Here is a 46,161-nt window from a genome sequence, read left to right on the forward strand (position 1 = left end):
GGGCTACGCGCAAGTTCGCCAATCTCAAGGCTAACTCCCGGGTTGCCCTGCTGATCGATAATCGCGAAAACAAGGGTTCGGATACGCAGGATTCGGTGGCGGTAACGGCGATCGGGGAAGCGGAGGAAGTTGACGCCGAGAGTGGCACTCTCCTGCTCGACCTGTATCTCGCCCGCCATCCCTATCTGGCCGAATTCGCCGCCTCTCCCTCCTGCGCCATCGTGCGTGTGAAGATCAATTCTTACCTGCTGGTTTCACGCTTTCAGAAAGTACTCCAATGGCGTATCGGTAATTAGCCGATTCACGCTGCAATTCTTCTGTTTCTCTGGCGCGACGCCAGTTTCCCCGATGTGTGTGCTGTTCCCTGGGTTTTTCCAGGGGGTGGGTTTTCTTGCACTTGCGCCAGTGTGGCCGATCGGCCATGCATCGTAACAAACCACTTTAAGTTACTTATTCTTAGCATTGTTTTATAAAGGAAATATTTTTTAAATATTTTCTACAAAATGTATGTTAAGTCCTTGTAGTCATTGAAAAAAACTGCAAAAAATCGCTTGCATTGCCCAATTCTTTGTCTTAAAGTGGGGTCTTGTGGTGAAAAGTGGGTAATTTGGGATATTGTCGGGCAATTCAGCAAGGGGGTGGGTTTGATGTTCCAGGGTGCAGCGGCGCTAAGTCTCGATGCCAAAGGTCGGCTAGCCATTCCGGCGCGTCACCGAGAGGCGCTCGTGGCGGCATCCGGCGGTCATCTGGTATTGACGGCACACCCGCATCGTTGCCTCCTGCTTTATCCCGCAACGGCCTGGGAACCGATTCGTGACAAGGTGCTCGCCGCTTCCAGCCTGAATCAGCAAGCTGCCGCCATCAAACGCCTGCTCGTCGGCAACGCGCGCGAAGAAGCCATGGATTCAGCCGGTCGCTTGCTGGTTGCCCCCGAGCTGCGCCAGTTTGCACAGTTTGAAAAGCAGGTCTGGCTGGTCGGTCAGGGAACGCATTTCGAAATCTGGTCGGATGCCGGCTGGCAGAAGCAGCAGGAAGTTTTCTTTGCCATGGGCGATCAGTTGTTGCCGCCTGGTCTTGAGGATCTGGCGCTGTGAGCGTTGTCTCGCCGCATCAGACGGTGATGCTGCAGGAGGCGGTCGAGGCACTGGAAGTCAAACCCTCCGGCACGTACGTCGATGGCACCTTCGGCTACGGTGGACATAGCCGCGCAATACTTGAACGGCTTGGCCCGAACGGCCGGCTTCTGGCTCTGGATCGTGACCCGCAGGCGGTTGCGGCGGCGGCGTCAATCAACGATCAACGATTGACCATGGTCCACCTGAGTTTCGGCGAACTCGCCGTGGCGGTGCGGCAGGCGGGGATTGATGCAGTGGATGGGGTGCTTCTGGATATTGGAGTGTCGTCGCCACAGCTCGATGAGGGGGAGCGGGGCTTCAGCTTTCGCTTCGACGCGCCACTCGACATGCGGATGGATACCACGCAGGGCGAGACGGCAGCGGCCTTTCTGGCGCTTGCCGGAATAAAAGAAATTACGGAGGTCATTAGAAACTATGGCGAAGAACGGTTTGCTTTCCAGATTGCAAAGAAGATTGTGGCTGCTCGGAGCGAGCGGCCTGTTGCAACCACGGGCCAACTCGCCGCGCTTGTACGCGAGGCCGTGCGGACCCGCGAGCCCGGCCAGGATCCGGCGACGCGTACCTTTCAGGCTCTACGGATTTACGTCAATCAAGAGCTCGAGCAACTGGCGCTAGTTCTGCCGCAGGCGATGGATAGTCTGAAGTGCGGCGGGCGGCTGGTGGTCATCAGCTTTCATTCGCTCGAAGATCGAATCGTCAAGCGTTTCATGCGTGCGCAGGCTTCGCCGGATAACTTGCCGAAGAATCTGCCCTTGCGTTCGGTCGATCTGCCTTCGCCCAGGTTGCGTCTGGTGGGCAAGCCGGTCAAGGCGGGCGCGGCGGAGATAGCCGCCAATCCGAGGGCGCGTAGCGCGGTGATGCGAGTTGCCGAAAAGCTCGTTGCACGGCTGGTCACGAATAATCTGGTTGGAGGGTGCGCCTGAAATGGTTCGCCTAAACTTCCTTCTTCTGCTCGTGGTTGTGCTCTGCGCGCTTAGCGTGGTGACCTCGCAACACAAGGCGCGCAAGCTCTTCCAGGCGCTGGAGGGCGAACAGGAGCGCAGCAAGCAGCTCGAGGTTGAATTCGGCCAGTTGCAACTGGAGTTGTCGACCTGGGCAACATCGCCGCGCATCGAGAAAATCGCTCGCGACAAGCTCAGGATGAAAACGCCTGAAGCCGCAAAAATAATCACCATCAACCCGGTAGAATTGCCGCGCAGGGCAGGTGAAGCGGCTTCAGTCAAACACGGCGGGGAGTTGTCGCGATGATGCGCTTCAGAGGCGCGCGGGCGCACCGCTTCGCAGAAAGTCCGCTGCTCAAGCTGCGTTTGCAGGCTTGGCGTTCGCGCCTGATGGCCTTGCTTATTCTGTCCTGCTTTGCCGTATTGCTCGGCCGTGCATTCTATCTGCAAGTACTCAATAACGATTTTCTGCAAGAAAAGGGTGAATCGCGCTACCAGCGCGATCTTGAAATTTCTGCCTCGCGTGGCCGCATCGCCGACCGTAACGGTGAGGTGCTGGCGATCTCGACACCGATGAAATCGGTGTGGGCGATACCCGCTGATGCCCGTCTTACGCCGGAACAGGGTAAAAAGCTTGCCGGTTTGCTGGAAATGGACGTCAAGGACTTGTCGCGCAAATTGGCCAGCGACAAGACCTTCGTTTTTTTGCAGCGCCAGTTGCCACCCGAAGTGGGCGAGAAAGTCGCTGCACTGAAACTGCCCGGGATCGGTCAGAACAAGGAGTACCGCCGTTATTATCCGAGCGGCGAGATGACCGCGCATATCGTCGGTTTTACCGGCGTTGACGACAAGGGGCTGGAGGGTGTTGAACTGGCCTACCAGAGCCAGTTGCTGGGACATCCCGGGAGTCGTAGCGTGATCAAGGACCGGCGTGGCCAGATCGTCGAGGACGTGGGTTCGATCAAGTCGCCACAGGACGGCAAGGACATCCGCCTGGCGCTCGACTCCAAGATTCAATATCTTGCTTACAGCTACTTGAAGCAGGCGATCATTGACAACAAGGCCAAGGCGGGTGGTGCTGTGGTCGTAGATGTCAAGAGCGGTGAAATTCTTGCATTGGCCAACTGGCCGACTTACAACCCGAACAATCGCGAGCGCCTGTCGGGAGGGCAACTGCGTAACCGCGCCGTGACCGACACCTTCGAGCCCGGATCGACACTGAAGCCATTTACCATTGCCCAGGCGCTGGAAAGCGGCAAGGTGCGCTTCGATACGATCATCAACTGCGCACCCGGCAAGTTGACGATCGGCAGTGCGACGATTTCAGACGCGCATCCGCATGGCGCGCTGACCGTCGCGCAGGTTATCCAGAAGTCGTCCAACGTCGGTGCGGCAAAAATCGCCGGCATGCTGAGCTCGCAGCAAATGTGGGACATGTTCGACGCCGCCGGATTCGGCCAGGTCTCGCGCCTTGGTTTTCCGGGCGAAGTCAGCGGTCGCTTGCGTCCATGGAAGAGCTGGCGCCCGATCGAACAGGCGACGATGTCCTACGGGCATGGTATTTCGGTTTCCCTGATGCAACTGGCGCGTGCTTACTCCGTTTTCGCGCGCGATGGCGACATGATCCCGCTGACGCTGACCAAACAGGATGCTCTGCCCCTGGGCAGCGTACCGGTATTCAGCCAGCAAACGGCACGTGAAGTACGCGCCATGCTGGAGATGGCTGTCCAGCCGGGCGGTACCGCACCGAAGGCGCAAATTCCGGGCTACCGCGTGGCCGGCAAGACGGGTACGGCGCACAAGCTGGAGGGTGGTCAATACGCCAACAAATATGTATCGTCTTTCGTCGGTTTTGCACCGGCGTCGGATCCGCGCCTGATCGTTGCCATCATGATCGACGAGCCGAGTGGCGGCAAGCACTACGGGGGGGATGTCGCCGGCCCGGTGTTTGCCGGTGTCATGGGCGGCGCGTTGCGTACTCTCGGCATAGCGCCCGATGCCCCGCTGCGCGCTGCAGGAAGTCCACCTGGGGTGCAGGTGGCACAGAGTGGCAACGCCGCGAAAGCATCGCCTGCCAAGGAGAAACTGTGAGCAGCCTGGCCACGTCTTCGCTTGCCAAATCTCCGGACGCCATCATCCAGCAACTGGCCGCGTTGGGCGTGCAGCCGGGCGGCGTCGCTGACGACAGTCGTCAGGTTCGCCCCGGCGATCTGTTCGTCGCCTTTCCCGGCGATCTGGCCGACGGGCGTCGATATATCGCCGACGCCATCGCGCGTGGTGCCTGTGCGGTGTTGTGGGAAGCAGAAGGTGACTTCGTATGGAATCCCGACTGGAAGATCTCCAATCTGCCAGCCACCCGTGTGCGTGCGCTTGCCGGTCCGCTAGCGCATGCCCTCTTTGGCCAGCCAAGTGAGCGGCTGTCGCTGATTGCGATTACCGGCACCAACGGAAAAACCACTATCAGTCAGTGGATCGCTCATGCGTATCCGCGTCTTTGCGCGATCATCGGCACGCTCGGCGCCGGTTTTCCGGATCAGTTGCTTGAAACCGGGTTCACGACGCCCGAAGCGGCGACCCTGACGCGCTATCTTGCCGAATTTGCCGCTGCCGAAGCACAGGCTTGTGCGCTGGAAGCCAGTTCAATCGGGATTGAAGAAGGGCGTCTCGACGGTGCGCGGATCGATGTGGCGGTGTTTACCAATCTGACGCACGACCATCTCGACTACCACGGAACCATGGAGAACTATGCGGCAGCCAAGGAAAGGCTGTTCATCTGGCCACGTCTGCGCTTGGCGGTCATCAATCTCGATGACCCTTTTGGCCGGGAATTGGTCGGGCGCTGCACGGCAGCCCGGATCCTGGGCTATACGCAGAGCGAGGCGCCCAGCGCGTGCCAGGGTGTGATCCGCGCCGAGAATGTTGAGGAAACCATTCACGGCCTGCGCTTCACACTCTGTGCGCCGAATGGTCGGGCGCCGGTCGAGAGCGGATTGCTCGGACGCTTTAACGTATCCAATTTGCTGGCCGTTGCCGCCGTGTTGATCGATGCCGGCTTGTCGCCGGAAGACGTTGCCGACCGCTTTGCAAAACTGACTTCACCGCCTGGTCGGCTGGAAAAGGTCGTTGGTCGGCGTCAATCTGCAGCGCAGGAACAAACCCTGGGTGGCTCCCTGGAGCGGGACAACGAACCGATGATCATCGTTGACTATGCGCACACACCCGATGCGCTGGAGCGTGCCTTGCGTGCGCTGCGACCGGTGGCCAGGGCGCGTGGCGCCAGTCTGGTCGCCCTCTTTGGCTGCGGCGGCGATCGCGATCGCGGCAAGCGTCCGCTGATGGGCAAAATCGCTGCGCAACTGGCTGACCGTGTCGTGCTGACCAGCGATAACCCGCGCAGTGAACAGCCTTCGGCCATTCTTGACGAAATCCGGATTGCGGCCCCGGGCGCCGAACTCATTCTTGATCGCGCGCAGGCCATTCGACAGACGATTCTGGCGGCACATCCGGCCGATGTGATTCTGCTTGCCGGCAAGGGGCACGAGACGTACCAGGAAATCGCTGGCGTGCGCTGCTCGTTCTCGGATATTGCCGAGGCCAGCGCTGCACTTGCTGCCCGTCTGGAGTGTATGTCATGAGCATGATGATGGATCTCGCAGCCGCCGCGAAAGCGATCAGCGGTACCTTGATGGGCGATAACGTGTCTTTTTCCGAGGTCTCAACCGACAGCCGGAAACTTACTGGCGGAGAACTGTTTGTTGCGCTGCGTGGCGATCACTTCGATGGTCATGAATTCGTCGCCGCCGCCAAAGCGCGCGGTGCGGCCGCTGCGGTGGTCGATTCCAATACGCTCGAGAAATTTGAGTCAATCGGCCTACCCTTGCTTGTTGTGGCCAATACCCGTCTGGCACTCGGTACACTGGCGTCCGACTGGCGCGCCCGCTTTGCGTTGCCGCTTATTGCGGTGACCGGCAGCAATGGCAAGACCACTACCAAGGAAATGATCGCCAGTATTCTGAAAGTGACTTTTGGCGATGCCGTACTGGTTACCCAGGGTAACCTCAATAATGACATAGGTCTTCCGCTGACGCTGCTCAAACTGAATACCGGACATCGTGCGGCGATCATCGAGATGGGGATGAATCATCCGGGTGAGATTGCCTATCTCTCCAGTATCGCCCGGCCAACGGTGGCGCTGGTGACCAACGCCCAGCGCGCGCATCTGGCAGGCATGGGTTCGATCGAGGCCATTGCCGCTGAAAAGGGAAGCATCTATGAAGGGCTGAGTGAGGCCGGCGTGGCAGTAATCAACGCCGACGACTTTTGGTACGACCTGTGGCGTGCGCAGAGCAGCGGTAAACGGGTGCACAGCTTTTCCTGCGAGAGAACGGCGGATGTTGGCGGGTGCTATCAGGTGCGCGGGCTGGAAAATCATCTGACCATTTCGGCGCAGGGTGAACAGATTGAAGTCGCGCTCGCCTTGCCGGGAGCGCATAACGCACGCAATGCCCTGGCTGCAGCTACTGCCGCACTGGCGGCCGGGGTTCCCCTTGCGGACGTGCGCGAAGGCCTGAGCGCTTTCCGCGGGATCAAGGGCCGCTTGCAGCGGCGTGCCGGACTGAATGGCTCGATCTTGCTCGACGATACCTATAACGCCAATCCGGATTCAGTGCGTGCCGGCATCGACGTGCTGGCGGCGACCGTCGGCAAAAAGATTCTGGTTCTGGGCGATATGGGCGAAATCGGCGACATGACCGGCCAGTTCCACGACGAGGTAGGCGGCTATGCCAAGAGCCAGGGCGTTGACCGCTTGCTGGCTCTGGGTGATTCGAGCGCGCTGGCCGCGCACAACTTTGGCGCGGGTGGGCGGCATTTCAAGAAGGTCGAAGACTTGATCGGGAGCCTGATCGGCGAGTTGACACCAGAAACGACTGTTCTCATCAAGGGTTCGCGCTTCATGCGCATGGAGCGTGTGTCCGATGCCGTCATTGCACTGCAACAGGAAGGGGGCATCTGATGCTGCTGATGCTTGCGCAATGGCTGGGGCAGGACATCCGCGGGTTCAACGTGTTCGGCTATATCACGTTGCGCACGGTACTGTCGGCGATGACGGCACTGATCATTTCGTTCATGGCCGGTCCACGCGTGATCCGCTGGCTGGCCGCCAAGAAGATCGGTCAGGCCGTTCGTCAGGATGGTCCGCAGACGCATCTCGTCAAAACCGGTACGCCGACCATGGGCGGCGTACTGATCCTGATCGCGATAGCAATTACGACCCTGCTGTGGGGCGACCTTACCAACCGTTATGTGTGGGTCGTGCTGATCGTCACCCTGGGCTTCGGTGCCATCGGCTGGTATGACGACTGGATAAAAGTGGTTTATCGCGACCCAAAGGGGCTGCCCAGTCGCTGGAAGTATTTCTGGCAATCGGTACTGGGGCTGGCGGTGGCGGTCTATCTATCCTTGTCGTCGACGGTTCCCGCGCAGATGGAACTGATTGTTCCCTTCTTCAAGACCGTGACCTATCCGCTCGGCGCGATCGGCTTCATCACACTGACCTACCTGGTTATCGTTGGTACCAGCAACGCGATTAACCTGACCGACGGCCTTGACGGACTGGCCATCATGCCGACGGTGATGATCGCCGCCGCGCTGGCCATCTTTGCCTATGTTGCCGGTAGCTCGGTCTTCGCGAAATATCTGCTCATGCCCTACATTCCGGGCGCCGGTGAACTGGCCATTTTCCTCGGGGCGATGGCTGGCGCCGGGCTGGGGTTCCTGTGGTTCAACGCCTATCCCGCCGAAGTATTCATGGGTGATGTCGGCGCACTGGCGCTGGGTGGCGCGCTCGGCACGGTGGCGGTGATCGTGCGTCAGGAAATCGTGCTGGCCGTCATGGGTGGCATTTTTGTGGCCGAAACCCTGTCAGTGGCGGCACAGGTTCTCTACTTCAAATATACCGGCGGCAAGCGCATTTTCCGCATGGCGCCGCTGCATCACCACTATGAACTTGGCGGATGGAAAGAAACCCAGGTTGTCGTCCGCTTCTGGATCATCACCATCATGCTGGTGCTGATCGGCCTTTCGACGCTGAAGATCCGCTGAAATGAATCTACTCGGCAAAAACGTTCTGGTCATCGGTCTCGGCGAGAGCGGGCTGGCTATGGCGAAATGGCTCGCCCGCCAGGGCGCCGTTGTGCGAGTGGCCGACACACGCTTGCAGCCTCCCAATGCGGTTGTCCTGCGTGCTGCCGTGCCGCAGGCCGAACTGCTGACCGGGCCGTTGGTGGCCGAAACGTTTTCCAGGACGCATCTGATCGCCATCTCGCCCGGTATGCCGGCGCAGGAGCCGCAAGTGCAGGCCGCCGTCGCGCGCGGCGTGCCCCTGGTTTCAGAAATCGAACTGTTTGCCTGGGCGGTGCAAGAATTGATGCCGCAGACAAAAATAATCGCCATTACCGGCAGCAACGGCAAGACGACAACGACGACGCTGACCGCACATCTGCTCAATGCCGTCGGCGAGCGCGCGATCGCCTGCGGCAACATCTCGCCATCGGCGCTCGATGCCCTGATGGAGGTCATCGACAGGCGTGCACCCGACTCCTCACTGCTCACTGCACAATCCGCTCCGGCGGTATGGGTTCTCGAACTCTCCAGTTTCCAGCTTGAAACCACGCATACGCTCAAAGCCAACGCGGCTACGGTGCTCAATGTCAGTGAGGATCATCTTGACCGCTACAGCGGTATGGATGATTACGCGGCCGCCAAGGCACGTGTCTTCAAAGGGCGTGGCGTGATGGTGCTCAACCGTGACGACGATCGCAGTCTCGGCGCCGGTCGGTGCGGCCGAAAGCTAGTCACTTTTGGCCTCAACCCGGCACCGCGATCAGTCGATTATGGTGTGGCCGATGGCTGGCTGGTGCGCGGCAATGAAAAGCTGATCACGCTCAGTGAGCTGAAACTGGCGGGCTTGCACAATGCCGCCAACGCGATGGCGGCACTGGCCTTGTGCGAGGCGATCGGCGTTGAGCCGCGCAGCCTGCTGCCGGCGCTGACCCAGTTTACCGGCCTGGCCCATCGCGTCGAGTTCGTCGCAAAAATCAAGGGGGTCTCCTACTACGACGACTCCAAGGGCACCAATGTGGGCGCGACAGTGGCTGCAGTGCAGGGGATGGGCTGCAAGGTGGCGATCATTCTTGGCGGTGAAGGCAAGGCGCAGGATTTCTCGCCGCTCAGGAAGGTGCTTGCCCAGCATGCCCGGGGGGTTGCACTGATCGGGCGCGACGCCGGACTGATCGCTGCAGCATTGGAGGGTTGTGAAATTCCAGTGAAGCACTGTGCCGACATGGCCGAGGCGGTTCGCTGGTGCGCGTCGCAAACCGGTCGCGGTGATGCTGTTCTGCTGTCGCCGGCCTGTGCCAGTTTCGACATGTTCAGCGACTACGCCCATCGCGCCGCCGTGTTCATTGACGTCGTGCGCAGTCTGGAAAGGGAGGTAGCCTGATGTTGCCCGCGCTTGACGCTCCCCGCCGGATGCCTGCAGAGGTCGATTTGACCCTGCTGTGGAGCGGCTTGATACTGCTGCTGATCGGCATGGTGATGGTTTATTCAGCGTCGATAGCCATTGCTGAAGTGGGGCGGTATACCGGCAATCATCCGAGCTATTTCCTCGTCCGCCACGGCGTATTTCTGGTCATCGGGCTGATTGCTGCAGCTTTTGTCTTCCAGGTGCCGTTAGCGACCTGGCAACATCTGGCGCCCTGGCTTTTTGTCGCCGGCTTCATACTGCTGGCGCTGGTGCTGATTCCGGGTATCGGTCGCGATGTCAATGGCGCGCGCCGCTGGCTGTCACTCGGCATCGTCAATCTGCAACCTTCCGAGTTGATGAAGCTGTTCGCCGTGTTGTACGCCGCCGACTACACAGTGCGCAAGATGCCGCACATGCATGACTTGAAGAAGGCTTTTCTGCCGATGGCCGGGGCCATGGTGGCGGTTGGCGTACTGCTGCTCAAAGAGCCGGATTTCGGTGCTTTCGTCGTCATCATTTCGATCGCCATAGGCATTCTCTTCCTGGGCGGCATGCGTGCCCGTCTGTTTGCCATCCTGATTGTCGTGCTGGTTGCCGCCTTTGCCGTGCTCATCATCGTTTCTCCCTACCGGCGTGACCGCATTTTCGGATTTATGGATCCATGGTCGGATGCCTTTGGTCGCGGCTATCAACTATCGCATGCGCTGATCGCTTTCGGACGCGGCGAGTTGCTCGGTGTCGGGCTGGGCGCCAGCGTCGAGAAACTGTTTTACCTGCCGGAAGCGCATACCGATTTTCTGCTGGCGGTGATTGCTGAAGAACTCGGCTTTACGGGCATCGTCGTGGTCATCGTCCTGTTTGGCCTGCTCATTCAGCGCGCCTTTGCCATCGGCCGTCAGGCCGTGGCGCTCGATCGCCTGTATTCGGCACTGGTGGCCCAAGGCATCGGTATCTGGATCGGCATTCAGAGTTTCATCAACATGGGCGTGAATATGGGTCTGCTGCCGACCAAGGGCCTGACCCTGCCGCTCATGAGTTTTGGCGGTTCCGGAATCCTCGCCAACTGCGTAGCCCTGGCCATCCTGCTCAGGGTCGATTGGGAAAATCGTCAATTGATGCGCGGGGCGAAGTTATGAGCACTCCTGTCTTTCATCAATTGACGATTTCGGCGAAGGCTAACTTGCGCAGCAAGTTAAGCGCGCAGCGCGGCCGTAGCCAAAACTACGAATTGATGCGCGGGGCTAAATTATGAGCAAGACGCTGCTCGTGATGGCCGGCGGTACCGGCGGCCACGTGTTCCCAGGTCTGGCCGTTGCCGATCTGCTGAAGAGCCGGGGCTGGAAGGTTGTATGGATGGGCAATCCGGAGGGCATGGAGGCCAAACTGGTTCCCTCGCGTGGCTATGAAATGTCCTGGATGCGCTTCGGCGCGCTTCGTGGCAAGGGACTGTTGCGCAAGTTGCTGCTTCCTCTGGCTTTGCTCTCGGGTTTCTGGCAGGCGTTGCGCGAGATTCGCCGCGTCAAGCCGGATGTCGTGCTGGGTATGGGCGGCTATGTCAGTTTCCCTGGCGGAATGATGGCCGTGTTGCTCGGCTGCCCGCTGGTTGTGCACGAACAGAATTCGATTGCCGGCCTCGCCAACCGGGTGCTGTCAAAGCTCGCATCGCGCATCGTTTGCGGTTTCCCGGAGGCCTTGCCCAAAGGCGAGTGGGTTGGCAATCCGGTGCGTCCTGAAATCGCCGGGATAGCGGAACCCGCCGAACGTTTCGCCGAGCGCGCGGCTGACGAGAACCTGCCGCTCCATCTGCTGGTGCTCGGCGGCAGTCTGGGTGCCGCCGCAATCAATGAAATGGTGCCGCAAGGGCTGGGGCTGTTGCCTGCCGAAGAGCGCCCACAGGTGGTGCATCAGGCCGGTTCCAAACATCTCGAACAGTTGCTGAACAACTACCAGTCTGCCGGTGTGCAGGCGCACTGTGTGGCTTTCATCGACGATATGGCCGGCGCCTACGAATGGGCCGACCTGGTGATCTGCCGGGCGGGTGCGTTGACGGTTGCCGAACTGGCTGCGGCCGGCGTAGCGAGCATTCTGGTGCCTTTCCCATACGCCGTTGATGACCATCAGACGGCCAATGCCAAATTTCTTTCCTCCGCCGGTGGTGCGATTTTATTGCCGCAGAACGAAATGACACCTGAATCGATCAGTCTGCTCCGCAACTACACGCGCGGCCAGTTGCAGCAGATGGCTGAGCGCGCGCGCGCGATGGCCAGGCCGCACGCAACAGCCGAAGTCGCAAGAGTGTGCGAGGAGGTGGTGAAATGAAACATAAAGTCAAAAACATCCATTTTGTCGGCATCGGTGGTTCGGGAATGAGTGGAATTGCCGAAGTGATGTTTAATCTGGGTTTCGGCGTCAGCGGCTCCGATCTGGCCGACAATGCAACGACCAGGCGTCTGGCCGGGCTGGGCATTCGAATCACGGCGGGGCATGCGAGTGAGAACATTGTCGGCGCTGACGCCGTGGTTGTGTCGACGGCGGTCAAGGATGACAACCCGGAAGTCGTTGCCGCCCGCCTGCGCAAGGTGCCACTGGTGCCGCGTGCCCAGATGCTCGCCGAGCTGATGCGTCTCAAGCAGGGAATTGCGATTGCCGGGACGCACGGGAAAACGACGACGACCAGTCTGGTGGCCTCTATTCTGGCCGAAGGCGGCATGGATCCGACCTTCGTTATCGGCGGCCGGCTAAACGCGGCCGGAGCGAATGCACGCCTTGGCTCCGGCGATTTCCTGGTGGCCGAGGCCGATGAGTCCGACGCCTCTTTTCTGTTCCTGTCGCCGGTCATTTCGATTGTGACCAACATTGATGCCGACCACATGGAAACCTACGGCCATGATTTCGGCAGGCTCAAGCAGGCCTTTGTCGACTTCCTGCAGCGTCTGCCGTTTTACGGGGTGGCCGTGCTCTGTGCCGATGACGCCAATGTCTGCGAAATCATTCCGCAGATTGCCAAGCAGATTGTCACCTATGGTCTGGACGCTGCCGCCAACGTGCGTGCCGAAAACGTTGTAGCGGCTGCCGGCCAGATGCGGTTCGATTGTGTACGCATCAACGGCAGCGTCACGCGCTTCCCGGTAACGCTCAACCTGCCAGGGGTGCATAACGTGCTCAACGCGCTGGCGGCAATTACTGTGGCCAGCGAACTGGGTGTCTCCGATACGGCCATCGTCAAGGCGCTGGCCGAGTTCAAGGGCGTTGGCCGGCGCTTCCAGCGTTACGGCGAAGTGCCGCTAGCCAGTGGCGGCCAGTTCACGCTGGTCGATGACTACGGCCATCATCCGGCGGAAATGAAGGCAACCATCGCCGCTGCACGAGGAGCCTTCCCCGAGCGTCGTTTGCTGCTGGCCTTTCAGCCTCACCGCTATACCCGGACACGCGACTGCTTTGAGGATTTTATCAGCGTGCTGAACGGTGTCGATGCACTGGTACTGGGCGAAGTGTATGCCGCCGGCGAACCGCCGATCGTTGCCGCCGATGGCCGTGCGCTGGCGCGTGCACTACGTGTGGCAGGGAGGATCGAACCGTTGTTTGTCGAGAACATCGCCGACCTGCCGCAAGCCATTCTCGATGTCGCCCGCGACGGCGATGTAGTTATCACCATGGGTGCCGGCTCGATCGGCGGCGTACCTGGAAAGCTGGTAAATGCATAAGCACCAGGACACCAGGTTCTTCTTGGTGATTCTTTGTGTCCTTGGTGCCTTGGTGGTGAGGGGTTTTGCGTATGACTGATTTCGGGAAAGTTGCAGTACTTCTCGGCGGCAAGTCGGCCGAGCGCGAGGTGTCGCTGAACAGCGGTGCGCGTGTGCTGGCCGCCTTGCAGCGTCAGGGCGTTGATGCCCAGGCTTTTGATCCGGCCGAGCGCAAGCTCGATGAACTGGCCGTATTTGATCGCGCCTTCATCGCACTGCATGGCCGTTACGGCGAGGACGGGACGATCCAGGGCGCGCTCGAGCTGATGCACATTCCTTATACGGGAAGCGGCGTGCTGGCCTCCGCCGTGGGCATGGACAAGTGGCGTACCAAGTTGCTGTGGCGTTCGGTCGGTCTGGCCATTCCTGAATTCGTCATGCTTGACGCGCACAGCGATTTCGACGCGGTGGAGAAACAGCTTGGGCTGCCGCTCTTTGTCAAGCCGGCCTGCGAAGGTTCATCGATCGGCGTTTCGATGGTGCGGCATGCCGGTGAATTGCGCGCCGCCTGGCTGGCGGCCGCCAGGCATGACTCGCTGGTGATTGCCGAGCAGGGCGTCCTTGGCGGTGAATACACGGTGGCCATGATCGGCGAAGGCGACACCATGCAGGCACTGCCGATCATCAAGATTGAACCGGCTACCGAATTTTATGACTACGAAGCGAAGTATCTGCGCGATGACACCAGCTACCGCTGCCCCTGCGGGCTGTCCGAATCACGCGAGCTTGAGCTGCGGGCTCAGGCGCTGGACGCGTTCCGCGTGCTCGGTTGCCGTGGCTGGGGGCGGGTCGATTTTCTGATGGATGAGCAGGGCAAGGCGTACTTCCTGGAAGTGAATACCTCGCCGGGAATGACCGATCACTCGCTGGTGCCGATGGCCGCACGGGTCGCGGGAATTTCCTACGAACAATTGGTGGTGCGTGTGCTGGCGCTGGCCACGCTGGGAGGAAAAGCATGACAACAGTGAAAAGTGAAGACTCAGGAGTGAGGTGTCCTTTTCTGCGCTTTTTTTCCTCACCCCTCACTCCTCACTCCCCACTGTCTTTGGGATGATGAATGTGGAACAAACCGCAGTTGATGAACGCTGTTACCGATCTGCTCCTGGTGGCAGCGACGGCTGCATTGCTGGTGGCGGCGGTAGTCTGGAGTGCTCGCCTGCCCCTTTTCCCGCTGCGCGAAGTACTCGTTACGCACGAGTTGCGGGAAGTCCGTCGCAGCGAACTGGAAAACTCGCTCAGCGGCTTGCTGCGCGGAAATTTCTTCAGCATCAAAGTGGAGGATTTGCGCCAGTCTCTGGAACAGTTGCCGTGGGTGCGTCGTGCCGAAGTACGGCGGCAGTGGCCGTCGCGTATCGAAGTGAGTATCGAGGAGCATCTGCCGGTGGCTTTCTGGGGGCAGGCTACGGGGCAAATGGTGAACTCCTATGGCGAAGTGTTCACCGCATCCTTGAGCGCCCCGCCGTCGGCACCGATGCCCTTGCTGATCGGTCCGACAGGACTGGCACCGGAAATACTGAGCCATTACCAGCAGGCCGAGGACATCCTCAAGCCCGTCGGACGGATACCGCGCGCATTGAGCGTTTCACCGCGTCTTGCCGTGCAGTTGCGACTGGACGACGGAATGATCGTCGAATTGGGGCGACAACAACCGAAGGCACCGGTGAGCGAGCGCCTGCTGCGCTTTGTCGAGTATTACCCGAGCGTATTGAGCGCCGCAAGGCAGCGGCCGAGTGTCGTGGATATGCGCTATCCAAATGGTTTTGCGCTGCGGATCGCTGCCGCGCCAGCAACTGAAAGTAAAGGGAAGCCATGAGCAGGGAAAGCAAGGAAATCATCGTCGGGCTCGATATCGGTACGTCGAAGATCGTTGCGCTGGTCGCAGAAATCACGCCGGAAGGACGGCTCAACATCATCGGCATGGGATCGCAGGACTCCAAAGGCCTGAAAAAGGGCGTGGTGGTCAACATCGAGGATACCGTCGCGACCATTTCGCGGGTGCTGCAGGAAGTCGAGCTGATGGCCGACTGCAAGGTCAAAGAGGTTTATACCGGGATTGCCGGCAGCCACATCAAGAGCTTCAATTCGAACGGCATGGTGGCGATCAAGGACAAGGAAGTGACGCCGATGGACGTCGAGCGCGTGATTGAAACGGCGCGCGCCATGCCGATCCCGGCCGATCAGGAAATCCTGCACATCCTGACGCAGGAATTCATCATCGATGATCAGGACGGAATCCGTGAGCCGATCGGCATGAGCGGGTTCCGCCTGGAAGTGAAAGTGCACATTGTGACCGGTGCCGTTTCGGCGGCGCAGAACATCGTCAAGTGCGTGCGCCGCTGCGGGCTGGAAGTCAATGATCTGGTGCTGCAGCCGCTGGCATCGAGCTACGCCGTGCTATCCGAGGACGAGAAGGATCTGGGTATCTGCCTCATCGACATCGGCGGCGGTACGACCGATCTGGCGATCTGGACGCAAGGTGCCATTCGCCACACTTCGGTCATTCCGATTGCCGGTGACCAGATAACCAACGACATCGCAATGGCGCTGCGCACGCCGACGCGCGAAGCCGAAGACATCAAATGCAAATACGGCTGTGCGCTTTCCGATCTGGCGAATGCGGAGGACGTGCTCGATGTGGCCGGTGTCGATGACCGGCCGTCACGCAAGCTGTCACGCCGGGCGCTGGCCGACGTCATACAGCCGCGTGTCGAGGAGCTGTTCGAGCTGATCCAGGCCGAACTGCGTCGTTCCGGCTTCGAAGAGGTGTTGTCCTCCGGCATCGTGCTTACCGGGGGTTCATCAGTGATGCCGGGAATGATCGAGCTGGGCGAAGAGGTTTTCCACATGCCGGTACGCCTCGGCATGCCGAAGTATCACGGCGCGCTCGCCGATGTCGTGCAAACCCCGCGTTTCGCTACCGCCTGCGGCTTGCTGCTTGAAGCGCAGACACAAAGGAAACGCGGCCTGAAGGTGCGTGAAACACGGGATGTCAAGCAGGTTTTCGGGCGCATGAAGTCCTGGCTCGAAAAGAATTTTTGATCACTTATTTAACGTTTTTTAGCGGAGGAGAGAGCCATGTTTGAAATCATAGAGAAGGAAGAAGGAAGTAGCGATTGGGGTACCGTGATCAAGGTCATCGGCATTGGAGGCGCCGGTGGCAATGCGGTCGATCACATGATTCGTGAGGGGGTAATGGGGGTCGAGTTTCTGGCCGCCAATACCGATGCCCAGGCCCTCAAGCGCAGCGTCGCCCACAGAAAGATCCGTCTGGGCAAGTCGGGTCTGGGTGCGGGCGCCAAGCCGGAGACGGGACGCCAGGCGGCAGTCGATGAGCGCGAGCAGATCGCCGAGTCGCTTAAGGGAGCACATATGGTGTTCATCACCGCCGGCATGGGCGGTGGTACCGGTACCGGTGCCGGGCCGGTCGTTGCCGAAGTGGCACGCGAACTCGGCATCCTGACGGTAGCGGTAGTCACCAAGCCGTTCGGCTTTGAAGGGAAACGCCTGAAAGTGGCCGAAGAAGGTATCGCCGAGTTGCAGAAGCACGTAGATTCGCTGATTGTCATTCTCAACGACAAATTGATGGATGTACTCGGCGACGATGTGTCGATGGACGAGGCCTTCAAGGCGGCGGATAACGTACTGCGCAACGCCGTCGGCGGTATCGCAGAAATCATCAACTTCCCGGGTCTGGTCAACGTCGACTTCGAAGACGTGCGTACCGTCATGGGCGAGATGGGCATGGCGATGATGGGGTCGGCCAACGCAGCCGGCGTCGATCGGGCACGTATTGCGGCCGAACAGGCGGTGGCCTCGCCATTGCTCGAAGGCATCAATCTCTCCGGGGCCAAGGGCGTTCTGGTAAACATCACGTCGACGCGCGGCCTGAAGATGAAGGAAGTGAACGAAGTGATGAATACCGTTCGAGCCTTCGCTGCCGATGACGCGCACATCATCTTCGGTGCGGTCTACGACGAAGGCATGGGCGAGGATATCCGTGTCACCGTCGTCGCCACCGGTCTCGGGCAGGCACAGGCGAGGCGTAATTCGTTCGAGGTGATCAATACGCCGGTCATGCAGCAGGCCAACGGCACCCATGGCGGTTTCGCGCAACACGCGAACATTGACTATGGTCATCTTGACGCAATACCGGCCGTGGTGCGCAAGGGACGTAGCGCGACGGTCGAAGCGCTGGCCAATAGCGGGGTTGATCGCTATGACATTCCGGCATTCTTGAGGAAACAGGCGGATTGAGATTGACGCCCAAACCACTTTCGACGCTGAGGACGCCGAGATACAGAGTAAGCAGAGAAAATCAGCCATTGATTATTTTTTTCTTTGAGAACTCTGCCCCTCTGCGATCTCTGCGTTGAAAGAGGTTAGCTATTCCGTATTTCCTTGAACTCTCTTCTGTATGGGGGGTAGGTGTCTTGTGTTAAAATGCATCGTTTACTCAATTTATCAATCACATGCTAAAACAACGAACGCTTAAATCGCTGATCCGCGCCTCCGGCGTCGGTCTGCATTCCGGCATCAAGGTCAAGATGGCGTTGCGTCCGGCGGCGCCCAATACGGGGATCGTCTTTCGCCGCGTCGACCTTGATCCGCTCGTCGATCTGCCGGCTTCAGCGCTGCTCGTCGGTGACACGCGACTGTGCTCGTGTCTGGAGCTTGATGGCGCCAAAGTGGGTACCATCGAGCACCTGATGTCGGCTTTTGCCGGCCTCGGCATCGACAATGCATTTGTCGATCTGGATGCAGCCGAATTGCCGATTCTGGACGGATCGGCTTCGCCTTTTGTTTTCCTGATTCAGTCTGCCGGTATCGAAGAGCAACCGGTGGCCAAGAAGTTCATTCGTGTCAAACGTCCGATTGAGGTTCGTGAAGCGGATCGTTCGGGAGACAAATGGGCTCGTTTCGAACCGCACGACGGATTCAAACTGACTTTCTCGATAGTTTTCAACCATCCGGCGATTGATCGCACCGGGCAGGAAGTGACCGTCGACTTCGCCGAGCATTCCTATATTCGTGAAGTGGCGCGCGCGCGTACCTTCGGCTTCATGCAGGAAGTCGAGTGGCTGCACGAAAACGGTCTGGCTCAGGGCGGAGGTCTGGACAACGCCGTGGTGCTCGACGAGTACCGTGTGCTTAACGCCGACGGGCTGCGTTATAGCGACGAATTCGTCAAACACAAGGTGCTCGACGCGATTGGCGATCTCTACCTGCTCGGTCATCCGCTGCTGGCCTCGTTCACTGCGCACAAGTCGGGACACGCGCTGAACAATGCACTGGCGCGTGAGTTGCTCGCCAATCCGGACGCCTGGGAGTACGTTTCATACCCGGATCAGGAGCAGGCACCACAGGCCGTTGCCCGCTGGCTGGCGCTGCCGGCCTTCCAGTAGTACCAGCCATGTGGCTGCTGCGTTTGCTGGCCGTATTGACGGTAATTGCAGTGGCTGTTGGCGTAGGGGCGTTCCTGCTGACCCGGGATTCACGTTATTTGCGCTTTTCCTGGCGCCTTTTCCGCTACGCCCTGATTGTCGCCCTGCTGGTTTTTGCCCTGCTGATTCTTGAGCGAGTTGCCATTATTCCTGTTTAGCCGAGTGCGTCAGCAAGGTCTCCAGGGCAGCACGCAAAGGCGAGTCCGGCAGGGAGTCGCGCAAGCCTTCCAGCGTCCGGCTGGTTCGTGAGCTCAGCGGTTTTTGAGTGGAAGCCCTTGATTGTGTGTTGATTTTACAGGCTTGCACTTTTACCTGAACGCCGTTACACTCAACTCCCCGCGTTGAAAAACCTTCGGCCAGCGTGGGCGCCATCTGGCGCAACTTGGCCGCCACCGCGCCACTGACGGCGTGAATAACAATAATTCCAGACTTGTAATTGGCCAGACGGCTAGCCTGGCCCAAGTGTGTCGGCGCAATCTCCTGGTAGAGATGCGTTAGTTTAACAAGCAGTCTGGCGTGCGTCATTACCTTGCCGGCGCCATCGGCTGCTTCCAGATAGTTTTCGAGGGAGTTTTGCATCGGGAACTTCAAGGAGAGGCAACTTGCATATTATTCTCGTCTCCAGCCGTCTGGCAACCGCCAGATCGTTCAATGTCACTTCGCGGCTGTTGTTGGCGCTAGTGGCCGGCTTGATTGGTCTGGCTTTTGCCACATCGTTCCTGTTTTCCTGGGTCGGTGTCCGCTTCAACATGCCTTTTGCCGAAGATCTGGTGATCGCTGTGCAAGAGGTGCACAACCGCAAGACCGAAGAGTATCTGCGGGATAACATCTCGTCGATGGCGGTCAAGCTTGGAGAGATGCAAGCTCAGGTGATACGACTCGATTCGCTCGGTGAGCGCATAGCCAGGCTGTCGGGCGTCAATTCCCCGAAGAACGAGACCAACGAGGTGAACGAGGCGAACGGCAAGGCCGGTCAGGGTGGCCCGCTGATTCATTCGGCGCAGCCGCTGTCGGCCATTGAACTGCAACGCGAGATTGACCGACTGGCAGAGATTGTCGAACAGCGTAGCGACACGCTGACCGCACTCGAGTCGCAGCTCATGGAGCGGCGCATCAAGACCACCTTGTTGCCGACGCTGGTACCGATCATTGCCGATCATGTGGGATCAAACTTCGGACACCGACTTGATCCGATTGCCGGTGTCAGTGCACTACACGAAGGGATCGATTTTGTTGCCGATCCAGGGACCCGAGTCAATGCCTCGGCAGGAGGCGTGGTGCTGGCTGCCGACTATCATCCGCAGTATGGAAACCAGATCGAGATTGACCACGGCAACGACTTTACCTCGCGCTATGCGCATCTCTCGAAGATCGATGTCAAGGTCGGGCAGATCGTCAAGCGCGGTCAAGCCATTGGCGCCAGCGGCAATACAGGACGCTCGACCGGACCGCACCTACATTTTGAAGTGCGTTTCAAGGGTGTGGCGCAGAATCCCGAGCGCTTTCTGCAGCAGGGAACGCAACTGGCGTTTAATTCTCCGGTTGCGTCGAAAAAAGGTTCGCCGCCAGTCAAGTCCATCGTACCGTCGAAGCCGGCACGTGTCTCTGCGAGCTTCAACGCGCCGCGTTAGGTCATCCCGGCGCAAGCGTGCTTGATTTATAACTAATACCCACAACATGGTCACAAAGGTAGAGAGGTGTTGCAGAGAATTCCAGGCAGCTGGTTTTCCTCGGTGTTTCCTCTGCCTCTTTGTCGCTGTGTCTCTCAGTCGCTTCGGTGGAATGTAAAGTCAATTCCCTGACAGGAATCCCGGAAGAACCGCCTCGCTGAGTGCGCGTGATAGAATCGCTTCCTTTTCAGCGCTACAACACTTTCCAGAATGATTTCCGGCCTACTCAAGAAGATTTTCGGCAGCCGTAATGATCGGCTGATCAAGCAGTACTCCAAGGCGGTGCGCCAGATCAACGCGCTGGAAGCGGGTATCAGCGCGCTTTCCGACGAAGATTTGCGCGGCAAGACGAGCGAGTTCAAAACGCGCGTGAGCAACGGTGAGACGCTCGACGCACTGTTGCCGGAGGCCTTTGCCGTTGTTCGCGAGGCTGGCAAGCGTGCGCTGGGCATGCGCCACTTCGACATGCAACTGGTGGGCGGCATGGTGCTGCATGACGGCAAGATTGCCGAAATGCGCACCGGTGAAGGCAAAACGCTGGTCGCCACCTTGCCCGCTTACCTCAACGCGCTTTCCGGCACTGGCGTACATATCATTACCGTCAACGATTACCTGGCCAGTCGCGATGCCGAATGGATGGGGCGTCTACACCGTTTTCTCGGTCTGTCGGTCGGCGTCAATCTGTCGCAAATGCCGCACGCTGAAAAGCAGACGGCTTATGCCGCCGATATCACCTACGGCACCAACAACGAGTTCGGTTTCGACTACCTGCGTGACAACATGGTGTACAGCGCCACTGAGCGCGTCCAGCGCAAGCTGAGCTACGCCATTGTCGATGAGGTCGATTCGATCCTGATCGACGAAGCGCGCACGCCGCTGATTATCTCCGGTCAGGCCGAGGACCACACCGATCTTTACATCCGCATGAATCAGGTCGCGCCGATGCTTGAGCGCTGTCTGGAAGAAGAAGGGCCTGGCGATTACTGGGTCGACGAGAAGGGCCATCAGGTGCTGATGACCGAAGCCGGCCACGAGCACGCCGAAGAGATTCTGGAGCGTGTCGGGCTGCTGCCCGAAGGCGGCAGTCTGTACGATGCGGCCAACATCCTGCTGATACACCATCTTTACGCCGCATTGCGCGCGCATACGCTGTTCCTGAAAGATCAGCAGTACGTGGTGCAGAACGGCGAAGTGATCATCGTTGACGAGTTCACCGGGCGCCTGATGTCGGGTCGCCGCTGGTCCGATGGACTGCATCAGGCGGTCGAGGCCAAGGAAGGGGTGGCAATCCAGAACGAGAACCAGACGCTGGCCTCGATCACCTTCCAGAACTACTTCCGCATGTATGGAAAACTCGCCGGAATGACCGGTACAGCGGATACCGAAGCTTACGAATTCCAGCAGATCTACGGTCTCGAGACGGTGGTCATCCCGACCAATCTGCCGATGATCCGGGTCGATAACAACGACCAGATCTTCCGCACCGCCAAAGAGAAGCACGATGCTATAATTGCCGACATCCGCGCCTGCCGCGGGCGTGGGCAGCCGGTGCTGGTCGGTACTACCTCGATCGAGAACTCCGAACTGCTGTCGACCCTGCTCGACAGTGAAAAGCTGCCGCATCAGGTACTCAACGCCAAGCAGCACGCGCGCGAAGCCGAGATTGTCATCCAGGCCGGTCGTCCGGGAATGATCACCATCGCCACCAACATGGCCGGTCGCGGTACCGACATCGTGCTTGGCGGAAGTATTGAGAAACAGATTTCGGCGATCCGCGACGATGAAACGCTCGATGCCGCTACCAAAGAGGCGCGCACCGCGGCCTTGCGTGCCGACTGGCAGATTTTGCACAATCAGGTGGTGGCTTCCGGCGGACTGCATATCATCGGTTCCGAGCGCCATGAATCGCGACGCATCGACAACCAGTTGCGCGGCCGTTCCGGTCGTCAGGGCGACCCCGGCTCCTCGCGTTTCTATCTCGCACTCGACGATGCGCTGCTGCGGATTTTTGCCGGCGATCGTCTGAAGGCAATCATGGAGCGCCTGAAAATGCCGGAAGGCGAGGCCATCGAGCATCCTCTCGTTTCGCGCTCGCTCGAATCGGCCCAGCGCAAGGTGGAGAGCCGCAACTTCGATATCCGCAAGCAATTGCTTGAATACGATGATGTGGCCAACGATCAGCGCAAGGTGATCTACGCCCAACGCAACGAACTGCTCGAAACCGAAGATATCTCGGAGACCATTACGGCCATGCGCCAGGGTGTCCTGTACGACATCTTCCGGCGCTATGTGCCGGCGGAAAGCGTCGAAGAACAATGGGAGTTGCCGACGCTGGAGAAAGAACTGGCTGCCGAATTGCAATTGCCCTTGCCGATTGTCGAGTGGTTCAGTAGCGAACCGACGCTGAGCGACGAGGCGATGCTCAGGCGCATTATCGAACACGCCGATGCGGCCTACGCCGCCAAGGTTGAACAGGTCGGTGCCGAGAGCTTCCATCAGTTCGAGCGCAATGTCATGCTGCAGAGCGTCGACACCCATTGGCGCGAGCATCTGGCCGCGCTCGATCACCTGCGCCAGGGTATCCACCTGCGCGGCTATGCGCAAAAGAACCCGAAACAGGAATACAAGCGCGAAGCGTTTCAGTTGTTCGAGATGCTGCTCGACAGCGTTCGTGTCGAGGTCAACCGGCTGCTGATGACCGTTCAGGTCCGTGCCGAAGAGGTCCAGGAAACCGCTCCGCACGCCGAGGTGCAGAACGTCCAGTATCACCACGCCGGCTACGACGAAGTGATCGGCCCGAGCGACGAAGAGGCGTCGCCCAAGGCGCAGCCGATTCACGCCCGACCGAAAGTCGGCCGTAACGACCCCTGCCCCTGCGGATCGGGCAAGAAATACAAGCAGTGCCACGGCAAGTTGAGTTAAGCGCCAAACGCATTCAACACTGAGACCTTCAGACGCAGAGGGCACAGAGAGAAACAATCAACACTCCGCGTTCTCTGCGCCTCTGCGCTCCCTGTGTAAAAAAGGTTAAAACAATGACTGTAAACTTCACCACTCCCACTCCCGAAGCACTCTTCCCCGTCGCCGGCATCCGTCTCGGACTGGCCGAAGCGGGTATCCGCAAGCTCGACCGGCGCGACCTGACGCTGCTGGCGCTGGATGCCGGGTGTACGGTCGCCGGTGTGTTTACGCAAAACCGCTTCTGTGCGGCGCCTGTGCAGCTTTGCCGCCGCCATCTTGATTCCGGCAGCGAGATTCGTGCGCTGCTCATAAATACCGGCATTGCCAATGCCGGGACCGGCGAATCCGGCATGCAGGCAGCGCAGGATACCTGCGTTGCCGTCGGCAAACTGATCGGCGTCGGTGCCCATCAGGTGCTGCCTTTCTCGACCGGCGTGATACTTGAGCCGCTACCGGTTGAACGCTTGATTGCCGGGCTGCCACGCTGTATTGAAGACCTCAGAGCCGATCACTGGCACGCCGCCGCGCATGGCATCATGACCACCGATACGGTGGCCAAGGCGGCCTCGCGGCGCGTTGAAATCAATGGCCGGATGATCACCATCACCGGCATCAGCAAGGGTGCCGGAATGATCAGGCCGAATATGGCGACCATGCTCGGCTTCGTCGCCACCGACGCCGGCATCGCCGAGCCGCTGCTGCGGCAACTGGTGCGCGAAGCCGCCGATGAGTCATTCAACTGCATCACCGTCGATGGCGATACATCGACCAATGACTCTTTCATCCTGATTGCCACGGGACAGTCCGGCAGTGAATTTGCCGATTCAGGTACGCCGGGCTATGCCGCACTGCGCGCAGCGGTGACCGCTGTGGCACTCGAACTTGCCCAGGCCATCATCCGCGACGGCGAGGGCGCGACCAAGTTCATCCGCATCGCCGTCGAAGGCGGGCGGGAGCGCGAAGAATGCAAGCGTGTCGGCTACGCCATTGGCCACTCGCCGCTGGTCAAGACGGCCTTCTTTGCCTCCGACCCGAATCTTGGCCGCATTCTCGCTGCCATTGGCTACGCTGACATCGACGCACTCGATGTCGATGGCGTTCGCGTCTGGCTGGGCAGCGCCGAAGAAGAAATCCTGGTCGCCGAGAAAGGTGGCCGCGCCGATTCCTACCGCGAGGTGGACGGTTCCCGCATCATGCAGTCATCGGAAATCACCGTGCGCGTCGATCTCGGCCGTGGCAAGGCTTGCGGCACGGTCTATAGTTGCGATTTCTCGTACGATTACGTGAAGATCAACGCGGATTACCGGAGCTGAACTTTCCAAAATCATTTGAAATCTCATTGGGATAATCCTGAACCACGTCTGTCAAACTTCCCACACCTGTAGCTGCGGGGCAACGCCTCCATCGCACGCCGCCTTGCAGAAATCCCGGTCGAAGGTATGCAACACGGCGGAACCGTGAACCGCCAGATGCAGCACGTCGGCAAAATCAGCGCCTTGCTCGTACCAGTCAAGCGCATTGAGAACCGCTGCGGACGTTTCGATCACGGTAGTGTCGGTTTCCAGCAGGGGGTAAGGAATTCGTGCAATTCAACCCGGGTATTCATTTAGCGGGCTCGTGGCACCCATTCGGTGTCCAGCAAGCTTGTTGCAGATGATTCGGGTTTTAGGGTGAGGCGAGGAGTGCGGGCGGATAGTCAACCCGGTATGAAACAGTTCGTCCTCAGTGCAGTACCCGCGGGATGGCCAGCGTAAATTCGGCGATTACCGCCTCGAACTGCGTACCGTCCTCGGCCGTCATCTGGTAGCTGCCGCGCATGGTTCCTACCGGCGTGTCAAGCTGGCAGCCACTGGTGTATTCAAAGGTCTCGCCCGGCTTGAGCAGCGGTTGCTGGCCGACCACGCCGAGACCGCGCACTTCCTGCACCCGCGAGTTGCCATCGGTGATGATCCAGTGCCGCGAGATAAGTTGCGCCGGCACGGTACCGACATTCTCGATGGTGATGGTGTAGGCAAAAACGTAACGCTCAATAGCCGGATCGGATTGATCGGCAATGAACTGCGGAACGGCGCTTGCCGCGATCTGGTACTTCTTGCTTTCGGCCATGGGAATCCGGAAGGTTAAGGGAATCGAGCATTGCACACGAAAGTGACGCCGGAGGCAAGTGCACCCGATCGGCTTTGTTGGCCCCAAGTAGAAATTTCTGCAGGTGACTAGGGGTGTTGACATTCCTTTCGCGCCCATGAAATGAATGTCAACACCCCCCCTCGATTCACCGCTTTAAAACTGACGGTGGATATTTTCAAGATGGACAAGCTCATGAGTCAAAAGGAAGTGAAACGTGCCCAGGTATTGGATCTTCTGAAAGGGAACAAGATCAGCCGGCAAGAAGCATCGAAACGGATGGGTATCGGCGCCCATCAATTGAGGCGGCTGGCTGAGCATTATCATGCGGAAGGGACAGGCGGGTTGGTCAGCAAGAAGCGGGGCAGAGCCTCAAGCCGACGGCTGGATGAACTCTGTGCGCCACGGCGGTCCAGCTCATGGTCCGGGCGGGTTACTGGCACGCCAAGAAGGGTGGCACGGTGTGCGCTCATTCGCTGCGAACGCGTCGCGCCCGGTTTGGCGAAATGATCCAGATCGACGGCAGCCACCACGACTGGGTTGAGGGACGCGGCGAGAAGTGCACGCTGCCGGCGTTCATCGATGATGCCACCGGGGAACTCACCCAACTGCGCTGTATGCCGAGCGAATCCTCGCTGCGCTACATGCTTGTGCTACATGAGCGCATCATGAGGCATGGCGTACCGGCAGCGCTTTACTGCGACAAGCACAGAATTTTTCGCATCAATGCCAGGAGACCGATCCGAAGGATTGACGTGCTGCCGGAGCAGTATTGCAGGGCAGGTATATCCCGGCCGGCTTGATGACTTCGTAGAAAGAGCGAATTCTGGCCAAAAGAAGAAGCTCTCGCATATCATGCTATTAGTATAATGACTAGATGCAATTGATACTTCACTGTCGCTAACGCATCTGTTGCGAACGCTAATGCCATACAGGACTGGAATTTTACATGCGGAGAAAGCCATTTATGTCTGACATGGCGGCGCCGAAGACTGGAAACTCAACAACCTCCCTTGACGATTTGTTTACTTTGGGATCCGGCGCGCCGGAGGCGCCCATCGTTAAACAGACGATCAGCGACATTCTGCTTAATGGAGAAGAGCCAACCGAAGAGTTCCTGGAAGAATTCATTGTGCTCAGCGAAGTTCCGCCGCTTTCTGATGAAGAGTTCGAACGGCAGGCACTTAGCGCCCCAGGCGACGATGAAGACCCTAGCACGCCAGAGAAATTCCATAATACGCTCGTACCCGGAAAATAACCTGGCCAGCAAAACAGCAAACGGAAGGCAGAAGCCCATGGCAACCCATCGCGAGAGCCGCGACATTGCTCGATCACCTGGATGGCTGTTCGATATCGTTGCCGACGTCGAACGCTATCCCGAGTTCCTGCCCCTGATCCGCGCAGCAAAGATCGTCAAACGTCACGAAAACGCTTACGAAACCGAGCAGAGCCTGGCACTCGGTTTGATGACGCACCGCTTCAACTCGCGAACGGTACTCGATCGCCCGCGCGCTATCACCGTCATATCCGAGGATCGGTCCTTCAGGCATTTCGAAATTCGATGGAGTTTTTCACCACTGGCCGAGGATCACTGCCACGTCGACTTCACGCTCGATTGCGAGGCACGCTCACTGTTCCTGATCCCGGTCATCCAGGTTCTGATCATGCCGATGGCCACCAGCATGGTAAGCGCCTTCGAGTCGCGTGCCCACGCGCTTGCTGTGGCGGCTGGCTGTCCGGATGCGCGCCAGGCTTCGCAAGACAACTAACATCTAGATCAGATGGACGAATCAGGATTCCTGCTTCCTCCGGAATGACTGTGAGCTTACAGTTTCTGAGTGCTTCAATCAGCTCGTGAGGACTCCGGGACGCCGAGGACGACATGGCTGGCCTTGATCAGGGCGCTGGCCGGAACGCCGGGTTTGAGTCCGAGTTCCATGACCGCTTCGTTGGTGATCACCGCATAGACCAGCGTACCGCCAGTCAATTTGATGCGAATTTCGCTGTTGATCGCCCCTTTTTCGATGTTCTGTACGGTCCCGGCCAGTTGGTTGCGGGCGCTGAATTTCACTCCGCTGTCGCCGGCCATAACGATCACCCAGGGTGCCTTGACTAAAGCCAGTACCGGCTTGCCGAGCGCCAGGCCGAGCGACTGCACGCTGCTTTCGGTCACCACGGCGACGATGCGATCGCCGCCCGGCGTGGTGACCTCGACTTCGGCATTGACCTTGCAATCGACCAGAGCGGTGATTTTTCCTTCGAAGATATTGCGTGCGCTTATTTTCATGAAGTTCTCCTTGAGCGGATTTGTTTAGAGCTGGCCCGGTTTTCGCTATATAGATCATAAAATAACGAATTTACTTGGGCGCGAGCATACTTTAACCAGATGCGTTGTACTTATTCAACCATAACGTAGCAGAGATGCGCTAGTAACGGTGCCAGCCAGAAGAATTTGAGTTATCGTTATATACTTTACAACATTACGTAGGAAGTCAGACAAAATGGAGCAAATCGCACATCGGTTACGCAGCAAGCTGGAAGTGACTACCGAGTTCGGCAGTTTTCTCGGCGACACGCGCATCCGCCTGCTTGAGGCCATCGACCAGCACGGTTCGATTTCCCAGGCGGCGAAGGCCGTACCGCTTTCCTATAAAGCGGCGTGGGATGCCATCGACGCCATGAACAACCTGGCCGATCAGCCGCTGGTGCTACGCTCGACCGGCGGCCGCCACGGCGGCGGGACGCAACTGACCGAACACGGGCGCAAGACGATCGCCCTCTACCGCGCGCTGGAAGCCGAGTATCAGTCGGCGCTTGACCGCCTGAGTGCCGGCATGAACGACGGGCAGGCCAGCGACTTCCAGCAGTTTCGCCAGTTGCTCAAACGGATGGCGATGAAAACCAGCGCGCGCAACCAGCTTGCCGGCCATATCGTCGCGCTACGCGAGGGGCACGTCGATTTCGAGGTACGGCTGAAGCTCGACGACGAAAACGAAATAGTGGCCGTCATCACCCGCAATTCGGCAGAAACCATGGGGCTGGTCATCGGCATGGAGATCAGTGCGCTGGTCAAGTCCTCGTCGGTGCTGCTGCTCACCGATCCCAAGGTGCGAACCACGGCGCGCAACCACCTGTGGGGCGAAATCACGCGAATCCACGACGGCCCGGTCAATTCGGAAATCATCCTGACCATGAACAGCGGCAAGACAATCTGCGCCGTCATCACCCACGACAGCGTCGAAAACCTCGGCCTGGCCGTCGGCAAACAGGTCTGCGCCGTATTCAAGGCGTCAGCCGTCATCCTCTGCCTCTACCCCTGATCAAGGAGAACATCATGCACCGCCTGACACTGCTCGTTGCCCTCTTTCTTGCCAGCCTTGGCACCTGCGCCGACGAGGTCCAGGTGGCGGTAGCCGCCAATTTCACCGCGCCGATGCAGAAAATTGCGGCCGGGTTCGAGAAGGACACTGGGCACAAGGCGGCACTTTCCTTTGGTGCAACCGGCAAATTCTACGCACAGATCGTCAACGGCGCACCGTTCGAGGTATTCCTGGCCGCCGACGACGAAAACCCCGCCCGCCTCGAAAAGGAGGGCCACGCCGTCGCCGGCAGTCGCTTCACTTACGCCATTGGCAAACTCGTGCTGTGGTCGGCCGATCCTGATCGGGTCGATGCCAAAGGTGACGTCCTCAAGACGGGTAGTTTCAAGCACATCGCCCTGGCCAACCCGAAAACGGCGCCCTACGGTGCCGCAGCCATCGAGGCGATGACCAAGCTCGGAGTACTGGCTAGGCTGGAGCCACTTTTCGTTCAGGGTGAAAACATATCGCAGGCCCATCAATTCATTTCCACCGGTGCAGCGGAACTGGGTTTTGTCGCTCTTTCCCAGGTTTTTAAGGAGGGGAAAGTCACCGGCGGATCGATGTGGGCCGTTCCTGCCAGTCTTCACCAGCCGATTCTCCAGGATGCCGTTCTGCTCGCCAAAGGCAAGGACAAGGCAGCGCCCGCCGCGCTGCTGACCTATCTCAAGGGAGAAAACGCCCGAGCCATCATCAGATCCTACGGCTACGAGTTGCGCTGATCATGCCGGTGTGCATGCCTACCCTCAGCGCCAGCCAGGCAGAGCGGGCAGATCGCGCAAGCCGTAACAGCAGGGCCTGGCTGGCCTGCCTGCCCGGCACCCGAACAGTGTCCGCGCTGAAACCATCATGAGGGCTGAATCCCGATGAACCCCTACCGGCTCCCCGATGGTTTTCTGGAAAGCCTGCTGCAGGAAGACAGCCCGTGCGGCGATGCCACCACGTTTGCCCTTGGCATCGGTCGGCAGCCGGGTCGACTGGTTTTCCGGGCGCGCCATGACATGGTGCTGTGCGGCAGCGAGGAAGCCCAACGGCTCGGCGAACTGCGCGATCTGCGGGTCGTCGGCGCGGTACGTGAAAGCGGCTGCCGGCTGCTTGCCGGCGAGGAGATACTGCGCCTCGAAGGGGCGGCTGAAAATCTGCATGGGGTCTGGAAAACCGCACAGACGCTGATGGAATACCTGTCCGGAATCGCCAGCAGCGTGTCGGCAATCGTCGCTGCGGCACACCGCGGCGACCCGGGAAGCAGCGTCGTGTGTACGCGCAAGAATTTTCCCGGTACCAAGGCGGCGGCCATCAAGGCGGTGCTTAGCGGCGGTGCATCGCCGCATCGCCTGAGCCTGTCTGAAACCCTGCTCGTATTTTCGGAGCACCGCGTTTTTCTTGCAGGCGAAACACCGGGCGAGACGATCGAACGCCTGCGTCGGCGATGGCCGGAACGCGCCATCCTCGTTGAAGTGGATAACGAGGACGAGGCTCGCACCTGGATCGACGCCGGCGCCGATATACTGCAACTGGAAAAATTGTCCGTCGCAGCAGTGAGCGGGATAGCCGCCTACGCCGCATCGACCCCGCAGGCGTCGAAAATTGCCGCGGCTGGGGGCGTCAATGTCAATAATGCTGAAGCCTATGCCCGTGCCGGCGCGCGGATTCTCGTCACCAGCGCTCCCTATTTCGCCCATCCGCGCGACGTGGCGGTTACTCTCGAATGCGTTTTCTAAGCGCAGCGAAACAATCCCATGAAAATCGCCATTGCCACCAGCCACTGCACTGCCGTCAGCGGTCATGCCGGAAAAACCCGGCACTGGCTGGTTTACGATCTCGCCGGCTACCATCCGGATGAGTGGCTGCCGGCGCCGCAGCGCATCACATTGGAGAAGCATCAGGTGCTGCACACCTTTGCCGATGCCGGAGCGCACCCGCTCGACGGCGTCAATTTCGTCCTTGCTGCCAGCGCCGGCGAGGGTTTTATCCGCCATATGAAAAAGCGTGGCAGCAAGGTGCTGATAACCGGCGAAACCGATCCGGCCATGGCCATCGCCTGCATTCTGGCCGGCGAAGCGCTGCCAGGGCAACGCTTCGATGTCACGACGATCTTCTGCAAAGTACGCAATCTGCTGTCACGTCATTAGCCATGGAAAATGCCGCTTATTCCCAGGATCTGGCCGCCGTCTGGCTGACGCTCAAGCTGGCCTCGATTGTTACCGTGCTCCTGCTCATCGTCGGCACGCCGATCGCCTGGTGGCTGGCACGCACGCGCTCGGCCTGGAAGGGGGTGATCGGCGCCGTCGTTGCGTTGCCGCTGGTGCTGCCGCCGACCGTGCTCGGCTTTTACCTGCTTGTCGCCATGGGGCCGAACGGGCCGGTCGGGCAACTGACGCAGTCGCTCGGCCTCGGCATCCTGCCCTTCACCTTCCCCGGCCTGGTCATCGCCTCGGTGCTCTACTCGCTGCCGTTTGTCGTTCAGCCCATCCAGAATGCCTTCGAGGCCATCGGCGAACGCCCGCTGGAAGTTGCCGCCACGCTGCGCGCCAGCCCGTGGGATGCCTTCTGGAGTGTGGCCGTGCCGCTGGCCCGCCCCGGATTTCTCAGCGGCGCGATCCTCGGCTTTGCCCATACGGTTGGTGAGTTCGGCATCGTGCTGATGATCGGCGGCAACATCCCGGGCAAGACCCGCGTCGTCTCGGTGCAGATCTACGACCACGTTGAAGCCCTCGAATACACTCAAGCCCACTGGCTGGCCGGTGGCATGCTGCTTTTCAGCTTCAGCGTGTTGCTGGCGCTATACACCCTGAACCCGTCACGGCGAAAAGCACTATGAGCGCTGAAATTCAGGCCAGGTTTTGCCTGCCGCGCGGCGACTTCAGGCTGGAAGTGGACCTGTGCCTCCCCGGGCACGGCATCAGCGCGCTGTTCGGCCATTCCGGCTCCGGCAAGACCACCTGTCTGCGCGCGATGGCCGGGCTGGAGCGGGCGGCGCAGGGTTACTTCGCCATCGGCAACGAGGTCTGGCAGGACGAGGCACAGGGTCATTTCCTGCCGCCGCACCAGCGTGCCCTGGGCATGGTGTTTCAGGAGGCCAGCCTGTTCGCGCATCTCTCGGTACGACGCAACATGGAATATGGACAAAAACGCGTCCAGACAAGCGCCCCGGCAAGCGAGCGCCGCTTTGCCTTGCCCGAAGTGGCTGAACTGCTCGGCATTACGCACCTTCTCGAACGTTCAACCCGCCAGCTTTCCGGAGGCGAACGCCAGCGTGTGGCGATTGCCCGCGCCTTGCTCGCCGCACCGAAAATTCTGCTCCTCGACGAACCGCTGGCGGCACTTGACCTGAAGCGCAAACTGGAAATCCTGCCTTATCTGGAGCGGCTGCACGGCGAGCTTTCGATCCCGGTCATTTATGTCAGCCACTCTCCGGATGAAGTAGCGCGGCTGGCCGATCATCTGGTGCTGCTTGAACAAGGCCAGGTGGTGGCGAGTGGCCCGCTGAATGAGGTACTCAGCCGCATCAACCTGCCTGCAGCCTTCGTTGACGATGCGGGCGTGGTGATCGAGGCACGGATCGCCGAGCACGAAAAGGACGAGTTGACCCGGCTCGAATTCACCGGTGGCCTGATTTATGTTTCGCGCCGCCAGGAACCGATCGGAACACTGCTACGCTGCCGCATACATGCCCGCGATGTCAGCCTGGCCCTGGTGCCGCAAGTGCAGTCGAGCATTCTCAACTGTGTGAGTGGCACGGTGCTCGATCTGGCGCCGACCGATACACCCGGCCACGTGCTGGTCCGCCTGGATGTCGCTGGTTGTCCCTTGCTGGCGCGCATTACCCGACGCTCCGCCGATAAACTCGGCATCCGGCAGGGTCTTGCCCTGTGGGCGCAAATCAAGGCTGTCGCGCTGCTGGATTAAGAGGTGTTGGGGGTGTTGGGGGTGTTGGGGGTGTTGAGTGAACACTTTCGACGTAAAACGCCCAGAAACGGGTGTGCCCTGCGATTTATCGCACCAGAACAGGGCAGTTCGGATCCGCGCTCGATCGATTGCCTGCGGTTTTCCCCTGTCAATTCAGTTCGTTAAAAACCAGACGAATTTCTGCATGCTTCTTGCTAGCAGTTCTGGCAAAGCTGACTCCCGATTAATTATCAGTACTCGCGATGACCATACACTCCCTTAAATACAAGCCGCAGCCCGATGAATCACCTGCGGAAGGCACCCGGCGCATGATCGACGGCCTGGAGCGGGTGTTTTACGAAGGCTACTGGATCAAGACCTACCCGGTTCCTGCCGATTCGCTGGAGACCAAGAAGCGGCTGATCGAAGCACTGACCCGGCGCCTGTTCAACCACACCGAACACGGACTGAACATCCCCGGCGCCCGACTGGGTGAGGCGCGGCAGAGCTATCAGGCCGAGACCGACCCCGCACGACGCCGGGTCAAGGCCGGCATGCTGGCCGGCGCGCTATTCAACCGATCGGCCGACATTTTCAGAAAGCTGGTCGAGTTGCAAGCCGATGGCGTCGAAATTCACAGCGATGACCCCTTGATGCGCGAATGCGGCCAATGCCTGCTCGACGCCATGGACCTGGGTCGCCACGTCCTGCATCGCAGTGGTGAGGAAGGCATCGACGAGTTGTGGGGCGAACCTTTTCGCGCTTTCTCGATTCCGGTCGAGGATTATTTTGAAAGTCGCTACATCAAGATCGGCCAGAGCATGCGCGACATCGACCGCATCGCCGAGGTGATGGTCGCCAGTTTCACTCAGATTCCGGCTTTTGAGCACGTCGAAGCGCCGATCCGCGACTTTGTCCATTACGCCAAGGTCAAAACGGAAAACCTGCGCACCGACCCGGACATTTTCGATGTCTGGGCGCAACTGGTCACCGCCGCCGAGCGGCTGGCCAGCTTTACCCCGACTCCGCAGGCCTTGCCGCCCGGCAACGCGACGCCAAGGCATGGCCTTGCTGACGGTCTGCATCTGATCCACAACGGCCGTCATCTGATTTTCCATATTGCCCGCGCCAGAACACCGATGCCCAAGAGTACGCGCGAATACATTGAACGTTGCGAAGCCTATCGTGCAAGCGGCCGTGCGCCGTTGACACCGGCGCACCTGCCGCTGTAAGCGAGGCAGACCGAGCCGCCCTTGGGCGCAGGCTCTCAGAGGCTGCGAATTAATGGATAAACATTTCCCATGCTTTCATTCCGGAAAAAGCCGGAATCCACTACACACCCAGCCCAGGTATCACGTGCTCCAAAGGGGTCTCCCATTAGCCGGCCTAAGCCAAGTTCGCGAACACTAAATCTCGCGTCGATACCGCGATTGATATTGAAATAACGCCCATCGGATCGACCAACCAAAGCGATGGTCGATTATTCCAATGTCTCAAACTCCCCAAGTGCAGCGCTCGAACCGCGCCCGTTTCTTCACATCATGGCTGCGACGAATCTCGCCAGTCACCCATCAGGATCAAGCGATCGGCGGTGCTCTGCCTTCGCCCTGGCGGTTTTACCGCCCCAGAAGAACGTTGGTCCCGCTTCGCGTCCAATGGTTTGCACAGCATCGTGGCTGCCGGTATCCCGGAGCCAACCCCTTGGTGGCTCGCGCTGCAGGCGATTCGCTGCACTGCTCGGGTGACGGCGGACGACCTCCCATTCAGCTTAATGGCTCAATCTCCAGACCCCTTTCCGGGCTTGCCGCCGCCGTCGTTGCTCATACGAAGCTGCGCCCCGTATCAAACGCGTGGTGTTCCTTCAGGATGTGGAAGCAGGCGCGCGCCAGCTTGTGTGCCAGCGCTTTCGTGGCGACCACGTTGTTCGTCCTGGCTTTCTTGCGTTCGTAGAAGCGCTTGGCTTCGGCAGAGAAACGCAAGGCGAAGTTGGCCGCTTCGACAAAAGCCCAGGCCAGGTACTTGTTGCCATTCTTGGTGTTGCCTTCACCTTTCTTCTTGCCGTTGCTGATACGCTGACTATCGACGCAACTGGCCGGATGGCGAATTAAAACCCTATCTGGACGAGGCAACACGCCGAAACCTACAGCGACAAAATCCGATTGGTACGAGCCATTTTATTGCGACAAAGCATTACGATACTCAGATGCTGATTGTCACCAAGCATGTCGGGATCAGTTTTGTAGTGGTCGACGGCAGTGGGGTAATTTCGTCGAGTAAAGGGGCTCTTTGGGCCAGCGGAATTTAATCTAAAAGGGAAAAGGGGTTTGGTAGTTCCACTGAGTAACATCGCAAAATATTTTGCTCATTCCCGCCACATACATCTGCTCAGCCGAACTCGACAGCCACCGCCCGACAAAAGCCACTACTTCACCTCACCGGTTCAAACCTCAGTCAGCCTTCCCCGCCGCCGCCCGATACTGCCGCATCGCTTCGTCGGCGCGCTCGGTCTGCTCGAACAGGCGCGCCAGTTCGAGGCGCACCTCGCGGCTGTCTTCAAGTGAGAGGGCGGCTTCCAGATAGCTCTGGGCCTTGCCCCACAGGCGCTGTTCGAGGCACATCCGGCCCAGCGCCAGCAGCAACTGGGGGTCGTCACGATGCTTCTGCAGCCACTGGTCGGCGCGGGCCAGGCGTGCGCTGAGATCGCCGCCCGGGGTCAGCCCGTAAAGGCCGACGAGTCGTGAATCCCATTCCGCATCGAGTTGTGTCTCGATGAAATTCCGCGCTTCATCATGCGCACCCAGTTCGATCAGCGCTTCGGCAAAAACGCGCGCCAATCGCGGACTTTGCTCGCGCGCCGGCAGTTTTTTCCGATAGGCCTGCAACTGGGCAAGAACGGAACGCCGCTGGCGAACATTTTCCTGATGCGCCTTGAGCTTGATCTCCTGCGCCAGTTCGGGCAGCATGGCATTGCGTTTTTCGAGCAGCCGGGCGATGCGCAATACTTCATCCCAGTTGCCGCAACCCTGCTCGGCACGCAATTCAAGGCGATGCGCGGCGATATGTCGTCCGGATGTTTCCTGCAGGCGCTTCAAGGTGTTGACTGCATCTTCAAAGCGCTGCATCTCGATATGCATTTCCGCTTCAAGCATCAGACAGGCGGGCTGCATCTTTGCATCCGCCTGCGCGGCCCGCTCAAGCCAGGCCTTCTGCTTGTAGGGCTCATGCAGGCGCTGCGCCGCGCGGGCGGCGAGCAATGCGGCGAGCGCCGGCGATTGGCCGGCGGCATGGGCGTCACCGGCTTTCTTCATGGCCTGGCTGTAACGGCCTTCAAAAAGGAGGCGCACGACGTCGAACAACTCACCGATCGTTTTCTCGCGCTGGCGGTGTTGGCGATATTCGCGCACGCGCCTGGGCAAGGAGAGGGTCAGCGCCACGCCGCGCAACAAGGCGTAAAGCGATACAAAGCCACCAATGATGAGCAGGATAGCCAGGTTAAGTGAGATCTCGGCACGATACGGGGGATACACCAGCAGCACGTAGCCCTCGTTGAAATGCGCGGCCAGCGAGATGCCGACGGCTAACGCAAAGAGCGCCAGCACCCAGAGCAGGCCTTTCATTTACCGTCCTTGCCGAGCTTGAAATTCTTGATCGCCGAGAGACTCTCGTTGAGGTTGGGCAGTTCGATGCTGATCTCGGTCGCCGAAAGCTGCTTGAGAGTGCTCTGTGCGGTCTGCACCGACTTGTCACGATTGTCAAAATAGCGATCGACCCAGAACCTGGCCTGCTTGAGTTCGTTGCGGAAGGTCCACTGATCATGCGCCAGCAAGGCCAGACGGGCATTGAGCAGGCGCAGTTTGAGGTTCTCGCGGAGGAAGAAGGCCTGCCCCGGCGCCAGCAGCGCCGGCTCGTCGCGGTCGAAGCGCTGGATGCGCACCAGACTGCGCAACTCACGCCAGAAATCGACCGCCAGATGCTGCCAGAAAATCAGCGATCCCAGGGTAGCCGTGGGCGATTCGAGCGTCTCCCCAGGCTTGCCTTCTTCTCGCGGTCGGCCATCAACCGCCAGCGGCAGGGTATCGACGGCGGAAATCACGCTTTCCAGACGCAGATTCATTCCCGGCACATCGACCTGCGGCAGGGCACGCAGCCGCTCCAGGTCGCGCACCAGCACCTTGCGCAAGCCGATGAACTGCGGACGACCATTGCCGGCCAGACGGGCGTCGGCGGCCTGCAGGGCGAGCACCGCCCCTTGAACGTTCGCTGCCAGTTGCAACTGCTGCGCGGCCAGCGTCACGCTCTGCTCAACCTCGGCCAGCGCCCACTCGTCGCGGCTGCGCGCCAGATCCCGATACAGGCTTTCCAGAGTGGCCTGCTGGCTTCTGGATTCGGCGATCCGGCCTTCGAGCTCGCCGATTTTTCCCTGCTGTACGGCGAGTTGTTCCTGCGCCTGTCTGGCCAGCGTGCGACTTTCCCTAGACACCGCATCACTGTCGGACAGGCGGCGCGCCATTTCCTGCTGGGTATCGGCCAGGCGGATGCGCGTCTCGAACCACTGCCAGACGGCCAGAGCGAGCGCCAGCAGGGCAATGTACAGCCACGGATTGAGCCATGCGCCAAAGCTCGACGCGCGCGCTGCCTGTGCGACTGGAGCAGTCGGATCGGGTGCCGTCGGAGGAGGTGATGCGGGAGTTGCAGGTTGCTGATCAACGATGTCATTCATGGTCAAGCCAATTAAATTCGCACAAGCTGTCAATGATGCCGGCATCGGCCGGCCTGGTCAGCCTGACCCTTTGCAGGCCGAGCTCTACGGCGACTTCGGCAATGCGCTGATGGGGCACGAATACCGGCAGGGTCCGCACAAGCTCGAAGGCGTCAGTATCGAGCAAAGCCCGAAGGTTGCGCAAACCTTCGCTCGATGAAATCGTCAGCGCATCGAGTTGCCTGTTGCGCAACAGCGACACGATGGGCTTTCCGTCGCTCGGCGCCGAACGGTGATAGCAGGTCACGGCGTGCACTTCGGCGCCGCGCTCGAGCAGCGTAGTGGCCAGCAGATCGCGCCCGCCGTTGCCGCGCAGGATCAGCACCATTTTTCCGGCCACTCGATCGCTCTGAAACTCCGGCAATTCAAGCAGCGCTTCCGAATCGAAACGCTCGAGTGGGGTAATGACGCGCCCGATACCGCACAGCGAAAGCTGTACGGCCGTGCCCTGCCCGATGGCCGCGGCCTGCACGGTGGCCGGCCAGGCGCGTGTCGAGAGGATAAGGGGAACGCTGAACTCGACCGCATTCGGGCTGATGAATACGGCGATGACATATACCTCAAGGCGCGCAATCACCTGTTGCAAGGGCACCGGATCGACTGCCGGGGCGATTTCGAGCAGCGGGAAGCGCACCGGCTCGCCACCCTGCGCCGCGATCATCTGCGCCAGTTTGCCGGCCTGGGCGGCAGGCCGGGTCACCAGAATGCGTTTGCCGTGCAAGGGGGTTTTCATTGCCCTGCGGCAAGAGCGGCCAGAATGGCGCCTGCCCCCCGATCGCGCAACTGCTGCGCCAGACGTTGACCGATCGACTCGTCCTCGTCCGGCGCGCCGCGCAGCTCACCGCTGACCCGCTGCCGGCCGTCCGCTGTGGCCACAAAACCGCGTAACCACAACACGCCATTCTCCATGCGGGCATAGCCACCGAGGGGCACCTGACAACTGCCGCCAAGGGCACGCGAAAAGGCGCGTTCGGCGCGAACGCAATGGGCGGTTTCAGAATCGTTGAGCGGGGCAAGCCAGGCCGCAGCATCGGCGCGGCTGGACAACACCTCGATGGCGAGCGCGCCCTGCCCCGGTGCCGGCAACGACTGTTCAGGCGTCAGGATGGCCTTGATGCGCTCACTGAGCCCGAGGCGGATCAGCCCCGCCGCAGCGAGAATGATCGCGTCGTACTGTCCTTCGTCGAGCTTGCGCAGGCGGGTGTCGAGATTGCCGCGTAGCGGCTCGACCCTGAGTTGCGGGTAGCCGGCGCGCACGATCGCCTCGCGCCGCAGGCTCGACGTGCCGACCAGGGCATCCGCGGGCAATGCGTCGAGCCCCTCGTAACGGTTCGAAACGAATGCATCGCGCGGGTTTTCACGCTGCGGGATGGCTGTCAGCGAAAAACCGTCCGGCATTTCCATCGGGAGATCCTTGAGCGAATGCACCGCGAGGTCGGCCCGACCCTCCTGCATGGCGACTTCGAGCTCCTTGATGAACAGCCCCTTGCCACCGATTTGCGACAATGGCCGGTCGAGGATCTGGTCGCCGCGCGTCGTCATGCCGAGAATCTCGACCCGGCAGTGCGGATGCAGTTCGGACAGCCGCACCTGGATATGCCCGGCCTGCCACAGGGCCAGGCGCGACTCACGTGAAGCTATGACGATACGCGCAGGCGCGGAAGGAGACTTGTTCAATGCAGAATCCTGAAACAATTCAATACCCAATGGAATCACTCGGAATTCTAGCATGCGTGCACTTGCCGCCGCAGCCAGATCTTTAACCACACCGGGCACAGCGGCCACAGCGAAGAGATATTGTTTCAGGCACGGAGTATTAATGCCATCTATCCCTTGCGGAACCGCCTGGACCCTGTCGAAATCGAGTGCTGGCGCGGCGCCAGCGTTTCTCGTATTTCTTCACATTTCTTCATAAGAGCTCGGTCGGGCAAAGCCGTTACAATTGATACTTCAAAAGGATTTCAGGTAGTTCACCATTCCAGTGACGCTTTCCGATAACGGGCTAAGTCTTCCGCAGGTAACCGGTTCATGATGAGCTGGAACAGCCTGCGCCCGGCGCTCTATCACCGACTTCATTTTCTGGTGCCTCTGGTCTCGAACCGTGTGGTGGGCAGTTTCTGGCGCGCCCTGGTGTGGGGCTTCTGGCTGGTTTATTTCGGTTTTGTGGTACTGGTGCTGGTGCTGCGCTACGTCGTACTGCCGCACATTGAAGACTATCGCGCCGACATCGAACGACTGACCAGCGAGGGACTTGGGCAAAGCGTAAGCATCGGGCGCGTCGAAGCGAGTTGGGAAGGCATCAACCCCGATCTGACCCTGCTCGACGTCCGCATTGACGATGCGCAGGGTCGGCCGGCCCTCGCTTTTTCACGCATTGAGGCGATTCTCTCCTGGTGGTCGGTACCGAGTGCGCAGCTCAAGCTGCGACTGCTGCGCATCGACGAGCCGACACTGAATTTGCGTCGCGATACCCAGGGTCGTTTTTATATCGCCGGCATTCCGCTCAGTCAGGAACAAAACGAGGGCGACGTTTCCGACTGGATCCTGGCGCAAAGGCGCATCCGCATCCTGGGCGCGACGCTGGTCTGGGAAGACGAGTTGCGCAAGGCACCGCCGCTGGTTCTCGAAGATCTTGATTTTGCTCTCGACAATGACAACAGGCGCCATCGTTTTGGCCTGACCGCCCTTCCGCCAGCCGAACTGGCTTCAATGATCGATGTTCGTGGTGATTTCCGGGGAAAGGACATCGAACGGCTGGAGTCGTGGTCGGGGCAGGCGTACGCCGAGATCGGCTACGCCGATCTGGCGGTCTGGCGCCAGTGGATTGACTATCCGGTAGCGCTTCCGCACGGGCGGGGTGCCTTGCGCGCCTGGTTGGGTTTCGCACAAGGCAAACTGCAGGAGGTAACGGCCGATGCCTCGCTACAGGACGTCAGCCTGCGTCTGGCGCCTGATCTCCCTGCGCTTGTACTCGAACACATGTCGGGGCGTATCGGTGCCCGTTTTTCGGCGACGGGCTTTGAGGTCAGCGGGAAACGCATCGAGCTGGCGACCCGGGCGCTGACGACGCCGAATAACGAATCACGCGAGACGATACGCATTGAACCAACGGATTTCCACGTGGACTGGCAACCCGAGCCTGACGGCAAGGGAGTCGTCGGCAGTGCCAGCGCCAGCAGAATTGACCTCGCTGCGCTGGCCAGACTTGCCGAGCACCTGCCTTTTGATGCGCGATCTCGCCAGTTGCTGAAGGATTACGCACCGCGCGGCCATGTCAGCAGCCTGACGGCCAAATGGAAAGGCGATGCAGAGCGCCTGCAAACCTATTCGCTTAAAGCCGGGTTCGATGAGCTGGCGCTGACAGCACAGGGCTACTTTCCGGGCTTTTCGGGGTTGTCAGGAACGCTTGAATTCAATGAAACGAGCGGTAGTGCTGCACTGCGCTCGCAAAAATCGAGCGTCGATTTACCGAGCATTTTCCCTGAGTCGCTGACTGTATTCGATACGCTCAATGCGCAGGCCAGGTGGGAAATCAGCAAGGGCGTACTTGATGTCGAGCTGTCGCGAGTCGAGTTTACCGGTCCGGATGCGGCCGGTTCGGCGAAGGGAAGCTACCGAAACACGGGTGAAGGGCCGGGGGAAATCGATCTGAGCGCAGCACTGACCCGAGCCGAAGCGCGTGCCGTCTGGCGCTACATGCCACATGCCGTGGGCGAAGGAGCGCGCTTCTGGCTTCGCGATTCCTTGCTGGCCGGGAATGCCAGCGAGGCGAAGCTGATACTCAAAGGCAAGTTGAATGACTTCCCCTTCCTGGACAAGAGCAAAGGCCAGTTTCTGGTGACGGTCAAGGCGCGGGACGTGGTGCTCGATTATGGCCAGGGCTGGCCGAAAATCGAGGGGATTCACGGAGATCTGCGTTTCGAGGGCAACGGCATGACCGTTGAGGCACATCGAGGATCGATTCTTGGAGCGCAACTTTCCAACACGCGCGTCGAGATTCCTGATTTTGATGCGCCGATTTCAACCCTGATCGTCAAGGGGCGAGCCGAAGGGCCGACTTCCGAGTTCCTCAAGTTTATCGAGCTCAGTCCGGTCGCCGGGCGGATCGATCACTTCACCGAGGATATGCGTGCCAGCGGAAACGGCCATCTCGATCTGGGGCTGGTCATTCCGCTTGACGAAGCGAAACTTGGGGATTCGAAGATCGACGGCACCTATAAGTTCGTGAACAACGAAGTGACGATCGATGCCGGGATACCTCAATTAAAACAGGTGAATGGCAGCGTGCAATTCTCGGGCAACGATTTGCAGGTGCCCGAGATCAATGCGACGCTCCTGGGTGGAGCGCTCAGGATCAAGGGTGGGTCGCAGAAGGACGGCAGGGTATTGATCACTGCCAACGGTTCGATCAGCATTGAGCAGTTGCGCAAGCAGTACGCTTCGCCGCTGCTGGCGAATCTGTCGGGGGCAAGCCCTTACCGGGGCGAGGTGCGCATCAACAAGCGTAACGCCGATCTGGTGATTGATTCGACACTGGTCGGGCTGGCCTCGGCCTTTCCTGAACCCTTCCACAAGGACGCCGGGGAATCCATGCCGCTTCGTCTTGAAAAGAAACTCCTGCCGGGCGTACCGATAGCCGGAGACGAAAAGGCCGAGAAAGTTGAAAAAGCAGACAAGGCCGATCCGACAGTGCGCGATCAGCTCAGCGCAACACTCGGCAGCGTCATGTCAATGCAATTGATTCGTCGCAAGCAGGCCACGGGCTTTCTGCCGGAACGTGGCGCCATTGCCGTCGGTCGGCCTTTGCAGTTGCCCGAGCGAGGCGTTACCTTCGGGCTGACCGCCAAGCGCATTGATCTCGATTACTGGCGGCGGGTCTATCGATCCGCTGGCTCAGTTGCAGCACCTCCTTCTGCACCTGTTTCTGCACCTGCTGCAACACCTGCTGTTGCTCCTGCGCCGGCGTCGCCTTTTCTAGATTCGATCAATATCAAGACCGCCGATCTGATTCTGCTTGGGCATCACTTCAATGATGTCGATCTGACCGCAGTACCCGCACCTGCCCAGTTGAAGATCAGTTTGAATTCTCGTCAGGCCAACGGAGAGCTGGTGTGGGAAAGCGCGGGAAGCGGCAAAGTGACAGCTCGCTTCAAGCAGTGGGCACTCGATTCCACAAGCGTACCAACGGAGTCCAATGCGGGTGAAGCGTTAAAGGAACTGCCGGAACTCGACATCGTGGTCGACGATTTTTCGCTGGGCGTGCGCCGTTTCGGCCGGCTCGAAGTACAGGCGCGCAACGCGGGGGGAGTCTGGCATCTAAACAGTATTCAGGTGACCAATCCCTATGGCAACCTTTCGGGTAGCGGCCAGTGGCAGATTACCGGCGGGAAAAGCCGTACACAGCTCGATTTCAGGATCAACAGCAGCGACGTCGGGAAAATGCTCGATCGGCTGGGTTACCCCGGTACGGTGCGCGCCGGTACGGCTCAGATGGAAGGGAAGATCGGCTGGAACGATACGCCGACCGCTCTTGATTTCGGATCATTGAGCGGCGAACTGAATCTTGAGGCGGGCAAGGGTCAGTTCGTCAAACTCGACCCCGGTGCCGCCGGAAAGTTGCTCGGTCTGATGAGCCTGCAAGGTTTGACTCGCCGGATTACCTTCGATTTCAATGATGTCTTCAGCGAAGGCTTTGCCTTCGACAGCATTGCCGGCAAGGTCGCGATGCAGAATGGCGTGATGCGCACCGATCGTTTGCAGATTGACGGGCCATCAGCGCGAGTCGTGATGCGCGGCGAGGTTGATCTGGAGCACGAAACGCAGCGTCTCAAAATCAACGTCCAGCCGGAACTGGGTGGCACCGCCGCGCTTGGCGTGGCGCTCATCAACCCGGTTGCGGGTGTGGCGACCTGGCTGGCGCACAAGGCGCTGCAGAATCCTCTCAATCACATGTTCGGTTTTGACTATCTGATTACCGGCAAGTGGGATGACCCCAAGGTCGAAAAACTTTCGGGAAACGAGCCGCCCGTTCCGGCGCCACAGTTGCCAACCATTGCCAATCCAGCAGGAGCCGCACATGATTCGTCCCCAAAGTGAGTCAACGGGCGCGTTGCAGAACGCACGCGTGGCTGCCGTGCAGATGGTGTCGACGCCACGTGTTGAAGAGAATCTGCAAACTGCCGGAAGGCTTGTTTCCGAGGCGGTGGCGCAGGGCGCCGAGCTGGTTGCTCTACCCGAGTATTTTCCGATCATGGGCCTTCGCGACGGGGACAAGGTCAAGGTGCGTGAGGCGGACGCCTGTGGCCCGATCCAGGACTTTCTTGCCGAAACAGCTCGCCGGCACGGCATCTGGCTGGTCGGCGGCTCGCTGCCCCTGATTGCCAGTGAGGAAGACAAGGTGCTCAACTCCTGTCTGGTTTACAACCCGCAGGGGGAACGCGTGGCACGCTACGACAAGATCCACCTGTTCGGTTTTCAAAAGGGTGCCGAACGCTACAAGGAGAGCGCGACGATCGAGGCCGGTTACCAGCCGGTGGCCTTTGCCACGCCCTTCGCCCGGGTCGGATTGTCGATCTGCTATGACATCAGGTTCCCGGAGCTCTATCGTGCGCTGGGCGTTACCGATTTGCTGGTGATCCCGGCGGCCTTCACCGAGACGACGGGGTGCGCCCACTGGGAAATCCTGCTGCGTGCCCGCGCCATCGAAAACCAGTGTTATGTGCTGGCTGCGGCCCAGGGCGGCAAGCACGAAAACGGCCGCGAGACGCACGGCAACAGCCTGCTGATCGACCCCTGGGGCGATATTCTCGAGCGCAAAGCGAAGGGACCGGGTATCGTGATCGGTGAACTGGATCACGCGCGCATCGCCGAAGTCCGCACCAGCCTGCCCGCTTTGAAGCATCGGGTAATGTAGTGCATAAGCGCTTTCAACGCAGAGTACGCAGAGACGCAGAGGTCGCAGAGAAAATCATAGAAAGTTTTGGTTTATCCCCGCGTATTCTGCGTCTCTGCGCCCTCTGCGTAGAATGAGTTTTACATCGTTTTTTTTTGAATTACCGCAAATTGGATACCCAATGACCGCAAAAGCTCAATCCCTGCTCGTGCAGGCGCAGAAAACCCTGCTTACTCCCTATGGTCTTGACGTGGCCGACTTGGGCAAGGTGTTTGGCACGATCATGGCGCATGACGTCGATTACGCCGACCTTTACTTCCAGTTCAGCCGTTCGGAGGCGTGGAGTCTGGAAGAAGGAATCGTCAAGTCGGGCAGCTTCAATATCGATGAGGGCGTTGGTGTGCGCGCCATCTCGGGCGAAAAAACCGCGTTTGCCTACTCCGACGACATCAGTCTGCCGGCGCTTGCCGATGCGGCCTCGGCGGTACGCGCCATCGCGGCGGCGGGACAGCAGCGGCGCAGCAAAGTCATTCCGGCCCCGAAGAAGAAAATCGGCCACGCGCTGTATGTACCGCTCGACCCGCTCAGTTCGCTCGACGCGACGGCCAAGGTGAAACTGCTCGAACGGCTGGAGGCTTATGCCCGTTCCGAAGATCCCCGTGTCACACAGGTCATGGCGCATATTGCCGGAGAATACGAGGTGATACTGGTGGCCGGCAGCGACGGTCGGCTGGCGGCCGATATCCGGCCGCTGGTGAGGGTGTCGATTACCGTTATCGTCGAGGGCAAGGATGGCCAGCGCGAACAGGGGTCGGCCGGCGGCGGCGGACGAACCGATTACAGCTTTTTCAGCGATGCCGTGCTGCACGGCTATGCGCACGAGGCGGTACATCAGGCCGTGACCAACCTAGCGGCGCAGCCGGCGCCGGCCGGAACGATGACCGTCGTACTCGGTTCCGGCTGGCCCGGCATCCTCCTGCATGAGGCCGTCGGGCATGGTCTGGAAGGCGATTTCAACCGCAAGGGCAGTTCGACCTTTGCCGGCCGTATCGGCAGCCGCGTGGCGTCGAAAGGCGTGACCGTGGTCGATGACGGAACGCTTCCCGGTCGCCGCGGATCACTCAACATCGACGACGAAGGCAACCCGACACAACGCACGGTGCTGATCGAGGACGGTATTCTCAAGGGCTATATGCAGGACAGCCACAACGCCCGTTTGATGGGTGTGGCGCCGACCGGCAATGGCCGGCGCGAGTCCTTCGCGCATCTGCCGCTGCCGCGCATGACCAACACCACCATGCTGTCCGGCGACAGGAGCCCCGAAGAAATCATCAAATCGGTGAAAAAGGGAATTTACGCCGTTAACTTCGGTGGCGGTCAGGTCGACATCACCAACGGTAAATTCGTGTTCTCGATGTCTGAGGCTTATTTGATTGAAGACGGCAAAGTAACGAGCCCGGTCAAGGGCGCGACGCTGATCGGCAGCGGTCCGGAAGCAATGACCCAGGTATCGATGATCGGCAACGACATGCGCCTCGATCCGGGGGTCGGCACCTGCGGCAAGGATGGTCAGAGTGTTCCGGTTGGCGTCGGGCAGCCGACGCTGCGCATCGAGGGTCTGACGGTGGGCGGTACGGCTTGAGCAGATGAACTGCCTTGCCGCGAGGCATGTCAACAGGTTATCCATTCCATTCGAGTATAATCATGACAAAAGTATTCACC

42 protein-coding genes and 1 pseudogene are annotated in these 46,161 nt (G+C 59.7%); 34 read left to right on the plus strand and 9 right to left on the minus strand.

The features are described from left to right. From JNM42_RS01025 to JNM42_RS01110, 18 genes are all read left to right on the plus strand, one after another. Positions 1–296, plus strand: a 296-nt coding sequence (locus tag JNM42_RS01025) for a pyridoxamine 5'-phosphate oxidase family protein (protein WP_294264804.1), incomplete at its 5' end; no start/stop codon positions are given. Positions 297–647: 351 nt separating this feature from the next. After that, on the plus strand, positions 648–1,094 hold the full coding sequence (mraZ, locus tag JNM42_RS01030; protein WP_294264808.1) for a division/cell wall cluster transcriptional repressor MraZ: 447 nt from the start codon (positions 648–650) through the stop codon (positions 1,092–1,094). Continuing rightward, positions 1,091–2,059: a 16S rRNA (cytosine(1402)-N(4))-methyltransferase RsmH gene (gene rsmH, locus JNM42_RS01035; protein ID WP_294264811.1), complete on the plus strand. Its 969-nt coding sequence runs from the start codon at positions 1,091–1,093 to the stop codon at positions 2,057–2,059. Before mraZ ends, rsmH begins: the two co-directional genes overlap by 4 nt. Position 2,060: 1 nt before the next feature. Next, complete coding sequence (gene ftsL, locus JNM42_RS01040; RefSeq protein WP_294264813.1) at positions 2,061–2,384, plus strand: cell division protein FtsL; 324 nt, start codon at positions 2,061–2,063, stop codon at positions 2,382–2,384. Then, on the plus strand, positions 2,381–4,168 hold the full coding sequence (locus tag JNM42_RS01045) for a penicillin-binding protein 2 (protein ID WP_294264816.1): 1,788 nt from the start codon (positions 2,381–2,383) through the stop codon (positions 4,166–4,168). Before ftsL ends, JNM42_RS01045 begins: the two co-directional genes overlap by 4 nt. Then, entirely contained in the window at positions 4,165–5,712 is a 1,548-nt protein-coding gene (locus JNM42_RS01050; protein ID WP_294264818.1) for a UDP-N-acetylmuramoyl-L-alanyl-D-glutamate--2,6-diaminopimelate ligase, read from the plus strand. The genes JNM42_RS01045 and JNM42_RS01050 overlap by 4 nt, the downstream gene beginning before the upstream one ends. A 5-nt stretch (positions 5,713–5,717) precedes the next feature. Then, a complete protein-coding gene (gene murF / locus JNM42_RS01055) occupies positions 5,718–7,091 on the plus strand; it encodes a UDP-N-acetylmuramoyl-tripeptide--D-alanyl-D-alanine ligase (protein ID WP_294264943.1) in 1,374 nt (457 codons plus the stop codon). Beyond that, positions 7,091–8,179 (plus strand): phospho-N-acetylmuramoyl-pentapeptide-transferase, encoded by a 1,089-nt coding sequence (gene mraY, locus JNM42_RS01060; protein WP_294264821.1) that lies wholly within the window; start codon positions 7,091–7,093, stop codon positions 8,177–8,179. Before murF ends, mraY begins: the two co-directional genes overlap by 1 nt. Before the next feature lies 1 nt (position 8,180). Beyond that, positions 8,181–9,578: a UDP-N-acetylmuramoyl-L-alanine--D-glutamate ligase gene (murD, locus tag JNM42_RS01065; RefSeq protein WP_294264824.1), complete on the plus strand. Its 1,398-nt coding sequence runs from the start codon at positions 8,181–8,183 to the stop codon at positions 9,576–9,578. Beyond that, on the plus strand, positions 9,578–10,738 hold the full coding sequence (ftsW, locus tag JNM42_RS01070) for a putative lipid II flippase FtsW (RefSeq protein WP_294264827.1): 1,161 nt from the start codon (positions 9,578–9,580) through the stop codon (positions 10,736–10,738). The genes murD and ftsW overlap by 1 nt, the downstream gene beginning before the upstream one ends. Before the next feature lie 112 nt (positions 10,739–10,850). Further along, a complete protein-coding gene (murG, locus tag JNM42_RS01075; RefSeq protein WP_294264830.1) occupies positions 10,851–11,921 on the plus strand; it encodes an undecaprenyldiphospho-muramoylpentapeptide beta-N-acetylglucosaminyltransferase in 1,071 nt (356 codons plus the stop codon). Continuing rightward, positions 11,918–13,306, plus strand: coding sequence for a UDP-N-acetylmuramate--L-alanine ligase (gene murC / locus JNM42_RS01080; RefSeq protein ID WP_294264833.1), 1,389 nt, complete (start codon positions 11,918–11,920; stop codon positions 13,304–13,306). Before murG ends, murC begins: the two co-directional genes overlap by 4 nt. A gap of 71 nt (positions 13,307–13,377) precedes the next feature. Continuing rightward, the gene (locus JNM42_RS01085; RefSeq protein ID WP_294264836.1) at positions 13,378–14,304 is read left to right on the plus strand and encodes a D-alanine--D-alanine ligase; all 927 of its coding nucleotides are present in this window, start codon (positions 13,378–13,380) and stop codon (positions 14,302–14,304) included. Positions 14,305–14,402: 98 nt separating this feature from the next. Then, positions 14,403–15,158, plus strand: a complete 756-nt coding sequence (locus tag JNM42_RS01090) for a cell division protein FtsQ/DivIB (protein ID WP_294264839.1) — start codon at positions 14,403–14,405, stop codon at positions 15,156–15,158. Next, entirely contained in the window at positions 15,155–16,384 is a 1,230-nt protein-coding gene (gene ftsA, locus JNM42_RS01095; protein WP_294264842.1) for a cell division protein FtsA, read from the plus strand. The genes JNM42_RS01090 and ftsA overlap by 4 nt, the downstream gene beginning before the upstream one ends. 36 nt (positions 16,385–16,420) lie before the next feature. Continuing rightward, positions 16,421–17,599, plus strand: coding sequence for a cell division protein FtsZ (gene ftsZ, locus JNM42_RS01100; protein ID WP_294264845.1), 1,179 nt, complete (start codon positions 16,421–16,423; stop codon positions 17,597–17,599). A 215-nt stretch (positions 17,600–17,814) separates the two neighbouring features. Then, positions 17,815–18,747, plus strand: a complete 933-nt coding sequence (lpxC, locus tag JNM42_RS01105) for a UDP-3-O-acyl-N-acetylglucosamine deacetylase (RefSeq protein ID WP_294264848.1) — start codon at positions 17,815–17,817, stop codon at positions 18,745–18,747. 8 nt (positions 18,748–18,755) lie between these two features. Continuing rightward, entirely contained in the window at positions 18,756–18,944 is a 189-nt protein-coding gene (locus JNM42_RS01110; protein ID WP_294264850.1) for a hypothetical protein, read from the plus strand. Here JNM42_RS01110 and JNM42_RS01115 read toward each other — a convergent pair. Continuing rightward, the gene (locus JNM42_RS01115) at positions 18,931–19,365 is read right to left on the minus strand and encodes a DciA family protein (protein ID WP_294264854.1); all 435 of its coding nucleotides are present in this window, start codon (positions 19,363–19,365) and stop codon (positions 18,931–18,933) included. The two genes, JNM42_RS01110 and JNM42_RS01115, sit on opposite strands and share 14 nt — an antisense overlap. Before the next feature lie 23 nt (positions 19,366–19,388). Here JNM42_RS01115 and JNM42_RS01120 point away from each other — a divergent pair, with 23 nt between their 5' ends. The 3 genes from JNM42_RS01120 to argJ all read left to right on the plus strand — a co-directional run bounded on the left by JNM42_RS01120 (position 19,389) and on the right by argJ (position 24,730). Beyond that, positions 19,389–20,417, plus strand: coding sequence for a M23 family metallopeptidase (locus JNM42_RS01120; protein ID WP_294264857.1), 1,029 nt, complete (start codon positions 19,389–19,391; stop codon positions 20,415–20,417). 249 nt (positions 20,418–20,666) lie between these two features. Beyond that, positions 20,667–23,378 carry a preprotein translocase subunit SecA gene (gene secA / locus JNM42_RS01125; RefSeq protein ID WP_294264860.1) on the plus strand — a complete coding sequence of 904 codons (2,712 nt, stop codon included), beginning with the start codon at positions 20,667–20,669 and terminating at the stop codon, positions 23,376–23,378. 113 nt (positions 23,379–23,491) lie between these two features. Next, positions 23,492–24,730, plus strand: a complete 1,239-nt coding sequence (gene argJ / locus JNM42_RS01130; protein WP_294264863.1) for a bifunctional glutamate N-acetyltransferase/amino-acid acetyltransferase ArgJ — start codon at positions 23,492–23,494, stop codon at positions 24,728–24,730. A gap of 51 nt (positions 24,731–24,781) precedes the next feature. Here the strand turns inward: argJ and JNM42_RS01135 are convergent, their stop codons facing one another. Together JNM42_RS01135 and apaG are read right to left on the minus strand one after the other, a co-directional pair. Next, positions 24,782–24,964 (minus strand): hypothetical protein, encoded by a 183-nt coding sequence (locus JNM42_RS01135; protein WP_294264866.1) that lies wholly within the window; start codon positions 24,962–24,964, stop codon positions 24,782–24,784. 175 nt (positions 24,965–25,139) lie between these two features. Next, the gene (apaG, locus tag JNM42_RS01140; protein WP_294264869.1) at positions 25,140–25,523 is read right to left on the minus strand and encodes a Co2+/Mg2+ efflux protein ApaG; all 384 of its coding nucleotides are present in this window, start codon (positions 25,521–25,523) and stop codon (positions 25,140–25,142) included. A 213-nt stretch (positions 25,524–25,736) separates the two neighbouring features. On the opposite strand from apaG, the pseudogene JNM42_RS01145 reads away from it, so the two are divergent. The 3 genes and pseudogenes from JNM42_RS01145 to JNM42_RS01155 form a co-directional block, all read left to right on the plus strand. After that, positions 25,737–26,275: pseudogene (locus tag JNM42_RS01145) on the plus strand (ISNCY family transposase); the annotation flags it as partial. 233 nt (positions 26,276–26,508) lie between these two features. Next, entirely contained in the window at positions 26,509–26,799 is a 291-nt protein-coding gene (locus tag JNM42_RS01150; RefSeq protein WP_294264872.1) for a hypothetical protein, read from the plus strand. Positions 26,800–26,836: 37 nt separating this feature from the next. Continuing rightward, entirely contained in the window at positions 26,837–27,310 is a 474-nt protein-coding gene (locus JNM42_RS01155) for a type II toxin-antitoxin system RatA family toxin (RefSeq protein ID WP_294264873.1), read from the plus strand. A gap of 74 nt (positions 27,311–27,384) precedes the next feature. Here JNM42_RS01155 and JNM42_RS01160 read toward each other — a convergent pair whose 3' ends face one another. Beyond that, positions 27,385–27,828: a TOBE domain-containing protein gene (locus tag JNM42_RS01160; protein ID WP_294264875.1), complete on the minus strand. Its 444-nt coding sequence runs from the start codon at positions 27,826–27,828 to the stop codon at positions 27,385–27,387. Positions 27,829–28,042: 214 nt separating this feature from the next. On the opposite strand from JNM42_RS01160, the gene JNM42_RS01165 reads away from it, so the two are divergent. The 7 genes from JNM42_RS01165 (at position 28,043) to JNM42_RS01195 (ending at position 34,020) form a co-directional block, all read left to right on the plus strand. Beyond that, positions 28,043–28,861 carry a TOBE domain-containing protein gene (locus JNM42_RS01165; protein ID WP_294264878.1) on the plus strand — a complete coding sequence of 273 codons (819 nt, stop codon included), beginning with the start codon at positions 28,043–28,045 and terminating at the stop codon, positions 28,859–28,861. A gap of 14 nt (positions 28,862–28,875) precedes the next feature. Further along, positions 28,876–29,622, plus strand: coding sequence for a molybdate ABC transporter substrate-binding protein (gene modA / locus JNM42_RS01170; protein WP_294264887.1), 747 nt, complete (start codon positions 28,876–28,878; stop codon positions 29,620–29,622). A 144-nt stretch (positions 29,623–29,766) separates the two neighbouring features. After that, entirely contained in the window at positions 29,767–30,621 is an 855-nt protein-coding gene (modD, locus tag JNM42_RS01175; protein ID WP_294264890.1) for a ModD protein, read from the plus strand. An 18-nt stretch (positions 30,622–30,639) separates the two neighbouring features. After that, a complete protein-coding gene (locus tag JNM42_RS01180) occupies positions 30,640–31,032 on the plus strand; it encodes a hypothetical protein (protein WP_294264899.1) in 393 nt (130 codons plus the stop codon). A gap of 2 nt (positions 31,033–31,034) precedes the next feature. Then, complete coding sequence (modB, locus tag JNM42_RS01185) at positions 31,035–31,721, plus strand: molybdate ABC transporter permease subunit (RefSeq protein ID WP_294264911.1); 687 nt, start codon at positions 31,035–31,037, stop codon at positions 31,719–31,721. Then, positions 31,718–32,809: a molybdenum ABC transporter ATP-binding protein gene (modC, locus tag JNM42_RS01190; protein WP_294264914.1), complete on the plus strand. Its 1,092-nt coding sequence runs from the start codon at positions 31,718–31,720 to the stop codon at positions 32,807–32,809. The genes modB and modC overlap by 4 nt, the downstream gene beginning before the upstream one ends. A 242-nt stretch (positions 32,810–33,051) precedes the next feature. Then, a complete protein-coding gene (locus JNM42_RS01195; protein WP_294264916.1) occupies positions 33,052–34,020 on the plus strand; it encodes a hypothetical protein in 969 nt (322 codons plus the stop codon). Between the two features lie 588 nt (positions 34,021–34,608). On the opposite strand, the gene JNM42_RS01200 is transcribed toward JNM42_RS01195, so the two are convergent. The 5 genes from JNM42_RS01200 to hemC form a co-directional block, all read right to left on the minus strand. Next, positions 34,609–34,920 carry a transposase gene (locus JNM42_RS01200; RefSeq protein WP_294264919.1) on the minus strand — a complete coding sequence of 104 codons (312 nt, stop codon included), beginning with the start codon at positions 34,918–34,920 and terminating at the stop codon, positions 34,609–34,611. 315 nt (positions 34,921–35,235) lie between these two features. Beyond that, entirely contained in the window at positions 35,236–36,405 is a 1,170-nt protein-coding gene (locus tag JNM42_RS01205; RefSeq protein ID WP_294264922.1) for a heme biosynthesis HemY N-terminal domain-containing protein, read from the minus strand. Beyond that, positions 36,402–37,508: a uroporphyrinogen-III C-methyltransferase gene (locus JNM42_RS01210; RefSeq protein WP_294264924.1), complete on the minus strand. Its 1,107-nt coding sequence runs from the start codon at positions 37,506–37,508 to the stop codon at positions 36,402–36,404. Before JNM42_RS01210 ends, JNM42_RS01205 begins: the two co-directional genes overlap by 4 nt. Next, positions 37,501–38,280, minus strand: a complete 780-nt coding sequence (locus tag JNM42_RS01215; RefSeq protein ID WP_294264927.1) for a uroporphyrinogen-III synthase — start codon at positions 38,278–38,280, stop codon at positions 37,501–37,503. The genes JNM42_RS01210 and JNM42_RS01215 overlap by 8 nt, the downstream gene beginning before the upstream one ends. Continuing rightward, entirely contained in the window at positions 38,277–39,224 is a 948-nt protein-coding gene (hemC, locus tag JNM42_RS01220; protein ID WP_294264930.1) for a hydroxymethylbilane synthase, read from the minus strand. Before hemC ends, JNM42_RS01215 begins: the two co-directional genes overlap by 4 nt. 351 nt (positions 39,225–39,575) lie before the next feature. Here hemC and JNM42_RS01225 point away from each other — a divergent pair, with 351 nt between their 5' ends. From JNM42_RS01225 to tldD, 3 genes are all read left to right on the plus strand, one after another. Further along, a complete protein-coding gene (locus tag JNM42_RS01225) occupies positions 39,576–43,643 on the plus strand; it encodes a YhdP family protein (protein ID WP_294264933.1) in 4,068 nt (1,355 codons plus the stop codon). Further along, entirely contained in the window at positions 43,624–44,460 is an 837-nt protein-coding gene (locus JNM42_RS01230; protein ID WP_294264938.1) for a carbon-nitrogen hydrolase family protein, read from the plus strand. The genes JNM42_RS01225 and JNM42_RS01230 overlap by 20 nt, the downstream gene beginning before the upstream one ends. A gap of 160 nt (positions 44,461–44,620) precedes the next feature. Continuing rightward, positions 44,621–46,081 carry a metalloprotease TldD gene (tldD, locus tag JNM42_RS01235; protein WP_294264941.1) on the plus strand — a complete coding sequence of 487 codons (1,461 nt, stop codon included), beginning with the start codon at positions 44,621–44,623 and terminating at the stop codon, positions 46,079–46,081. The last annotated feature ends 80 nt before the right edge of the window (positions 46,082–46,161 follow it).

This window comes from Propionivibrio sp. (assembly GCF_016790145.1).
GTDB lineage: Bacteria > Pseudomonadota > Gammaproteobacteria > Burkholderiales > Rhodocyclaceae > Propionivibrio.

What these genes read in the sequence shown, in the direction of transcription:
- mraZ (WP_294264808.1), top strand. Translation starts at nt 648, where the DNA reads ATGTTCCAGGGTGCAGCGGCGCTAAGTCTCGATGCCAAAGGTCGGCTA.
- ftsL (WP_294264813.1), top strand. Translation starts at nt 2,061, where the DNA reads ATGGTTCGCCTAAACTTCCTTCTTCTGCTCGTGGTTGTGCTCTGCGCG.
- JNM42_RS01045 (WP_294264816.1), top strand. Translation starts at nt 2,381, where the DNA reads ATGATGCGCTTCAGAGGCGCGCGGGCGCACCGCTTCGCAGAAAGTCCG.
- murF (WP_294264943.1), top strand. Translation starts at nt 5,718, where the DNA reads ATGATGGATCTCGCAGCCGCCGCGAAAGCGATCAGCGGTACCTTGATG.
- mraY (WP_294264821.1), top strand. Translation starts at nt 7,091, where the DNA reads ATGCTGCTGATGCTTGCGCAATGGCTGGGGCAGGACATCCGCGGGTTC.
- murD (WP_294264824.1), top strand. Translation starts at nt 8,181, where the DNA reads ATGAATCTACTCGGCAAAAACGTTCTGGTCATCGGTCTCGGCGAGAGC.
- ftsW (WP_294264827.1), top strand. Translation starts at nt 9,578, where the DNA reads ATGTTGCCCGCGCTTGACGCTCCCCGCCGGATGCCTGCAGAGGTCGAT.
- murG (WP_294264830.1), top strand. Translation starts at nt 10,851, where the DNA reads ATGAGCAAGACGCTGCTCGTGATGGCCGGCGGTACCGGCGGCCACGTG.
- murC (WP_294264833.1), top strand. Translation starts at nt 11,918, where the DNA reads ATGAAACATAAAGTCAAAAACATCCATTTTGTCGGCATCGGTGGTTCG.
- JNM42_RS01085 (WP_294264836.1), top strand. Translation starts at nt 13,378, where the DNA reads ATGACTGATTTCGGGAAAGTTGCAGTACTTCTCGGCGGCAAGTCGGCC.
- JNM42_RS01090 (WP_294264839.1), top strand. Translation starts at nt 14,403, where the DNA reads ATGTGGAACAAACCGCAGTTGATGAACGCTGTTACCGATCTGCTCCTG.
- ftsA (WP_294264842.1), top strand. Translation starts at nt 15,155, where the DNA reads ATGAGCAGGGAAAGCAAGGAAATCATCGTCGGGCTCGATATCGGTACG.
- ftsZ (WP_294264845.1), top strand. Translation starts at nt 16,421, where the DNA reads ATGTTTGAAATCATAGAGAAGGAAGAAGGAAGTAGCGATTGGGGTACC.
- lpxC (WP_294264848.1), top strand. Translation starts at nt 17,815, where the DNA reads ATGCTAAAACAACGAACGCTTAAATCGCTGATCCGCGCCTCCGGCGTC.
- JNM42_RS01110 (WP_294264850.1), top strand. Translation starts at nt 18,756, where the DNA reads ATGTGGCTGCTGCGTTTGCTGGCCGTATTGACGGTAATTGCAGTGGCT.
- JNM42_RS01115 (WP_294264854.1), bottom strand. Translation starts at nt 19,365, where the DNA reads ATGCAAAACTCCCTCGAAAACTATCTGGAAGCAGCCGATGGCGCCGGC.
- secA (WP_294264860.1), top strand. Translation starts at nt 20,667, where the DNA reads ATGATTTCCGGCCTACTCAAGAAGATTTTCGGCAGCCGTAATGATCGG.
- argJ (WP_294264863.1), top strand. Translation starts at nt 23,492, where the DNA reads ATGACTGTAAACTTCACCACTCCCACTCCCGAAGCACTCTTCCCCGTC.
- apaG (WP_294264869.1), bottom strand. Translation starts at nt 25,523, where the DNA reads ATGGCCGAAAGCAAGAAGTACCAGATCGCGGCAAGCGCCGTTCCGCAG.
- JNM42_RS01150 (WP_294264872.1), top strand. Translation starts at nt 26,509, where the DNA reads ATGTCTGACATGGCGGCGCCGAAGACTGGAAACTCAACAACCTCCCTT.
- JNM42_RS01155 (WP_294264873.1), top strand. Translation starts at nt 26,837, where the DNA reads ATGGCAACCCATCGCGAGAGCCGCGACATTGCTCGATCACCTGGATGG.
- JNM42_RS01160 (WP_294264875.1), bottom strand. Translation starts at nt 27,828, where the DNA reads ATGAAAATAAGCGCACGCAATATCTTCGAAGGAAAAATCACCGCTCTG.
- JNM42_RS01165 (WP_294264878.1), top strand. Translation starts at nt 28,043, where the DNA reads ATGGAGCAAATCGCACATCGGTTACGCAGCAAGCTGGAAGTGACTACC.
- modA (WP_294264887.1), top strand. Translation starts at nt 28,876, where the DNA reads ATGCACCGCCTGACACTGCTCGTTGCCCTCTTTCTTGCCAGCCTTGGC.
- modD (WP_294264890.1), top strand. Translation starts at nt 29,767, where the DNA reads ATGAACCCCTACCGGCTCCCCGATGGTTTTCTGGAAAGCCTGCTGCAG.
- JNM42_RS01180 (WP_294264899.1), top strand. Translation starts at nt 30,640, where the DNA reads ATGAAAATCGCCATTGCCACCAGCCACTGCACTGCCGTCAGCGGTCAT.
- modB (WP_294264911.1), top strand. Translation starts at nt 31,035, where the DNA reads ATGGAAAATGCCGCTTATTCCCAGGATCTGGCCGCCGTCTGGCTGACG.
- modC (WP_294264914.1), top strand. Translation starts at nt 31,718, where the DNA reads ATGAGCGCTGAAATTCAGGCCAGGTTTTGCCTGCCGCGCGGCGACTTC.
- JNM42_RS01195 (WP_294264916.1), top strand. Translation starts at nt 33,052, where the DNA reads ATGACCATACACTCCCTTAAATACAAGCCGCAGCCCGATGAATCACCT.
- JNM42_RS01205 (WP_294264922.1), bottom strand. Translation starts at nt 36,405, where the DNA reads ATGAAAGGCCTGCTCTGGGTGCTGGCGCTCTTTGCGTTAGCCGTCGGC.
- JNM42_RS01210 (WP_294264924.1), bottom strand. Translation starts at nt 37,508, where the DNA reads ATGAATGACATCGTTGATCAGCAACCTGCAACTCCCGCATCACCTCCT.
- JNM42_RS01215 (WP_294264927.1), bottom strand. Translation starts at nt 38,280, where the DNA reads ATGAAAACCCCCTTGCACGGCAAACGCATTCTGGTGACCCGGCCTGCC.
- JNM42_RS01225 (WP_294264933.1), top strand. Translation starts at nt 39,576, where the DNA reads ATGATGAGCTGGAACAGCCTGCGCCCGGCGCTCTATCACCGACTTCAT.
- JNM42_RS01230 (WP_294264938.1), top strand. Translation starts at nt 43,624, where the DNA reads ATGATTCGTCCCCAAAGTGAGTCAACGGGCGCGTTGCAGAACGCACGC.
- tldD (WP_294264941.1), top strand. Translation starts at nt 44,621, where the DNA reads ATGACCGCAAAAGCTCAATCCCTGCTCGTGCAGGCGCAGAAAACCCTG.